Source organism: Flavobacterium sp. S87F.05.LMB.W.Kidney.N (assembly GCF_004366435.1).
Classification (GTDB): domain Bacteria; phylum Bacteroidota; class Bacteroidia; order Flavobacteriales; family Flavobacteriaceae; genus Flavobacterium.
Genome location: NZ_SODX01000002.1, coordinates 711,478 through 769,148 on the forward strand (window position 1 = coordinate 711,478; position 57,671 = coordinate 769,148).

The 57,671-nt window shown below is 34.8% G+C and carries 38 protein-coding genes (1 of these 38 running past the window's edge); 28 read left to right on the forward strand and 10 right to left on the reverse strand.

The genetic code is table 11. The features are described 5' to 3' along the window. Positions 1-142: 142 nt before the first annotated feature. Both EDB96_RS08860 and EDB96_RS08865 read right to left on the reverse strand, forming a co-directional pair. A complete protein-coding gene (locus EDB96_RS08860) occupies positions 143-1,186 on the reverse strand; it encodes a FecR family protein (protein WP_134140223.1) in 1,044 nt (347 codons plus the stop codon). A gap of 222 nt (positions 1,187-1,408) precedes the next feature. Next, positions 1,409-1,996 carry an RNA polymerase sigma factor gene (locus EDB96_RS08865; protein WP_134140225.1) on the reverse strand — a complete coding sequence of 196 codons (588 nt, stop codon included), beginning with the start codon at positions 1,994-1,996 and terminating at the stop codon, positions 1,409-1,411. Positions 1,997-2,337: 341 nt separating this feature from the next. On the opposite strand from EDB96_RS08865, the gene EDB96_RS08870 reads away from it, so the two are divergent. The 3 genes from EDB96_RS08870 (at position 2,338) to EDB96_RS08880 (ending at position 6,437) form a co-directional block, all read left to right on the forward strand. Further along, a complete protein-coding gene (locus EDB96_RS08870; protein WP_317126461.1) occupies positions 2,338-3,723 on the forward strand; it encodes a M28 family peptidase in 1,386 nt (461 codons plus the stop codon). Positions 3,724-4,046: 323 nt separating this feature from the next. After that, on the forward strand, positions 4,047-5,384 hold the full coding sequence (locus EDB96_RS08875; RefSeq protein ID WP_166669285.1) for a sensor histidine kinase: 1,338 nt from the start codon (positions 4,047-4,049) through the stop codon (positions 5,382-5,384). Positions 5,385-5,447: 63 nt separating this feature from the next. After that, positions 5,448-6,437, forward strand: a complete 990-nt coding sequence (locus EDB96_RS08880) for a hydrogen peroxide-inducible genes activator (RefSeq protein WP_134140228.1) — start codon at positions 5,448-5,450, stop codon at positions 6,435-6,437. 57 nt (positions 6,438-6,494) lie between these two features. Here EDB96_RS08880 and EDB96_RS08885 read toward each other — a convergent pair whose 3' ends face one another. After that, on the reverse strand, positions 6,495-6,914 hold the full coding sequence (locus EDB96_RS08885; protein ID WP_057116387.1) for an OsmC family protein: 420 nt from the start codon (positions 6,912-6,914) through the stop codon (positions 6,495-6,497). 210 nt (positions 6,915-7,124) lie between these two features. Continuing rightward, complete coding sequence (locus tag EDB96_RS08890; RefSeq protein ID WP_243839318.1) at positions 7,125-9,713, reverse strand: glycoside hydrolase family 3 C-terminal domain-containing protein; 2,589 nt, start codon at positions 9,711-9,713, stop codon at positions 7,125-7,127. Between the two features lie 328 nt (positions 9,714-10,041). Here EDB96_RS08890 and EDB96_RS08895 point away from each other — a divergent pair, with 328 nt between their 5' ends. The 19 genes from EDB96_RS08895 (at position 10,042) to EDB96_RS08985 (ending at position 48,680) form a co-directional block, all read left to right on the forward strand. After that, complete coding sequence (locus tag EDB96_RS08895; RefSeq protein ID WP_134140232.1) at positions 10,042-14,352, forward strand: hybrid sensor histidine kinase/response regulator transcription factor; 4,311 nt, start codon at positions 10,042-10,044, stop codon at positions 14,350-14,352. Between the two features lie 525 nt (positions 14,353-14,877). Continuing rightward, the gene (locus tag EDB96_RS08900) at positions 14,878-15,633 is read left to right on the forward strand and encodes a hypothetical protein (protein ID WP_166669286.1); all 756 of its coding nucleotides are present in this window, start codon (positions 14,878-14,880) and stop codon (positions 15,631-15,633) included. Positions 15,634-15,795: 162 nt separating this feature from the next. Further along, positions 15,796-19,017, forward strand: coding sequence for a SusC/RagA family TonB-linked outer membrane protein (locus EDB96_RS08905; RefSeq protein ID WP_134140235.1), 3,222 nt, complete (start codon positions 15,796-15,798; stop codon positions 19,015-19,017). A 24-nt stretch (positions 19,018-19,041) separates the two neighbouring features. After that, positions 19,042-20,934: a RagB/SusD family nutrient uptake outer membrane protein gene (locus EDB96_RS08910; protein ID WP_134140236.1), complete on the forward strand. Its 1,893-nt coding sequence runs from the start codon at positions 19,042-19,044 to the stop codon at positions 20,932-20,934. Between the two features lie 12 nt (positions 20,935-20,946). Then, entirely contained in the window at positions 20,947-22,596 is a 1,650-nt protein-coding gene (locus EDB96_RS08915) for a DUF5123 domain-containing protein (RefSeq protein WP_057116382.1), read from the forward strand. Positions 22,597-22,724: 128 nt separating this feature from the next. After that, a complete protein-coding gene (locus tag EDB96_RS08920) occupies positions 22,725-24,368 on the forward strand; it encodes a glycoside hydrolase 43 family protein (RefSeq protein ID WP_134140237.1) in 1,644 nt (547 codons plus the stop codon). Positions 24,369-24,374: 6 nt separating this feature from the next. Next, a complete protein-coding gene (locus EDB96_RS08925) occupies positions 24,375-25,598 on the forward strand; it encodes a glycoside hydrolase family 105 protein (protein ID WP_243839319.1) in 1,224 nt (407 codons plus the stop codon). Positions 25,599-25,630: 32 nt separating this feature from the next. Continuing rightward, positions 25,631-27,313, forward strand: a complete 1,683-nt coding sequence (locus EDB96_RS08930) for a glycoside hydrolase family 28 protein (RefSeq protein WP_243839320.1) — start codon at positions 25,631-25,633, stop codon at positions 27,311-27,313. A gap of 13 nt (positions 27,314-27,326) precedes the next feature. After that, positions 27,327-28,322 carry a pectinesterase family protein gene (locus EDB96_RS08935; RefSeq protein ID WP_134140240.1) on the forward strand — a complete coding sequence of 332 codons (996 nt, stop codon included), beginning with the start codon at positions 27,327-27,329 and terminating at the stop codon, positions 28,320-28,322. Between the two features lie 46 nt (positions 28,323-28,368). Then, entirely contained in the window at positions 28,369-29,367 is a 999-nt protein-coding gene (locus EDB96_RS08940; RefSeq protein ID WP_243839321.1) for an alpha/beta hydrolase, read from the forward strand. 1 nt (position 29,368) lies between these two features. After that, complete coding sequence (locus EDB96_RS08945; protein WP_057116378.1) at positions 29,369-30,166, forward strand: rhamnogalacturonan acetylesterase; 798 nt, start codon at positions 29,369-29,371, stop codon at positions 30,164-30,166. 82 nt (positions 30,167-30,248) lie between these two features. Beyond that, positions 30,249-37,535 carry a pectinesterase family protein gene (locus EDB96_RS08950; protein WP_134140242.1) on the forward strand — a complete coding sequence of 2,429 codons (7,287 nt, stop codon included), beginning with the start codon at positions 30,249-30,251 and terminating at the stop codon, positions 37,533-37,535. An 85-nt stretch (positions 37,536-37,620) separates the two neighbouring features. Next, complete coding sequence (locus EDB96_RS08955) at positions 37,621-38,271, forward strand: hypothetical protein (protein WP_134140243.1); 651 nt, start codon at positions 37,621-37,623, stop codon at positions 38,269-38,271. Positions 38,272-38,599: 328 nt separating this feature from the next. Further along, positions 38,600-39,169 (forward strand): RNA polymerase sigma factor, encoded by a 570-nt coding sequence (locus EDB96_RS08960; RefSeq protein ID WP_134140244.1) that lies wholly within the window; start codon positions 38,600-38,602, stop codon positions 39,167-39,169. 194 nt (positions 39,170-39,363) lie between these two features. Next, on the forward strand, positions 39,364-40,503 hold the full coding sequence (locus EDB96_RS08965; RefSeq protein WP_134140246.1) for a FecR family protein: 1,140 nt from the start codon (positions 39,364-39,366) through the stop codon (positions 40,501-40,503). A gap of 132 nt (positions 40,504-40,635) precedes the next feature. After that, positions 40,636-44,283, forward strand: a complete 3,648-nt coding sequence (locus EDB96_RS08970) for a SusC/RagA family TonB-linked outer membrane protein (RefSeq protein ID WP_134140247.1) — start codon at positions 40,636-40,638, stop codon at positions 44,281-44,283. Positions 44,284-44,287: 4 nt separating this feature from the next. Beyond that, positions 44,288-45,712, forward strand: coding sequence for a RagB/SusD family nutrient uptake outer membrane protein (locus EDB96_RS08975; RefSeq protein WP_057116372.1), 1,425 nt, complete (start codon positions 44,288-44,290; stop codon positions 45,710-45,712). Between the two features lie 5 nt (positions 45,713-45,717). Next, positions 45,718-48,162: a zinc-dependent metalloprotease gene (locus EDB96_RS08980; RefSeq protein WP_134140248.1), complete on the forward strand. Its 2,445-nt coding sequence runs from the start codon at positions 45,718-45,720 to the stop codon at positions 48,160-48,162. Further along, positions 48,159-48,680: a DUF3347 domain-containing protein gene (locus tag EDB96_RS08985; protein WP_134140250.1), complete on the forward strand. Its 522-nt coding sequence runs from the start codon at positions 48,159-48,161 to the stop codon at positions 48,678-48,680. Before EDB96_RS08980 ends, EDB96_RS08985 begins: the two co-directional genes overlap by 4 nt. Positions 48,681-48,831: 151 nt before the next feature. Here the strand turns inward: EDB96_RS08985 and EDB96_RS08990 are convergent, their stop codons facing one another. Together EDB96_RS08990 and EDB96_RS08995 are read right to left on the reverse strand one after the other, a co-directional pair. Continuing rightward, the gene (locus EDB96_RS08990) at positions 48,832-49,650 is read right to left on the reverse strand and encodes an alpha/beta fold hydrolase (protein ID WP_134140252.1); all 819 of its coding nucleotides are present in this window, start codon (positions 49,648-49,650) and stop codon (positions 48,832-48,834) included. Positions 49,651-49,882: 232 nt separating this feature from the next. Then, the gene (locus EDB96_RS08995) at positions 49,883-50,380 is read right to left on the reverse strand and encodes a hypothetical protein (RefSeq protein WP_134140254.1); all 498 of its coding nucleotides are present in this window, start codon (positions 50,378-50,380) and stop codon (positions 49,883-49,885) included. A 227-nt stretch (positions 50,381-50,607) separates the two neighbouring features. Here EDB96_RS08995 and EDB96_RS09000 point away from each other — a divergent pair, with 227 nt between their 5' ends. The 6 genes from EDB96_RS09000 (at position 50,608) to EDB96_RS09025 (ending at position 56,108) form a co-directional block, all read left to right on the forward strand. After that, positions 50,608-51,576: a YheT family hydrolase gene (locus EDB96_RS09000; RefSeq protein ID WP_057116367.1), complete on the forward strand. Its 969-nt coding sequence runs from the start codon at positions 50,608-50,610 to the stop codon at positions 51,574-51,576. Positions 51,577-51,829: 253 nt separating this feature from the next. Further along, positions 51,830-52,657, forward strand: coding sequence for an STAS domain-containing protein (locus EDB96_RS09005; RefSeq protein WP_134140255.1), 828 nt, complete (start codon positions 51,830-51,832; stop codon positions 52,655-52,657). A gap of 42 nt (positions 52,658-52,699) precedes the next feature. Next, positions 52,700-53,074 carry an STAS domain-containing protein gene (locus tag EDB96_RS09010; protein ID WP_243839326.1) on the forward strand — a complete coding sequence of 125 codons (375 nt, stop codon included), beginning with the start codon at positions 52,700-52,702 and terminating at the stop codon, positions 53,072-53,074. Next, a complete protein-coding gene (locus tag EDB96_RS09015) occupies positions 53,055-53,468 on the forward strand; it encodes an anti-sigma regulatory factor (RefSeq protein WP_057116364.1) in 414 nt (137 codons plus the stop codon). Before EDB96_RS09010 ends, EDB96_RS09015 begins: the two co-directional genes overlap by 20 nt. Next, complete coding sequence (locus tag EDB96_RS09020) at positions 53,461-54,474, forward strand: SpoIIE family protein phosphatase (protein ID WP_134140256.1); 1,014 nt, start codon at positions 53,461-53,463, stop codon at positions 54,472-54,474. Before EDB96_RS09015 ends, EDB96_RS09020 begins: the two co-directional genes overlap by 8 nt. 5 nt (positions 54,475-54,479) lie before the next feature. After that, positions 54,480-56,108, forward strand: a complete 1,629-nt coding sequence (locus EDB96_RS09025; protein WP_134140257.1) for a sensor histidine kinase — start codon at positions 54,480-54,482, stop codon at positions 56,106-56,108. Between the two features lie 56 nt (positions 56,109-56,164). On the opposite strand, the gene EDB96_RS09030 is transcribed toward EDB96_RS09025, so the two are convergent. The 4 genes from EDB96_RS09030 to EDB96_RS09040 form a co-directional block, all read right to left on the reverse strand. Continuing rightward, entirely contained in the window at positions 56,165-56,446 is a 282-nt protein-coding gene (locus EDB96_RS09030) for a hypothetical protein (protein WP_134140259.1), read from the reverse strand. Positions 56,447-56,452: 6 nt separating this feature from the next. Continuing rightward, complete coding sequence (locus EDB96_RS21045) at positions 56,453-56,617, reverse strand: hypothetical protein (protein ID WP_157848504.1); 165 nt, start codon at positions 56,615-56,617, stop codon at positions 56,453-56,455. A 250-nt stretch (positions 56,618-56,867) separates the two neighbouring features. Beyond that, positions 56,868-57,431: a ferritin-like domain-containing protein gene (locus EDB96_RS09035; protein ID WP_134140260.1), complete on the reverse strand. Its 564-nt coding sequence runs from the start codon at positions 57,429-57,431 to the stop codon at positions 56,868-56,870. A 17-nt stretch (positions 57,432-57,448) separates the two neighbouring features. Next, a protein-coding gene (locus EDB96_RS09040) for a catalase (RefSeq protein ID WP_134140261.1) crosses the window boundary here: on the reverse strand, positions 57,449-57,671 show its final stretch. Its footprint extends 1,919 nt past the window's final position; 223 of the gene's 2,142 nt are visible here — the last part of the coding sequence; its start codon lies beyond the right edge, outside the window; the stop codon is at positions 57,449-57,451.

Here is a 57,671-nt window from a genome sequence, read left to right on the forward strand (position 1 = left end):
CTTTACTCTTTACTCTTTACTCTTTACTCTTTACTCTTTACTCTTTACTCTTTACTCTTTACTCTTTACTCTTTACTCTTTACTCTTTACTCTTTACTCTTTATTCTTTACTCTTTATTCTTTATTCTTTATTCTTTATTCTTTACTCACACCCTTTGCCATCTAAAATAACAGCGCCGGCTTTGTCGTAATGATATTCTGTTTCTAGAACACTTGAGATTACTTTTAAAACATGATCCAAATCTTCTTCATTTAAGAAACTCGCGGTTATTCTGCAGTTTTTAATTTTTTCATTCTGTATTAAAATCTGAACTTTATATTTCTGAGAAATTAATGCAGCAGCTTCAGTCATATTAATATCATCCAGAATCAAGTAATTACTTTTCCACTCCGTTACAACAGCAGCGTTGATATTATTCTGCTCAAAATTCAAAGTGTTTTTGTTGACTTTAATCTGCTGGTTCGGAGTAATCACACCATAGACTTTTTGAGTGTCTCCAACCTGAACTTTACCACGGGTAACGGTAACTTCGATATTGTTTGAAGAATTTTTGGCATTGATATTAAAAGCAGTACCTAAAACTCTAGTCTGTACCTTACCCGTATGTACAATGAAAGGTTTTTCTTCGTTGCGTTTAATGTCAAAAAAAGCTTCTCCCGTCAGTGTTACTTCGCGAGTTTTGCTGTTAAAGGAATTTTGATCGTATTTTAAACTACTGTTGTCATTTAAAAGAACCGTACTGCCATCAGGAAGGTGTACCAACTGTTTACCGCTGAAATCAATTAAAGTGTTTTCTGCTATAACTTCTGGTTGAACAGCTGGGGCAGGAAGAGAATTATTTTTTGTAAAAAAGAATGAATTTCCAACAGCTATCAAAGCAATAATACTAGCAGCCGCAAATACAAATTTCAAAACTGTTCTTCTGTTTCTTTTCTTAGGATTTAAATCTAAAACTTTAGGTTCGTTTTGCGGTTTAGATAAAATGTAGTTTAGAATATCATCTCCCTGCTTTTTATCCATTACTTCAGTAACGTAATCGTTTTTCAGCATATCATGAAGTTTTTCTTTTAGAAAATCATCATGGGTTCCCTGCTGAATTATTTCCATCATTTGCTGCTGTTCTGCATCAGATAGATTATTCTGCAGGTAGCCTTCAAATAACTCTTCGAATTTTTTTTGCTGCATTGTTTAGTAAATTAAATTAGTACTTGTTTGTAAATGATAGATTGGGTTATCTTTTTTTTTTTTTTTCAGCCCTTCTGATTTTAGGGATAAGACATCTCTAATGTTGTCTCTTTATAATAAAGACCATTTAAAAAAGGGAGGGGAGTAGTGAAATGTAAAAAAAAAGTAAAAAAAAGGTAAAATAATAGCCAATAAGGCTTTTTTGAGAGAAAAAACTTTAATCTATAATTTAAAAAATAGAAGAAACGTCATGAACATATTCATGTACGGAGAAATTTTAAGACGTATAAATTTTAGAGCCTGCGCCATATGTTTTTTTACAGTCTCAGTCGAAATGCCTAAACTTTCACCAATTTTTTGATGACTCAAACCTTCCAATTTAGCCATTTTATAAACTTTCTGCTGCTGCGGAGGAAGCTGTTCCACAATCTGGTTTAAAATTATATTGTACTGCTCGTCTTTAATTGAGGTATCTGTATCTATAAAGCCGGTCTCTTTTAAATTAATTTCTGATGCTAAAGTAGCTTCTCTTGCAATTTTCTTAATGGAATTGAACAAATGATTGCGCGAGATGATATAAAGATAATTTTCAAAATGGTCTATTTCAGACAAAGTTTCACGATTCTGCCAGATCTTCAAGAAGATATCCTGAACAGCTTCTTCTGATAAAATTTTTGATTTAGTAATTCTAAAAGCAGTAGAGTAAACATTATTTTTATACTGATTGTATACATTTGTAAAAGCAAGCTCACTTCCTTGAGATAATTCAAGAAGAAGTTTTTTTTCGTCAATATTTGAATTTTGAGCCATGCTTTAGGTAAGAATCAATTCAGCAATATTATTTATTTTTTTTCAAATAAAGATTATATATCAAGAATATGCATTCAAAAATGTTGTTTTACGATTTTATTGAATAAAATAATAAATTATTGTAAAAATAAACATCTCTATTTTGCATAAGATTCATTGCAAGTTATTTTAGTGTTTAAATTATTGTAGGTTAAGTCTTGTTTTAATTGAGGATTAAACAAAATGTAATAAAAAAAGTATTTTTTATTGAAGGATATTTATAAAAAGTATAGATTTGTTTTTTTTCAGACCCTTCTTTTTTTGCAAGAAAATTATTTTAATTCTTTAATTTGATTTTAATTATGAAAAAGAAGTTATTTATATTACTTAGTTTATACTGCAATGTGATTTTTTCGCAAGCAGTAAAAAAGCCTTTAGTTTCTGCAATTACGGTAAAAGATCTTAAAACGGATATGTACCAAATGGCAGGAGACCACTTTAATGGGCGCGAAGCCGGTACTTTAGACGAGTTGAAAGTATCTGTTTGGCTGGCAGAAAAAGCAAAACAAGCTGGAATGTCTCCTGCAGGAGACGATGGTACTTTTTTCCAGTTTTTTGATTTGTACAGGCATCAGGTTACAAACTACACCAAATTTAAGATTGGTCAAAAAGAATTCAAATTGTGGAGTGAGGTTTTAATTGCCGAAACCACAACCAATAAAGTTGAAGCTCCCTTACTTTATTTAGGAAAAATTTCACCAGAAGAAATTAAAAAAGTAGATGTAAAAGGAAAAGCTGTTGTTTTGCTTGCATCGAAAGACGGGATTTCTGAAGACATTTCTCTTTTTGAAAGACGCTATCCAGGATTTGTTAAGCAGAAGTATTATGAAGATCTTGCTTATAGAGGCGCTGCAGCTCTTATCATTATTGCAGATGAATTTGGAGAAAAATGCTGGTCTCAAGTGGAGCCGCAGATGAAAAGAGGTGTTTATGGTATCGAAGGTTATCGCGACAAAATGCCTGTGCCCTCTAGAATGCCTGCTTTTTGGTTGCATAATGATCAAATTGATTTTCTAAAAAACACGAAAGAGAATTTATCAGCCGAAGTCATTTCTGAAACTTATAAATATCCTTCAGTAAATGTTGTTGGAAAAATCGAAGGCACAGATCCACAATTAAAAAATGAATATGTTCTTTTTAGCGGACATCAAGATCACGACGGTGTGCGTCAAAAATATGGACAAGATTCAATCTACAATGGAGCAGATGATAACGCAAGTACTTGTGTCGCCATGCTTGCCATTGCGAGAGCTTATAAAAAACAACCAGCTAAGAGGTCTGCATTATTTGTCTTTCATGGTTCAGAAGAACGCGGATTATTAGGTTCTAGCTGGTATGCTTCGCATCCTACAGTGCCTCAAAAAGATATAATCGCAGTTTTAAACGGAGATATGATAGGAAGAAACGATATTAATCAAGCGGCATTATTGGGTTCAAGTGATCCTCATCAAAATTCTCCTGACCTGGTTAATATCGCTAAGAAAGCAAACGAAGAAGGTCCTAAATTCGAGCTTGATAAACTTTGGGACAGACCTGAACATCCTGAATTCTTTTATTTTAGGTCGGATCATCTTCCTTACGCTCAAAAAGGAATACCAGCTGTTTTTTTACCAGCGTACTCCACAGTCAATACCATACACCAATGGATGAGTCTGAAAATATTGATTTCGCCAAACTTCATAAAATGACAGATTGGATATACCGCACCGGCTGGATATTGTCTAATAACCCTGATAGACCTAAACTCATAGTAAACAAAAAGACAAAAGAATAATTCTTAGTATATAATTTTGAAATTATACAGCTCTGTATTCAATAATGTTGGAAGATCATTTAAAGTAAATTTAGATGATCTTTTCATTTTATCATTAGTCGCCAAGATTAGTAATTTTTATACCTAACAGTCGATAAGTATTGATTATACTGTGATTTTGTATATTTGCGGTCAGTTTTTAATATACATAACTCAATAATGTTCAAATTTTTACCTCTAGATCCAAAAACGGTTTTTATGCTCTATTTTTGGGGAAACTTATTTATTTGTATTCTTATTTTTAGTTATGCCTTTTCGTATGCTACAGCAGAGAATAAGAAAAAATTAAAAACATTTGGATATGGAAAAATATTACTGACTATTGGCTGGGTATTTATTTTTTTAAGAAACGTAGCTCCAGATTTTATCTCGATAAACCTTGCCAATACTACCATTCTTGCAGGCGCTTGTTATGAAACGATCGCAATAATGTCTATGATTAAAACCAAATTTTCAAGACGTTATCATTTGCAAATTGGTATTACAGTTGTGACAATGTTGGTTTTTAATATTTCAACGTTTTTAGAAAGTACGATGAATACTCGTATTTTAATTATGTCCCTCGGAATATTTGCCATTTATCTGCCGCCAACAATTAGTTATTTTAAAGAAAAAAAGAATAATTTATTCCGTATTTTTTACCTGCTTTGTTATGTTTCTTTTGAAATTTTAATCTTTTTGCGAGCGGTTTACAGCTATATAAATCCACAGAAAAATTTTTTCAGACCAAGTATTTTTGACAGTTTGTATAGTATCGGCTTATTTTTATTAACCCTCATTGGTACGGTTGGATTTTTATTATTAGTAAAAGAAAAACAAGATCTTAGAATACAGAAACTTCTAAGAGATAAAAACTTATTCTTTTCTATTATTGCACACGATCTAAAAGGTCCATTGGGATCGTCGGTTGCATTATCAGAAGTAATGTCGGAGGAAATTGACACGTACAGCCGTGAAGAAATTAAAGAGATTACCGAATTGCTGCACGAATCAAACAAAAATATTTACAAGTTGCTTGAAAACCTTTTGGATTGGTCTAGGGTACAAACTGGAATGATGGAATACAATCCTAAAAAAGTGATCTTAAATAAATTGATTGAAGAAAACATCGGACTTAATAAAAACGCTGCATTAAATAAAAACATTGACATTAAGTTTGAATCAACTGAAATTATTGAAGCTGATCTGGATAAAGATATGATTGATACCGTTTTGCGAAACTTGCTGACCAATGCAATTAAATTTACAGATCATCATGGTGAAATTATAATCAGGATGCAAAAGTCCAATCAAAAAGTTGAAGTTTCAATTAAGGATAATGGTATAGGAATTCCAGACAACATAAAAGAAAAACTGTTTAAAATCAATGAGAAAGTAATCCAAAAAGGAACAGAAAATGAAATCGGAAACGGACTTGGATTATTACTTTGCAGTGAATTTGTAAAAAAACATAATGGCGAAATTTGGGCTGAAAGTAAACTCGGAAAAGGAAGTACTTTTAAATTTATCTTACCATTAAAAAGACAAAATCACTAGAAATCTCCTGTTTTATAAGCAGAACTGGTTTTTTACTTATCTTTATAAAATAAATTTATAATCATGACCATACAACAATTAAAATATATTGTAGCATTAGACGAAGAAAGACATTTTGCGAGAGCTGCTGAAGTATGCATGGTTACACAGCCAGGTCTTACAATTCAATTAAAAAATCTGGAAGAAGAAATAGGCATCAAAATTTTTGATCGTAATAAAGTACCCTTAACGCCTACAATACTAGGAGTAGAAATTATAAACCGAGCCAAAAAAATACTACGTGAAGCCGACGAAATACGTGATTTTGTAGTAAACGAAAAAAACTTATTAGAGGGAGAAGTTAAAATAGGAGTAATTACAACATTATCTCCATATCTGATTCCGTTGTTTATTAAGGCAATGAAAGAAGCGACTCCAAAAGTGCATTTTATTATAAAAGAAGCCAATACAGGGCAGTTAATGAAAGATCTGGAAACTGGTGCCTTAGATGTGGCTTTAATGGCAACACCAACAGGAAACCCAAATTTAATTGAACATCCAGTATTTAAGGAACCCTTTGTAGCTTATCTGAATAAACTTCATCCGATGATTAAAGATGAATTTTATGAAATGCAGCCAGGAGATAAAACAGAGTTATTGCTGCTTCATAGTGAGTTTTGCTACAATGCGCAACTGCTCGATATATGCGGTATAAAATCACCAGGAAAAATAAAAGAACAGTTTACTTACGATATTAGTTCGATCGAAACTTTAAAAAATCTGGTTCATGCACAATTGGGTTTTGCCATTATTCCAGAGCTTTCTATTCTTAACGAAAAAGATTTGGGACTTTTTAAACCTTTTAAAGAACCAAAACCAGTACGAGAAATAAGTTTAGTAGTTTCAGATTCCTTTTCAAAGAAATTACTGCTGGAAAAAATGAACGAAGCGATCTGGAATTGTCTTCCAGAATCATTAAAAAAAGACTTCGCTTACCGTAAAATAAGATGGAACGATTCTCCTTATTTTGTGAAATCAGTAAGTGATTTTATAATGCAAAGTAAAAAAGCCTGACCGTAAAGTCAGGCTTTTTTTAAGTATTATTCTTAGTAAGCTTCTATTTTAATTTGCTTATGCATTTAGTGTTACTGCTAAAGTAATTTCAGTATTTAATAATTTAGATATCGGGCAAATTTCTTTTGCTTTTTGAGCTGCTTTTTGAAAATCTTCTTCTGAAATTCCAGGAACTTTACCATTAAGTATTAATTGTATTAAAGTTATACTTCCATCTTCAAAAGTCACTTTAGCTTCTGTACTTAAATCTTCTGGAACAAATCCGGCTTCAGAAAGCAAAAAGCTTAACTGCATAGTAAAACAACCAGAATGTGCCGCTGCGATTAATTCTTCAGGATTCGTTCCCACGCCTTGATCGAAACGAGTTTTAAAAGACAGCTGGGCATTATCTAAAGTAGTACTTTGTGTACTTATAGTTCCTGTTCCTTCCATTCCTGTACCTTTCCAATTTGCGTTTGCTCTTCTTGTAAATTTCATGTTTTCTATTTTTTAAAAGTTATTTTTTGATTTCAAATCAGTTGTTTGATTTTGATGAGACAAATTTATGGCGGTCTGTGTTATTAATCAAATTAATAATTTTTAGTACTTATAAAAATAATTTATAATAATGTTTTTTTCAATTTTATTTTAAACAACAAAGCCTTTAAACGTAGTTGTTTAAAGGCTTTGTTGTATTAAATTTTAATACTATTTATCCAGTAATAATTCTTTTCCTGTAATATTTATTCGGCCAGTTTGAATATCGCTCGAACCATCTGGCTGTTTTCCTCCAATTGAGATCGTAAACCATCCTGGTTCTACAACACGTTGTTTTTTCTTATTGATTAAAGATAATTGTCTCGAATTAATTGTAAAACTAACTGTTTTTGTTTCTCCTTTTTTAAGATGAATTCGCTCAAAACCTTCTAACTGACATATTGGTCTCGGAGTAGAGGCTTTTTCATCTTTTATATACAATTCAACAACTTCATCTCCATCGCGGTCACCAATATTGGTTACATCAACCGATACTTTTAAGTCTGTTTCTGCACTTGCATTTGCAGGAATTTGTAAATTGCTGTACTTGAATTTAGTATAACTCAAACCAAATCCAAAAGGATAAAGAGGATCTTTTGTAAAATAGCGGTACGTACGGCCTTTCATGTCATAATTTTCGAAATCTGGCAGCTGGTCTACAGATTTATAGTACGTAACAGGTAATCTGCCGGCTGGATTATAATCACCAAAAAGTACATCTGCAATTGCGTTACCGCCTTGCTGTCCTGGATATCCGGCTGTTAAAATAGCTGGAACATTATCATTTGCCCAATTTATAGAAAGCGCACTTCCGTTTATTAAAACTAAAATAACAGGTTTTCCAGTTGCTTTTATTGCTTTCATCAATTCTTCCTGATTTGCTGGTAAGTTAAGGCTGGTACGGTCTCCGCCTTCAAAACCATCCGCTTCCACTTTCATTTCTTCACCTTCCAAACGTTCATTTAATCCCAATACCAAAACCACAGCATCCGCTTGATTGGCAGTTTGAACCGCTTTTTCTAATGCATTTTCTTGTGGTTCTGCCCATAAAAGTTGCGCTATTGCATCGCCATAGAAATTTTGATATTTCACTTCAATCTTATATTTTTTTCCAGCTTCTAATGTAATTTTCTGTGGACGAATTCTCGGGTGATGATTGTTTTTACCGCCAGTAGTTTTCCCCGTTTCAATATCTATGGTCATAAAAGGTTTTGACCAGTCAGAAATATTGTAAATTCCTGTTTTTGGAACCGTTATATAACCAGACCATTTTACACTATAATTTCCCATTTTCATACGCGGATCAGGTGTGTTAATGTCCCAATGAAAATCTATATTGTCATCATTACGAACAAAAAGTGGTTTTCCCTGCCATTCAGTGTTATCAAAATATTCTCCTGTTAAGCCTTGAGTTCCATTTTCATTTTGAAAGTAAATAGACGGAATAACATTCATTTCAGGAACACCTTTCGCAAGGTCTGTTCCCTTTGCATACAATACCTTTGCACTAGGTTCAATTTTGTTTTGAATCCCCTTAAGCACAGTAATTGGATTGCTCGGAACACCGCTGTAATTTCCCCATAGTGACTGTATATCATTTGCGTTTGGTCCAATTACAGCAATTGTTTTGATGTCTTTAGAAAGTGGTAATGTATTATTTTGATTTTTTAAAAGAACAATACTTTTTTGAGAAGCTGTACGAGCAAGCCAGTCATTTGCAGAATTATTATTTACGGAGTATGGAATTTGAGCATAAGGAACAATTTCATCAGGATCAAACATTCCTAATTTAAAACGAGCGGTAAACAAACGTTTTATGGCAGTATCAATATCAGCTTCTGTCAGCAATTTTCGGTCAAGCGCTTCTTTTAATGATTTGTAACTGCTGCCACATTCTAAATCTAAACCTTCTTTTACTGCTAGAGCCGAAGCTGAAGCCGCATCATTGGTTATTTTATGATATTTCCAAATATCAGTTACAGCACCGCAATCGGAAACGATATAACCTTTAAATCCCCAATCATTTCTAAGGATATTGAATAAAAACGGACTTGCACTGCACGATTCACCTCTAAATCGGTTGTAAGCTCCCATTACAGAATAAACATGACCGTCTTTTACAAGAGTACGAAAAGCGGGAAGATACGTTTCATAAAGGTCAATATCACTCACATCGACATTAAATTGATGACGAGATGGTTCTGGACCAGAATGAACAGCAAAATGTTTGGCAGTAGCAATTACTTTAAAGTATTTTTTATCAGTACCTTGAAGTCCGTTAACGTAATTAAGTCCGAGCTGGCTGGTTAAAAAGGGATCTTCTCCATAAGTTTCATGTCCGCGTCCCCAGCGCGGGTCACGAAAGATGTTAATATTAGGGGACCAAAAAGTCAATCCCTGATAAATGCCATGCTGTCCTCGTCTTAAATATTCATGATGTTTGGCGCGCGCTTCATCAGAAATAGCACTCGCAACATCAAAAATTAACTGTCTGTCCCAAGATGAGGCAATAGAAATAGATTGCGGAAAAACCGTAGCATATCCCGCACGCGCAACACCGTGCAGGGATTCGTTCCACCAATTGTATTCTGGCACGCCCAGACGATCAATAGCAGGAGCGGAATCCATTAACTGATTTATTTTTTCATCGATTGTCATTCGGGAGACCAAATCGTCAACGCGTTGTTCAATAGGTAAATTTGGATTTTTAAATGCAGCGTTTTCTTGTGCAAAAGTGTTTAATGCAAGGAAGTTTAGCATAAACACAAGTTTGTATACTTTTTTCATTGAATTGTGTGAGTGGTTTTGGGTTTATATAGTTAATAGGTTTTTTTTTATTGAAATTGCGTAGAATGTTTATCAAAATTGAAGATACAAAATTATAGGATTACATTTTTTAGCTGAGTACTAATTGCTATTTCACACGTGCTGTAAAGCTTAAGCATCATTTTTTATGAATTTGCCTCAATTGGTAAAAGAGTAAAAATAACTATTTAATAGAGGGCATTTTGCTAATTACAGTTCGTATTTTAGGTTAGGAAAGTAATTTTGATATTTTTGTGACTTCCGCCAAAAACTAAATTTAAGTATGCTGAAACATAAAACCATTGTCTTATTTTTTTGTTTGATAAGTGCATTTTGTACTGCTCAGCCAACAGGCCTTCTTACTCATTTTTCAAATGATGGTAAGTTAAGCCAATCAAGAGTTTTAGGAATTCAGCAAGATGAGAAAGGATTTATTTGGCTGGCAACTTTCAATGGACTGATTCGTTATGATGGAAATACTTTTAGAAAATTCAAAGTAGAACAAAGTGTGCCTTTAAATATAAAGTCTAATCGTGTCTCTAAATTTAAGTTCGATAATAATGAAAGAGTATGGATTCAATCTGAGAAAAATGATGTCTATTATTTTGATGCAAGAGAACTAAAATTTCACAATCCTACAGAAGGAGATTCTGCTAATCATACTTTTGACCATTTTAAAATTATGCCTTCTGGAAGGACCTGGCTTTTTCCTGAAAGTAGAAACTACATGATCGTTTTTGAAACTAACAAACAGGTTAGACGAGTTAATTTTGATGTGGATAAGCATTTCGGAAAAATTAGAGATGTTTTTGAAGATAAGTTAGGAACGACTTGGTTTTTAACAGATGCAGGTATTTGCAGGTTAAATAAGTCTGCTAAAATACCGGAGTATTTCTTTTCGAATATGGCAGGACAAGCTGGAAAGTCTAATTCATTTAATATTGCTGAAGAAACAAAGGAAGATCTTTGGTTTGGCGGTGATAAAGGAAAATTTATACGATACAATAAAAAATCAAGTACTTTCTTTGATTTGAATTTAGGAATCAAAGATGATATTCTATTATTGGATATTGTCGAAGACAGTAAGGTGTTGATAGTTACAAAAAGTAACGGCTTTTGTTTGTATGATATTAAAGCAGGTAAACTCGATACTTATAATGCTAAAACACTGCAAGGACTGCCTAATGAAAATATCAATTTTTTAGGATTAACGCATTCAAGATATTTTTGGTTTGATACTCCATCAGCAGTATTTCAGTTTGATTTACTTACCCGAAAATTAAAACAATTAGAAGTCGATTCAAGCAATCCCGCTACAACAGCCGGTAAGCAAAAAAGTTTTCTGTTAACCTCGCCAAACGGAACAGTCTGGATTCAGTCCAATAAAGGAGCTTTTGCTTATTGGGACGAAAAACAGAATAAGTTACGTTCTGTATTACGATGTATTAAGGAATCAAAAGAAACTGTATCAGATGTTATGCATACCGCAATGTTTGATAAATTAGGAAATCTTTGGTTTTGTTCTTATAAGCAGGGATTGGACTTAATTACATTTAATAACAGTAATTTTTTGTCATTAAACTTAAGGACATCCGCAGATAACAAAAAGAAAAATGTCCGCAGTCTGATGGAAGACAATAAGAAGAATCTTTGGGTAGCAAGCCGCGGTGAAAATATTGAATTGTTTGATTCGCAAAAAAGAAAGATCGGTTTCTTGGGTTCTGACGGAACATTTTCACAAAACAGTCCAGGCTGGGGCGCAGATATTTACAGTATGATGCAGGACTCTAAAGGCAGAATATGGATTGGAACACGCGGAAATGGCGTTTTCTGTCTTACTCCCAAGCAGTCCTCTTTTAGTTTTGCAGTACAACACTATAAATATGATGAAAAGGATAAATATAGTATTAGTTCAGATGATATTTATAAAGTTTTTCAAGCAACAAACGGCCAAATTTATTTCGCTACTTGGGGAGGCGGAATTAATTTAGTTCGAGAATCAAACAACCGAATCAGTTTTGTGAGTTATAGAAACGAACTAAAAAACTATCCAATTGGCGGAGCAGATAAAGTTCGTTCAATCGTTGAAACCAAAGAGCTCAAAATCTTTTTTGTATCGTCTTACAAATTATTTTCTTTTTCAGAAGGCAGTAAATCCCAATTGAAAATTAAAGAACATTTTCAGGCTTCTGGAAATGATATTCTGGATGTAATTGTTACTTCTGATAATCGTTTGGCATTGGCTACAAACGGAAAAGGACTGATTCTGATTGATATAGATAAGCAGAATAACGTAAAGGTTAAAACATTTTGGAGCGAAAATTTTGGTTTTCCACTAGAAGGTGTTGTCGGAATGCAGGAGGACAAATTTGGAAAAATATGGCTCATGGGTGATAATCAGATAGTTCGTTTTGATCCTAAAAATAATAGCTGCGAAACATTTCCGGAGTTAAAGTCTATTATTGGAACCGAAATATTCTCAGAAGCAACAAAATGCAGATTATCAAGCGGCGAAATTGTTTCAGGTTATTCAGATGGAGTTATCTATTTTAAACCAGAGGCAATTAAATCGTCTACGTTTAAACCTTATCTGGCAATATCTGGATTTTTAGTAAACAATAAAGAATTGTACGAAGTAAATCCTGAGACACCCAAAAATCCTGATTTATTAAAGGAAGTCACGCTGCAGCACGATCAGAATTTTTTCAGGGTTCAGTTTTCTGCATTAGATTATATCAAAAATGAAAACATTGTTTATCGCTACAAATTAGAAGGAATTGATAAAGAATGGAATTACATTAAAGCAGGACAATCTATTAATTATACCAATCTGGGGAGAGGAAGTTATACACTTTTAGTTTCCTCTACAAATGGGCACAATTTATGGCTGGACAATGATAGACAGATTAAAATTACAATAAGACCTTCAATTTGGGGAACCAACTTGGCGTATTTCTGTTATTTATTATTGGGAATTGGTTTGTTTTTATTAATTCGAAGAGCGGTTTTAACAATTTTAAAACTGCGTAATGATGTAAGGGTTGAAAAAGAAGTAAGTGAATTAAAATTGAATTTCTTTACTGATATTTCACATGAAATTCGCACGCCTCTCACCATGATTACTGCTCCTTTAGAAGTAATGCTTTCAGATGATCAAATAGATAATTCGGTTAAATCACAGCTTCGTGTTATCGAAAAATACAGTACTAAGCTGCTCAATCTTGTCAATCAGATTTTAGACTTGAGAAGAATGCAGGATAGAAAATTAGAAGTTCGTGAAATAGATCTAGGGCAATTTGTGTCTGAAGTTTGTGAAGGTTTTGCAGAAACCAGTATTCAGCGTAACATAAAATTAAAAGTAAGTATTAGTGAAACCAAACCGCATATATGGGCAGATCCAGATAGTCTTGATAAAATTTTAGTCAATCTGCTTTCGAATGCTTTTAAATACTGCAAAAAAGGAAATTCGATTGAAGTAAAAGTAGAAGAATCTGAAAAAAAGGTTTCTTTAAAAGTGAGCGATAATGGTCCGGGAATCAATTCGGTAGTTCAAAAAAAGTTATTTGTCCGTTTTTCAAATTACAATGAAAATCCTTTTAATCCAAGTACCGGAATAGGTCTTTCAATCGTAAAAGATTCTGTTGAAAAACATGGTGCAGAAATTTCACTTGAAACAACACTGGGTAAAGGAAGCAGTTTTGAAATTTCTTTTCAAAAAGGATACAGCCATTTTTCTAATGCGGTAGATATAGTGTTTGAAGAAACAGATGAACATTTGGCTGAGGATGAATTAACAGCAGAAGAACATCTTGAAACAGAAATAAGAGAAAAACCTATTGGTTTGGTGGTTGAAGATGATCATGAATTGAGAAAGTTTATTGTTTCAATTTTAGAAAGTGATTACAACATTTATATAGCAGAAAACGGAGAAGAAGGACATTTAAAAGCGGCAGAATTATCTCCAGATTTTATAATCAGCGATATTATGATGCCTGAATTAGACGGGATAGAAATGCTTAAAATTATCCGAAACAACTTTGCAATCAGTCATGTTCCGGTGATTTTACTTAGTGCAAAAACAGCAATTGAAAGTAAATTGCAAGGAATGGAATACGGTGCAGATGATTATATTACAAAACCTTTTAATGTAAGTTTTTTAAAAGCAAGAGTAAAAAATGTTTTAGAACAGCGTATTCGTCTGCAGCAGTTGTATTCTACAGGAAGAATTGCTGAAATAGAAGTGGAGAAACCATTGCAGATTTCCAATAGAGATAATAAATTTATGCTTCAAGTAATTGAATTGGTGAAAGAAAACATTTCTAAATCTGATTTTTCTGTTGATGAATTAGGGAAATTAATGTGCATGTCACGCGCTAGTTTTTTTAATAAACTTAAAAGTATTACAGGTGTTTCTCCAGTTGTTTTTATTCGAGATATGCGACTGAATGAAGCTGCAGAGCTTCTTAAAAATGAAGATCTGCTGATTAAAGAAATTTGTTTTGAAGTTGGTTTTAATGATTTAAAATACTTCGGAAAATGTTTTAGAGCAAAATACAATTATACTCCTGTAGAATATCGTAAACAATTCCGTTAGATATAAATAACTTTTTACAGATTTAATGCAAAGTGAAACGTTTTTGTGGCACAAATAAAATCTATGTTTCTCTGTATTAAAAAATCCCATTCATACCTCAATGCTAATTTGTATTGAGGTTTTTTTATGAATTTGCTACTGCGATTTGCAATTACATTAATGCTCAAAGTTTGTTGTGAAGTGATTTAGAATATTGATTATATGTGTTTGAGATATGTTTTTTTATTTGTGAATATTTTTTTACATAATATAAAAAATAATAAAGTTAATTATCAAATAGTCAGTTTTTGAGACGTAAATAGCGATTTAACCCTTTCTGAAAAGCAATATTTACCCCAATTTGAGATTAGCTATATCTAGTTTTGCTTCATAATCTTAACGGATTTTTAACTAACTAATCTTAAAACCAAAATTATGAACCAAACTAACACTCACACCAAATTTTCGCCACCAACGAAAAAAGTCAGCCGCAGCTGTAGAAGAAACGAAAAGGCAAATATTCTTCATTTTTAAATTTATATGGATATGAAAATGATGAAAAACCTAATACTTGGAGTGGGTTTATTTTTCGTGCTGACTTCCTGCTCTAATGATGATTTTAAATATGAAAGTTCTACAGTCAAATCATTAGATTTTCAATTAAATGGTGAGCCGTGGAATTTGAATGTCGGAATCTCAACCAGACCTTTATTTGTCTATAAAGACAATGGAGATTATTTTGCTAATTACAGTTTGCTTTATCGTTTTTCATTAGACAATGGAAAATACAAATTTGTAGCATCCGATTATCCAGATCAAATGATTCCTTCTCCAACCAATTTAAATGATTTGGTTGTGCCTCAGCCTGCATTGGCAAACCAGCATGTCAACTTATCAGATGCCATGCCGTATGCATCTCCTTTTGAAGAACCGCTTACCTTGAACATTATTACGAGGACAGGAATACTGCGTTTAAAATCATTGGACATTACGGCAGACAAAAGTTATTCGACAATTAAAACAACAGTTTCTATAAAACGAAGCGGTTATAAAGTTTCTGACGGAACTTTTGTAAAAGAAGACATGTTTGTTACCAGAAGTAAGGCAACTGCCAGCGGCGGAATCAATTATACAGACGATTTTATTTTATTTCAAACGGGCGAAGAAGCTAACAATGTTCGTGTTAAAATAGAGTGTTTAGATCAGAACATGCAGGTTGTAAAAACAAAAGAATTACAAGCAGCATTTCCTATTGAAGCCAATAAGGTCACGAATGCAGATTTCTTTTTAAATGAGCTTTAATACATCTGCGGATACACTCGCAATACTTTAATAAAATAAAATCAGCAGTCCTTAACAGATTTACACTTATACTACATGATCCTATCATCGTGGAAACATTCTGCATATAAGTATAAAATCTAATGACTTCGCTTTTAAAACAAATAAAAAAATAGTCTAGTTATGAAGATAAAAAAATATATCTGGAGCATTTTAGCCGTGTTACTTTTAACATGCAGCGCGTATGCTCAGAAGCGTGTAACCGTGACGGGTACAGTAAGGGATAATATGGGGCTGATTCCCGGCGCAACGATTATAGTAAAAAATGAAAATACAAATACAGTAACCGATTTTGATGGTAAATTCAGCATTGCTGTGACAGACCCAGAAACAGCCGTTTTGATTGTCAAATTTATTGGTTTGACAGATGAAACTGTAGCGTTAAAAGGACGCACATCTGGCATTACTGTTCAAATGAAAGAATCTAGCAGTGAGCTGAACGAAGTCGTAATTATTGGTTATGGTACGCAAAAGCGTAAAAACTTAACAGGAGCAATTTCGAGTATTAAAGGTACAGAATTAGCAAAAGTACCAACAGCTTCGGTAGCTGAAGCTTTGGTAGGAAGACTGCCGGGTGTGCAGGTTACAACTGCCGATGGTTCTCCAGGATCTGAAGTTATGATTAGAGTTCGCGGCGGCGGATCTATTACAGAAGATAATTCACCCCTAATCTTGGTTGACGGATTTGAAGTTGCCAACTTAAATGATATTCCGCCAACAGATATCGAATCTGTAGAAGTTTTAAAAGATGCTGCATCAACAGCTGTTTATGGAGCGAGAGGTGCCAACGGAGTAATTTTGGTTACTACAAAAGTCCCAAAGGCAGGAAAAGTTTCGGTAAACATTCATAATTATACACAAATAAAAACGCTTGCCAATCACCTTGATGTAATGGATCCGTATGAGTTCGTAATGATGCAGTATGAATACGAACGTCAGCGTAACTCAAATCCAACTGGATTTTATAACAATTACGGACGTGCCAATGAATTATACATTTATAAAGGCAACAAAGGAACAGACTGGCAGGACGAAATATTTGGAAGTAACCCAATTACCAGATATACCGATATAAACGTTAACGGAGGAAGTGAAAAAACGAAATTCAAATTCACATTTGTCAATCAAGAGCAGCCGGGAGCATTGATAGGAACTGGTATGCGCCAAAACTATCTTTATTTAATCTTGAATTCAAAATTAACAGACAATCTTACTTTCGAATATCAAACCCGTTTAACAAATCAAACTATAGACGGTTCTGGAACAGAAGGTGTTAGTTTGCTTCGAGCTTTACGCGAAGCCCCAACAGCAGGCTTAGAGGACTATATGACTTTACCAGACGACAATACTTATTTTGATCCAGAAGATTATGAAATACGTGCGCGTTTCAACCCAATAGAAGAATCAGAAAAGAATTACCGTGAAAGAACTACACGAACTTTTAATACTACCGGAGCATTAACCTGGACTATCAAAAAAGGTTTAACACTGCGTTCTTCATTTGGTTACGAATACAAATACAGTGAAGATGGTCGTTTCTGGGGTACAGATACTGGTACAGCCAATGCCAATAACAATCTGCCTGTTGTATATTGGTCCATGACGCAGTCACCGAGATGGCAGTTGAACAATGTTTTAAACTACGGATTCAAATTAAAGGAAAAACACGATTTTCAACTAATGGTTGGGCAGGAAATTAAAGATCAGGAAAGTTCTGCAAAATTTTACCGCACACGTTATTTTCCAGAAGAAATCTCAGGTTCAAAAGCTTTAGATAATCTGGCATTAGGAACTCCTTTTGATAATGGTTCAATCGCAGGTTCTCCAAATAGAATTTCTTCCTTTTTCGGACGTGTAAATTACGGATTCGACGAAAGATATCTTTTTACGTTTACTGTTCGTACGGATGGTTCTACAAAGTTTGGACCTGATAATAGATGGGGAGTATTTCCTGCGGGAGCTTTTGCCTGGAGAGTTTCAAACGAAAGTTTCTTAAAAGACAGCAAGGTAGTTTCCAACTTAAAAGCTCGTGTTAGCTATGGAGCATCTGGAAATGACAGAATCAGCGGCGATTTATATGCGAAATATTACGGCGTATCTAGAGACCGTTCTGTAGGATGGGGAGAAGAAAATCATTATTACTATAATTTTTATAATGACAAATACTTAAACAATCCAAATGTAAAATGGGAGACAACTTATACCGCCAACTTAGGTCTTGATTTCGGTTTCTTTAACGAACGCCTTACAGGTAGTCTTGATTTTTATCACAATAAAGTAAAAGATTTATTAGTGCCGTCAGATATTGCTTCGGTATCTGGTTTTACAAAAATGATGACAAATGTCGGGCAGACTTCTAACAAAGGAATTGAGTTTGCAATTACAGGAAATGTTATCAGAAAAAAAGATTTTCAGCTTGATTTAACTTTTAATATCGGGCACAACAAAAACAAAATTGATAAGCTTTCAAGTGGAGAACAAGAGTGGATTCTTAGTTCTGGCTGGGCAGGAACACAATTATTAAATGATGACGATTACCGTGCTTATGTTGGCGGTACAAAAGGTTTAATTTTTGGTTTTGAAAATGATGGCTTCTACACAATGGATGATTTCGAATCTTTTGATTCAGTTACAAGAACATGGAAATTGAAAGACGGTGTAGCAAACTCAAAAAATCTTTCGGGAGATCCGCGTCCTGGAAATGCTAAATTCAAAAAACTTACAGCTGTTGATCCGTCAGATCCAAATACCTATGTAATTGGAGATAAAGACAGAAAAGTTATTGGAGATACTAATCCTAATTTCTCAGGAGGATTTGGTTTAAATGCAGTTTGGAAAAACTTTGATTTATCTGCATTCTTCAATTTCATGTCAGGTTTTGATGTGTATAATGCCAACAAAATCATGATGACTTCATGGTATCAAAACACACAAAATAATTTAGGGATGGAAGTTGGTTTGAATAACCGCTGGAGAAATTTTGATGACATGGGTAACGATCTTCGCTATTCACCAGAAATGCTGGCGAAACAAAACGAAAATGCTACAATGTGGAATCCGACGAGTATCGGACGTCCTATTGCAATGTCTTATGCCGTTGAAGATGGTTCGTTTCTTCGATTAAATAATCTGAGTATCGGATATACAATTCCAAAGCAAAACAGCAGTAAAGTAGGATTCAGCAGAATCAGACTTTATGTAACTGGAAGTAACTTATTTGTTTGGACAAATTATTCTGGGTATGATCCTGAAGTAAATCTGGAAACAGGCCTAACACCAAATATTGATTACAATGCCTATCCAAGAACTCGTAACTACGCTTTTGGAGTGCAGCTGTCATTTTAATTAAACGAATTAAATCACAAAAAGATGAAAAAGATATTATTAAGTTTTCTGTTAATTTTTGCGCTGACTTTTACAGCCTGCGAAGATTATCTAGATGTACAGCCTGCAACAGGTTTTACTCAGGCAGAAGTTTTCAAATCAGAAAAAGACATACAATCTGCAGTTGCCGGCGTGTACACGCTTATGCTTACCGATGATGCTTATTCAAATCGTCTGGCCTTTGTTTTTAATATGAATACCGATGTCGAAATGTCGGGAGTTACAACCAATACAGTAAACGGAAACGGGTCGGATATTGCCTGTTTTGATCCAAAACCATATTGGACGACCTTAAATTCGACATGGAGTGCGATGTATAAAATTATCAATACAGCAAATGATGTAATTGAAGGAATTGAAAGTTCAGACTTGTACAAAACAGATCCTAAAACGCAGCCGTCAAATATTATGCATATGTATGGTGAAGTAAAAACACTTCGCGCAATGGTTTATTTAGACATGATTCGTATTTGGGGAGATGTTGTTTTTAGAACAAAATCCTCAACTGGAGACGAAAATTTTGCCGTAGGAGTTACCGATAGAAATACAATTCTTGAGTTTTTAATCGACGATTTAAAATCGGTTGAACCTTTAATGAAAAATGCAAGTGAATTAGATTATGGGGTAGAACGCGCATCGAGAAGTTTCAATCAAAGTTTAATTGGTTTGCTGGCGCTTACAAGAGGAGGGTGGACACTTCGCCCTGACGAAAACAATCCTGCAAGTATTGGGCACATGGAAAGAGGTAAAAATTACGAGCAGTATTATGACATTGCTATCCAATATTTGGATAAAGTAATCCAGGGAAGACAGCACGATTTAAAATTGAGTTTCAGAGATTTTTGGGTAAAACAAAATAATTGGGAAACCCCAGTTAATGACGATGTGATATTTTCGCTGCCAATGCTAAAAAACTCATCAGGAGAATATGGCTATTTTGTGGGAGTTCCAATTATTGAAGGAAATCATCCATACGGAAGCGCATCAGGAAATTTAAGTTTATGCGGAGAATATCTTTATTCATTTGATAATAAAGATTTAAGAAGAGATATTACATGTGCACCATTATCATACGATCAAAACCTGAATCAGGTAATCCGTTTGGATTTAGCACGTTTAGCAGTAGGAAAATGGTCGAAATTATTTATGACAGATCCATTAGGAAGCACCAGCACAAAAGGAACAGGTATAAACTACGCCTGGATGCGATTTGCGGATGTATTATTAATGTATGCCGAAGCCGTAAACGAACGTTTTGGTCCGCGCGAAGATGCCAAAGAATGTTTGAGAAGAGTGCGACGCAGAGCTTTTTCACAGTCTAACTGGCCAGATAAAGTAGATAATTATGTACAAGCTAAATCATCTCCAGAGTTGTTTTTTAAAGCCATTATGGATGAGCGTAAATGGGAATTTGGAGGAGAGAGCAAACGTAAATTCGATTTAGCACGCTGGAATAAATTCAGCGAAGTTATTTACAATCAATATTATAAACTGCTTAACTGGGGGCGCGTAGCAAATGGAGCTTATGTGCCTGGAATAGACCAAGTTCCAGGAAGTATTTATTATAAAAACATTCCAGATCCTGCAAACTCAGGCAGAACCATTTTAGATATTAAAGGTATTGATGAAATATTACAAGCGCGTCCAGCTGGTTATACAGAACTTCCGTTTGCGATAAGCTGGTATTCATTAAACAATGATACTGCAAGTTATGAACCTAGAAATGATATTAAATGGAGTTTTAGAGGTTTTATCAATTACAACAATGCTTCATCTGTATCTCCAAATGATCCATTACGTTATTTATGTCCTTATCCTTCCAAGGTAATTACAGATCATCGAGGAGCCATTCAAAATTTTTATGGTTTTAATTTTTAATCGAATAGTAGTATGAAAAATTTTAGAACATTAATTTATATTTTATCATTTATGGGCTTAATTGTCTGTGGAGAAATGCTAAAATCCTGCGATACAGATGAGTTTCGTTATAAACCTGTCGAAGACTTATTCCAGCCAAAATTCGTGCTTCCTGCTCCATTAGTAAAAAGCAATTCAATAGCTGTGGTGTGGTACAAAGTTAATGATGCAGCGTCTTATACAGTAGAACTTCATTTGGATAACTATTATAAAAGTTTGTACAAATCGTATACCATTACAGATACACAAATTTTGATGGACGACATTCCTTATAAAACCCAGTTTTATATAAGAGTAAGATCGAATCACGTTAACGGAGATCATAATTCACAATGGGCTTACACAAGTGCTCTGACAGAAGACCGTCCGCCATTCGATCCTATTTTACAGCCAGTCGAAAGAGTGAATATTACCGAAACAAATGTAACTGTAACATGGGCAGTTTCTGCTGGAAATCCAGTAGACAGTATCTCGGTTCAGCCAGCTCAGTCTGCAGAACTTCCTGCTATCGGGCGTAAATTAACTTCTGATGAAATGAGTAAAGGAGAAGCAAAGGTTGAAGGATTAGAAAAAAACACTTTGTATAACGTTAATATTTTTGATAACAATAAACCAAGACGTTATGATAAACCTTATAATCAGGTTTCTTTCCGTTCTGCGGGACCGTCAGCTTCTACTATTATTGTAACAAAAGGAATGGATTTAGATGCATTGCTGCGAACTAACAACGACGATCCAACGGTTCCAGAAGGAACAGAATATTTCCTTGAAGCAGGTTCATTATTCAAAATTACTCCGTTTACCATATCAAAAGGATTTAAGCTGACAGGAGGAACACAAGGAGAACGCCCACAGATTGAAATGAACGGAAACTGGAATATTGCAGAAGGATCATACTTATCATCTCTGGCTTTTGAAAATATTCGTTTTTACCAAACTATAGATGCCAGCTATTTCTTTAATAGTGGAACTTCTTGGACAGTAGAATCTATCACATTCTACAACTGTGTTTTCAACTATTTCAAAAGAGGCTTCTGGAGACATCAAGGAAACGGAAAATACAAAGAAATCGGAAACTTTGATATGAGCTATTGTACGTTTGATCAAGTTGGAGGACACACAGGACCTTACGGTACATTTGCTTTTGGTTCTGCTGGAGCTGACAATGTAAAAAGAGCAGTTTTCTCAAATTGTACTTTTATGAGAGATTACTATCAAACAACAGATAAAAATAGAAACTTTAAAAACCTATTCGATTATGGAACATCTGCATATCCAATTCATTTGGAGTATCAAAATGTTACCATTTACGACTATGCTTATAACAGATCATTAATCAATATACCATCTGCAGTAGGATCAACATTAATCTTTAAAAATGTGTTACTGGCATCTGCCTGCGGTAAAGTGATTCAGGCAATTGCGGCCAACACACCTACGACATACGGCAATAATTACACCACAACAGATTATCTGCTTGGTGCCGCTGGAATACAAGGAACAGATTTAGGCATTAGTGCACAAAATTTATTTGTCGATCCAGCAAACGGAAATTTAATGATTAAAGACTCTAATTCTCCAATTGTAACCAACAAAGTAGGAGATACGAGATGGCTCCCATAAGTTTTTGTTAATTAAGTAAGTGGTTTCAGTACTGAGGAAGTATCCTTGTGGTTGAGGATACTTCTATGTACTGTTCGATACTGATTAGCCTAAACGAATCAATGAATTATATCAAAAACAATTAAAAAATGAAATTCAAACAATTACTGCTTTCCCTTGGATTATTATGTTATTTGGGAGTAAAAGCTCAAGGCTGGAATGCCGATTTAGGAAACGGAAAATATAAGAACCCTATTTTACACGTAGATTACTCGGATCCCGATGTATGTGCAGGTAAAGAGGGGTATTATATGACCGCATCCAGTTTTAATAGTATTCCCGGGCTTCCTATTCTTCATTCCAAAGACTTGGTAAATTGGCAGTTGGTTGGATATGCATTACAAAATCAATTTCCTATTGAGCATTATCGCACTGTTCGTCATGGTGATGGCGTTTGGGCTCCCTCTATTCGTTACCACAATGGAGAATATTTCATCTATTGGGGAGATCCAGATTTCGGAATTTACATGGTCAAAACCAAAAATCCAGAAGGTGTTTGGGAAGAACCAGTTTTAGTCAAAGAAGCAAAAGGAATTATTGACACATGTCCGTTTTGGGATGAAGATGGAAAAGCCTATTTGTCGTATGCTTTTGCAGGAAGCCGTGCCAATGTAAAAACAGTTTTAATGCTGTCTGAACTTACGCCAGATGGCACTAAACTAATTGGCAATGCCGCGATGGTTTTTGATGGACACAACGGCCACACAACAGTTGAAGGTTCTAAAATGTACAAACGCGATGGTTATTATTGGATTATGGCTCCCGCTGGAGGTGTAAAACCCGGATGGCAATTGGCAATGCGCTCTAAAAATGTTTGGGGTCCTTATGAGTCTAAAATAGTTTTGCATCAAGGAAATACTGTAATGAATGGACCACATCAGGGAGGTTATGTAGAAACGCCAAATGGTGATGGATGGTTCATACATTTTCAAGATCGTTGGGCATATGGACGTGTAGTCAATTTACAGCCTGTTACTTGGAAAGATAACTGGCCGATTATGGGAATAGATTCTAATAAAGATGGTATTGGCGAACCGGTTTTAGAATGGACAAAACCAAATGTAGGCAAAAACTATCCTGCAACTCCCTTGGTTTCTTCTGATGAATTTGATGGACATCAACTTGGATTACAATGGCAGTGGCAGGCCAATCAAGACCCGGCTAAACATTGGGGATGGTCGTCTGCAAATCTTGGATTTATGCGTTTAAACTGTATTCCACGCGATGAAAATACCAACACAATGTGGATGTCGCCCAACCTTTTACTGCAAAAATTTCCAGGCGATAATTTTACAGCAACTGCAAAACTGACTTTCGAGAACAATCCAGAAGCAGGAGTAAGCAGTTCTGGTTTAATTGTATTTGGTGAAGACTATTCTTATATCGCAATAGAACAGGATAAAACAGGAAATCTGAATCTGGTACAGCGCACAATGAAAAATGCGAGAACTGCCAAAGAAGGTGAAAAAGATATTGCCTCAGTTTTGATAAATAAAAAAGAAGTACAGCTTCGCGCTAAAGTGGAGATGATTCAGAACAAAGAACCGTTTGATGCCAGAGTTACTTTTTATTACAGTATCGATGGAAAGAATTTCAAAAAATTAGGTGATTCTTTTAAACCAGTTGCAGGACGATGGGTAGGCGCAAAAATTGGTCTTTTTGCCACAGGAACAAAAGCGGTAAACGACAGCAGTTATGCCGATTATGACTGGTTTAGAGTAGAAGGTAATTAAGAAGTTATGAAAGAAAAAATGAAATATTATGCATTCTTTTTGATTGTTTGTCCTCTAATATCCTTTGGACAATTAAAATCAAAAGAAAAATCTGGAATAACGCCAATCGAGTGGGCAAAGAAAATGGCTGATTCTGACCAAAAACGTGTTCCGAATCCTGTATTTCTTGATGGTGTAAAATTTCCAAAATGGAATTACACCAATGGTTTGGTCACACTTTCTAATCAGAAATTATATGATTATACGAAAGAACAAAAATACTACGATTATGGACTTTCATACGCAGAGCAGCTTATTGATAAAGAAGGTAAAATTGGCGGTGGTTATGAGCTTGAAAAGTACAGCCTAGATTTAGTGAATTCTGGAAAACTTCTTTTTGAAATTTACAAGAAAACGAATGATAAGCGATATAAAATCGCAATGGATATGCTTCACAAACAATTAGAAACGCATCCAAGAACTTCTGATGGCGGTTATTGGCACAAAAAAAGTTACCCGTGGCAAATGTGGCTCGATGGTGTTTATATGGCAGACCCTTTTGCTGCTCAATATGGATTTGTTTTTAATGATCCAAAAGCAATTGACGATGCGATTTTACAAGCAGAACTTATTCAAAAACACACTTTTGATTCCAAAACAGGTTTGAATTTTCACGGTTATGATGAAAAACGAGTTCAGTTTTGGGCAGATAAAAATACTGGAACTTCTGCCCATGTCTGGGGGCGTGCGCAAGGCTGGTACTGTATGGCGTTGGTAGACATACTAGATTTTGTTCCAGAGAATCATCTCAAAAGAAAAAATTTAATAGAAATTCTTCAAAAGGTATATGAAGCTGTTCTAAAAGCACAGGATTCTAAAACAGGCGTGTGGTGGCAGGTTATGGATCAGCCGGGACGAAAAGGTAATTATTTGGAATCTACCTGCTCAACCATGTTTGTGTATTCGTTTGCGAAAGCCTATAACAAAGGTTATGTCGGAGAAAAATTTCTTAAATCGGCAGAAAAAGGTTTCAAAGGAATTCTAAAAGAGTTTATAAAAGAAAATCCAGACGGCACAATATCGATTACCAAATGCTGTGCTGTTGCCGGATTAGGAGGAAAAAATCCTCACGATCGCGACGGTTCATTCGAATACTATATTTCGGAACCCATAAGAGATGATGATGCAAAAGCTGTCGGTCCGTTTATAATGGCTGGAATTGAACTGCAAATGCTTTCAGACAAAAAATAATACATCACATTATACAATTGGTTATGATAAAAATGAAAAAAACAATTCTTCTAGCAGCATTTCTTTTTGCTGCTTTTTCCTGTATGAGTCAAAAGAAAGGAGCTCAAAATGTGACAGAAAAAAAGGCAGATTCGGGGTTAAAAATTCCCTTCAAAATGCCAGAAGTACAGCTTCCGAAATTTAAAACAGACACTTTAAATATTGTTGATTTTGGAGCAGTGCCCAACACCGAGCAACTTTGTACAAATGCCATTAACACAGCAATCGAAAAGTGCTCTAAGTCAGGTGGAGGTGTGGTCGTAATTCCTGCTGGTTTATGGACAACAGGCCCTATAAAACTGAAAAGCAATGTAAACCTTCATACCCAAAATGGTGCTTTTATTTCTTTTACAAGCGATTTAAAACAATATAAGCTGATAGAGTCTTATTTTGAAGGAAGTAAAGTAATTCGATGCGAATCGCCTATTATGGGTGTTGGCCTAGAAAATATTGCGATTACAGGCCAAGGTATTTTTGATGGAAATGGTGCTGTATGGAGGCCTGTCAAAATGGGTAAAATGACTGCAGGACAATGGGACGAATTGGTAAAATCTGGCGGTGTATTGTCTAAAGACGGTAAAATATGGTATCCTTCAAAAGGAGCTTATGAGGGGAATGAGGAAAGAAATAAACTTCCTAAAAAACAAACCATAGAAAACATGGAGCCTTACAAAGAAGGGCTTCGTCCCGTAATGGTAAGTTTAGTGAATTGCAAAAAGCTGCTTTTGGATGGAGTGACTTTTCAAAACTCTCCTGCTTGGAACGTAAATCCGTTAATGTGTGAACATCTTACTTTACGCAATTTAACGATTCGCAATCCTTGGTATTCTCAAAATGGCGATGGCCTGGATTTAGAATCCTGCCGAATCGGATCGGTAACTAATTGCCGTTTTGATGTTGGTGACGATGCGATTTGTATCAAATCTGGAAAAGATAAAGAAGGAAGAGACCGCGGAAAACCAACAGAATTATTTGTAATAACAGATTGTGTCGTTTATCATGCACACGGTGGTTTTACTATTGGAAGTGAAATGTCTGGAGATGTTAGAAATATATTCGTTAAAAACCTCACATTCAATGGTACAGACTGCGGACTTCGTTTTAAGTCAGTTAGAGGCAGAGGCGGAGTGGTCGAAAATATTTGGATGGAAGATATTCGAATGAACAATATTCCGACTGATGCCATCAATTTCAATTTGTACTATTTCGGAAAATCACTCTCAGAAGATAAAGATACAGGAGAAGTAACAGTAGCAAAAGAACCAGTTTCAGAAGAAACTCCTGCATTTAAAAATATGCATTTTAAAAATATCTATGTAAACGGAGCTTCTCAGGCTTTGAAAATTATGGGAATTCCCGAAATGCCAGTTACTAATATCGAATTTGAAAATATGATCATTCGTTCAGATGTAGGTATTCAGATGAATTATGCAAGCAAAATTGCTTTTAAAAATCTTGATTTAAGATTAGACAAACCAGGAATCGCCGTAAGTTTTTCTAATAGCCAGAATGTGAGTTTGGATGGCTTGAAATCTACTGGAGAAAATCAGATGTTTTGGGTTGGCGGTTTAGAAACAAAAGATATTTCATTAAAAACCAACGGGAAGAAAATGGTTATGAATAAAGATCTAAAAGTTCTAGAATCGATTAAAGGAGAAGTGAAAGTTGTGGATTAAAACAGAAAACAAAATGATACTATTCAGATTTTTAGCAGTCTCGATTTTCTTTACGAATGTTTCATTTGCAAATGATGCTATAAGAACTCAAGCTCCAAAAGAACTCAAATCGTACGATATTGTTGTAGATGCCAATGGCACTGGGAATTTTACAACAGTTCAGGCTGCCTTGAATTCGGTTGCATTATTAAAAACAACCGAAACTACTATTTTCATTAAAAACGGTGTTTACAAAGAAAAACTAGAAGTAGTTTTAGACCAAAACAATATTACTTTAATAGGCGAAAGCAAAGAAAAAGTAATTCTTACTTATGATGATTATGCTTCCAAATCGAATGGTGCAGGCGGAACAATTGGAACTTCTGGATCTGCCAGTTTTATAATTACAGCAAATGATTTTAAAGCACGAAATATAACTTTTGAAAATTCATCTGGACCAGTAGGACAAGCTGTAGCAGTGAGAATTGACGGCGATCGAATTATTTTTGAAAATTGCAGATTTTTAGGTTTCCAAGATACACTTTATCCGCGTGCAGATACCAGCAGGCAGTACTATAAAAATTGTTATATCGAAGGAACAACCGATTTTATTTTTGGAGGTTCAACAGCTGTTTTTGATCAATGTGAAATCTTTGCCAAGAAAGGTGGTTCCTATATAACTGCAGCCAATACGCCTCAATCTAATCCGTATGGATTTGTATTTCTGAATTGCAAGTTGATTACAAATTCGGGAAACAGTACTTATTATTTAGGAAGACCTTGGCGCAATTATGCCCGAACAGTTTTTCTAAAATGCGAAATGGGACCGCACATTAAACCAGAAGGATGGCACAACTGGGGTAAACCAGAAGCCGAGAAGACCACTTTTTATGCCGAATATTTGTCTACAGGAACAGGAGGAAATACATCCTCCCGCGTAAAATGGTCTCATGTATTATCAGCCGAAGAATTTAAAAAAGATTATTCGATGAAAGCCGTTTTGAGAGATTGGAAACCGGCAATTAAATAATTCATTTTTAAATCATATAAATCATAATAAGTTAAAGATATGGACAATGAATTTTCAAAATAAAAATCTTAGTGCAGTAATTATTGGGGTTTGTATGATTTTCTTTCAAAACGTAAACGCTCAGTATTTAAAAGGCATTACAAATGTCAGGGATACTTCGTTTACCAATGCAAGTGCTTTTAAGAAAACGCTTAAATATTTTCCGCAAACGACGAGAGTTCCTGAACTGCATTTTGATAATGTGATGCAGAAAACAGATATCACTTATTGCAGTTATGGAAAACGTAAAATGAAACTAGATATTTTTTATGATAAAAATGTCAAGAAAAAACAAACCGCAATTATCATTATTCATGGCGGAGGCTGGCGTTCTGGAAGCAGACAGCAACATCATCAAATGGCAGAAAAACTCGCAAGCCTGGGATATGTGTGTTTTACGCCAGAATACCGACTTTCTACAGAAGCGCTTTTTCCCGCAGCGATTTACGATCTCAAAGCATGCATTCGCTGGGTAAGAGAAAATGCAGTAAAGTACAATATCAACCCAGATCAAGTAACTGCTCTTGGATTTTCGGCAGGAGGCGAATTGGCCGCTTTTATGGGCACTACAGCAAATATGCCGCTTTTTGAGGGCGTGGCAACCCATTCAAATTTTTTAAAATCTCAGGTGAATGCTGTGGTGAGTATCGATGGCACTCTTTCATTTGTACATTCTGAAAGCAGTGAAGGAGATGACAGTAAAAACATTTCGGCAGGAACCTATTGGTTTGGTTATTCCAGAAAAGACAATCCTAAACTTTGGGAAGCTGCTTCTCCTCTCAGTTATGTAAATGCATCAACACCGCCAACATTATTTATCAATAGTTCAATCGCACGAATGCACGCAGGAAGAGACGATTACAGAAAGGTTTTGAATGAAAACACAATCTATTCTGAAGTTCATGAATTTGAAAATTCTCCTCATTCATTTTGTCTTTTTAATCCGTGGTTTGAGCCTACAATTCAATACATCGACAATTTTTTAACTAAAATATTTAGCACATAATATGAAAACAAAATTTGTAATTCCACTAGTAAGCATGACTCTAGCAGTCTTGATAATGGCTTTTACCAGATCGAAAGCGGTAACCACAGTTTATTTAATCGGCGATTCCACAGTAGCTAATTATGCCAATAATTACGAAGAAGGAAAAGATTACATGAAAACCCGATATCCAGTTACAGGCTGGGGACAAGTGTTTCAGCAATTTTTAGTCAAAGACAGCTTAAAAAAGATCGATAAATTAATCAAAACAGACAGCGCATTTGTAGATGATAGGGCGAGAGGCGGCCGAAGCACTCGTACTTTTTTTCAGGAAGGCAGATGGCGTTCTGTTTATGAAAATCTCAAAAAGGGAGATTTGGTTTTAATGCAGTTTGGTCATAACGATGCAGCTGAAGACAAACCAGAACGCTATGTTAATCTTGAAGGCTATAAAGAATTCTTAAGGCTTTTTATTGAACAAACAAGAGCAAAAGGAGCCAAACCAATTTTGATAACTCCAGTATCTAGAAATTTTCCATGGAAGGAAGGTAAACTGCAGAATATTCATGGTTTATATCCTGACGCTGTAAAAGAAATTGCGAAAGAAATGAACGTAATGATTATCGATTTAAACCAGAAATCAATGGACTTTTTTACAAAAAAAGGACAGCCTTATGTGAGTGAAAACTATTTTATGAATTTACCCGCAGGATTATATGAAGCTTATCCGAACGGTCAAAAAGACAATACACACTTTCAAACCAAAGGTGCTGTAGAAGTTGCAAGGCTTGTTTTTGAAGGAATGAAAGAATTAAATTAAAATTTTTATAAACCATCAAAAGAGTGTGAAGAAGAATAAAAACTCTTTTGACAAACTATTACTAACTAAAACCAAAAACCAAATGAAAAAACAATTTATTCACCTATTCCTCATACTGTTTACAGTAATGGGGTTCTCTCAGACCATTGAGAGAATTGAAGCCGAAACTTTTAATCAGGCTTCGGGAGCGAGGGCAGAAACCAATGCTTCTCTTTCGGGAGGAGGAAACGTAGGTTACATTAAAAATAATACGTGGATTAAATTTAATGCCGTCCAATTTACCGAATTTGTAACTCGTTTTGATATCGCCGCCGCGGGTTCGGCAGGAGGTAATATCGAATTGAGGTTAGGATCAGCAACAGGAACTTTAATAGGAACCGCTGTTGTCTCTGGAAGTACTGGATTTTCTGATTATAAAAAGTTCTCTACCACCATTACTCCAACAACAGGTACATACGATTTGTATCTGGTTTTTACTGGATTAGGAACGGGCTATTTATTCAATTTAGATTACTTTGAAAAAATAACTGAAAATTCTAATGCGGTTACTTATAAGCTAACCACGAGCGTTAATCCAGCTTCATCAGGAACTGTGGTCACTAATCCTGGAGGAAGCACATTTGCAAAAGGAACCGAATTAAAATTAACTGCCAATAAAAATTTCGGATATAATTTTAAACAATGGATAGATGATAAAGGAGCTGTAGTTTCAACCGCAAATCCGTTAACTTATACCATCAATGACAATACAATTCTTATTGCAGAGTACGAAACAATTCCAACTTATAACCTGACCGTTAATGTTAATGGAGCATTCGGATTAGGAGATTATTCTATTGCTCCAGCTGGAAAAGACGGTGCATTTTCGGTGTATGAAAAAGGAACAAATGTTACCATTACAGCTGTTGAAAATGATATTATTAAATTCAGCAATTGGTCTGATGGTTCTACTTCGTTAAGTACCTCTGTGGTTATGGATCAAAACCAAACAGTTACAGGAACTTATGCCAATCAAAATTTTATTGCGGGATGGACATTCAAAAATGACCAATATGCTAATCCGAGAGTAGCAGAACTTTATTCTAAAATAGAAAACAAACCTCAATTATTTGCTTACAATGTTGCCGACAATGTGTTTGCACCTAATGTAAGACTTCAAAACAGAGGTGGAAAAAATGGGGTTTGCGTCTGGAATACAGAGCGAGGAAATTTCTATTATTTTATGACAACGCTTTCTACAGTGGGCTACAAAAATATTAATGTTGCCTCAGGACTGCTTGGCTATTATTATGGAGCTGATGAATGGACTTTTCAATATTCATTAGACGGCATAAATTTTGTTAATGTTTCGGCATTAACGACCATCAATACTAATACAATTACTTCTATTGGAGGAATTCTTCCTGCTGAAGCAGAAGGTAAAGAAAAAATATACCTGAGATGGTTTCCAAATATTAACGGACCCAAACACGGATCTGCTGTAGATGTAACGGCTACGATTTTATCTAATGTGATGATTAAAGCCGATGAGGTTTTGGTTACAGATACAAACGCACCTATTCTCGAATCTTCGTTTCCAGCAGAAGCGTCATTAGCTGTTGGAGCAAATGGAAATATCATTCTGAACTTTAATGAACAAGTTCAATTAGGTTCTGGACAAGCAGTTTTAAACGGAAAAAATCTAACTGCCGAATTCGTAAATAAAACGGTAAAATTTAGTTATTTCGGATTAGAATATAATAAACAATATACTTTTAGTATACCTGCAGGATTTGTAAAAGACCTTTCCGGTAATAATGGTGACGCGATTAGTTTGTCGTTTAAAACAATGGAAAAACCAATTCCGGTTAAACGAAAATTTGATTTAATTGTCGATGCTGATGCTACTACAGAACAGCTTGCTTCTGGAAAATATGTAAAAACCATAGCCGAAGCATTTAACGCAGCGCCTAATAACTCTGCATCGAGATTTTTGGTTTTAATTACCAACGGAACCTATAATTTGGGTGGAGATGGTACAAATCCGCAGGATATTGTATTGAAACTTCCATCAGGAAAAAACAATGTTTCTTTGGTTGCACAATCCAAAGACAAAGTAATCTTTCAGGGAAATCCAGGTCAGGGAATTAAAAATGCCGTTCTCTCTATCGAAGCCAATGATTTATACATGGAAAATATTACGATAGAACACAAAGACGGAATTATAAATTCTGGACAAAAACCTGCACTAAATCCCGCAGGAGATCGTAATGTTTATAATGGAATTAGATTAAGAAGTAAACAAGATACGCAGGTAACAGGCGGAAAAAGAAGTTTTTACTATAAATCTACCATTGAGGGAGATGTCGATTTTATCTGCGGAGGAGGAACACATTGGTTTGAAGAATGTAAATTGGTTTCTGTTGCACCCGGTTATATCGTAGCACCAAACCACGATGCAGCTACACAATATGGTTATATTTTTAATAATAATACCATTACTGCTTCAGCCAGTTATTATTTAGGGCGTCCGTGGCAGAATTCACCAAGAGCAGTTTATCTCAATACCAAAATGATAAATGAACCCAATGTACTTGGATGGGCAAATATGGGAACATATCCAGCACTTTTTGCAGAATACAATAGTGTAAACGGAAACGGAATTGCTGTTAATACCGATAACAGAACCAATACATTTACAGTAAATGGCATTTCGCAGACAGGAAATTATAATCCAGTTTTGACAAAAGCTCAAGCAGATGAATTCACAATCGAAAATGTGCTGAGCGGTACAGATAAATGGGATCCGCGCAGAGTTGTAGAACAAGTTACAAAACCAGCTAATCTTATTGCTGCTGAAAATAACACTTTAAAATGGGATGAAAATCAATATGCAATGTGTTATGTTGTGAGTAAAGACGGAAAGATTTTAGCCATTACGACTGAAGCAAGTTATGTAGAAACTTCTAAAACAGCAGGTACTTATGCATACACCATACAAGCTGCAAATGAATATGGCGGATTAAGTGATGTAAGCACTATTAATATGACAATTGGCGGAGCTGTTAAATCTTCTATTGCCTATTTAAATTCGATTGATGGTAATGCTATATCAGGTTTAACACCAATAGAATATACTGAAGGTACAGCTCAAACACTGCCAGTTCCAACTTTAAAAGGTTACACTTTTTTCGGGTGGTCAGCTTCTGCTTCAGTACCCAATTCTTTAAAAGAAATTGCAGCTACAGTAACAGGAAATCAAACATTATATGCTTTTTGGGGAACAGCAGGAAACAACAAACCTGATGAAGTAACTCCGCCAACAAATTTTGATTATGAATTTACAGCAGCAGTCAATAAAAGCTGGGATAATGCAGCAAATTTCAGTCCAGCTGAAATGCCAGTTGCAGGTAAAACTGTTTCAAGCACAAAAGAAATAGAAACAACAGCTACTGTTTTTCCAGCTGATATTATTTTTTCTGGCGCAGGCACACTTCGATTAAGAGGTGCTCATAAAGCCACAGGAAATTTAATTTTTAAAGACGGAACACGCGTATACTATAATACAAGCGGTGCAGGAATGACGTTAGAAGCTCCAATAGTAGTTTCTGGAAATGTGAAATTTGAAATGATTTCAGGAATAGCCAATCAAACCATAATGACTCTAAGCGGACCAGTTTCGGGTAATGGAACTATTATTCCAATAAATATAGGGCAGGGAGTTAATCCAAATACAGGAATTTTACTTTTAAAGGGAGATAATAGTGAATTTATCGGAACTTGGGATTTAACTCAAAAAAGTACAAAATTCCCAGCATTAAATTATCCAACTGCAATTGATGGAGCATCTGCAAATGCTTTTGGTTCTGGAACAATAAACGTTGGTCAGGATAATTACGTAATTTTTAGTCATGAACGCGCCGCAGGGTCAAACTTAAATTTGAATATAACGGCTAATGGAAAAGCGGCATTAAATACTGTTTTGAATGTTCAAAAGCTTACTATAAATGGAGTAGATTTTAAGGAAGGACTTTATGACAAAACCACAAATCCTGAGTTTTTTACAGGAGAAGGAAAGATTGAAGTGAAAAAAGAAACTACTGGCGGAGGTACAGAAACCGTTCCTGCGTTTCCAGGAGCAGAAGGTTACGGTAAATACGTAACAGGAGGCCGCGGCGGAAAACTAATTTATGTAACCAATTTAAATGATTCGGGAGCAGGTTCTCTTCGTGATGCCATAAATCAGGCAGGTCCGAGAATTGTTGTTTTTAAAGTATCTGGAAATATCGAATTGAAAAGTGAATTAAATATTACGGATAATATCACTATTGCCGGACAAACAGCGCCAGGCGGTGGTATTACGATAAAAGATTACAATGTTAAAGTAAGAGGAAATAATGTAATTCTTCGTTATTTACGTTTTAGAATGGGAGATACTCATGATGTAGAAAATGATGCATTAGGCGGACGTTTCCAGAAAAATATTATTGTAGATCACTGTTCGATGAGCTGGTCAACAGACGAATGTGTCTCTTTTTACCAAAATGAGAACTTTACGCTTCAATGGTGTATCATTTCCGAAAGTCTACGTAATTCAGTTCATGCCAAAGGAGCTCACGGTTACGGTGGTGTTTGGGGAGGTAAAAATGCTTCTTTTCACCATAATTTATTAGCGCATCATGACAGCCGTAATCCAAGGTTGGGAGAATATGCTAACGATATTTTTGCAAAAACCGATTTAGTTGATATTCGTAACAACGTCATATACAACTGGGGAGGAAACAGTTGTTACGGCGGAGACGCTATGAATGTGAATCTGGTTAATAATTACTGGAAACCAGGTCCTGGAACTTCTAATTCTACTAAAGAACGTATTTTATCAACGGGAAGAAGTTTAGATGCCACTTCTCCATTATACGGAATCTGGGGAAAATATTATGTAGACGGTAACTATGTTGTCGGGTCTCCAAGAACTACTCAGGATAACTGGACTTATGGTGTTTACAGTCAGTTTCATAGCAGCCAGCTGCCGGTAAGTGATGCTGATAAAGAAGAAGTTAAAATTGAAGCCCCGCATCCTTTTGGCGAAATTACGACACACAGTGCGACAAAAGCTTATGAATTGGTTTTAGAAAATGCGGGTGCCAATTTATACAGAGATGCTGTAGATAAAAGAGCCGTAGATGATACTCGCTCTGGAACTGCAAGTATTATGAATGGCGGTAACGGAAGTACAAACGGTTATATCGATACACCATCAGCAACTGGAGGATGGCCTGTTCTTCCTACTGGCGAGGCACCTTTAGATACAGATGGAGACGGTATGCCAGATAAATGGGAAACAGAGAAAGGGTTGAATCCTGCAAGTGCTGCCGATGGTAATTTAAAAACAGTTGATGGCATTTATACCAATATTGAAGTTTACATCAACAGCCTTGTGTATAATATTACGTCAACTCAAAACGGAAGTTTAGATGTTTATGTAAATCCGCAAAATTTTGTTGAGAAATATAATGCAGCAGAAGATGGTACAAAGTTTATTATGGCTGGCGGTACGTACACAGCCAGTACTCCGCTAGCGGTGAAAAATCATAAATATACATTTGTTCCAGATGAAGGTGCAAAGCCTGTTTTTGCTGGATCTTTTTATTCAGAAAATCCAGAAATCTTCTCAGGAAGTTTCAGTTTCAATGGTGTAGATTTTGATTTCACAAATGCTGATTCTAATGTAATGCAGTTTAAAAAAGGAGCAGGTTTGTCTAATTTTGAAATTAAAAACGCTTCGATAAAAGGAATCAAACAAAGTTTATTAGTAACAGAAGGAACTAGCGACCATCCAATTTCAAAAATTGCTTTAGATAATTGTTTAATTGATGGAAGCAGCGCTCAGGGAGGTAATTTTATCCAGCCAGATTCACAAATTGTAAATTCGGTTTCGATTAAAAACTCGACTATTTTCAATTATTCAAAAGGAAACAACTTTATAATTCTTCAGAAAAAAGATAATGTAAACGAGCCAATAAATGTAACGATCGAAAATAATACAATTTATAACGCCTGCAGTCAGGAAGGAAATGGTTTTGTATTTATAGATAATCAATACAGTAAAACATCGACTTATACCTTCAAGAATAATATTATGCAGGACGAACGTGACAATCCGAAAGCGATTTATATGTTCTATTCTAATAATGTCAATGGCGCAGGAATGGCAGTTTTAGACAACAATCTTTTTACAGGAGTATCTTCTCAATCGACAAAAGGAACTATTGCCGTTACAGAAACCAATGTTAAAACATTGACAGGTTTAGGTATGACAGCACTTTCATATCCTAATCCAGTACAGGGAAATTTTAGTTTTTCTAAAAATTCTCCATTAGCAGCAGCAGGTATCGGCGGCGGAGCTTTGGGAGATCCGAGATGGTTAAAAGCAGATTCTAAATTTTCACCAATAAATTATCTGAATTCTATTGATGGAAAACCCATAACACTTTCACCAGCTGAATTTATGGAAGGATCAGTTACCAATTTAGGAACACCAAAATTAGAAGGATATACTTTTTTTGGCTGGTCAAGTACAGCGACTTCGCCTGGATTAATTAAAAGTATTCCGGCTACAGCAACAGGAAATCAAGTGTTTTATGCTTTTTGGGGCGAAGGCGGAAACAACAAACCCGACGCAAAACCAGTTGTAAAATCTACAATTTCCTATATGAATTCAATTGACAGTAAAGCTTTAACGGGTTTAACTCCATTAGAATATACTGAGGGTACATTGTTAACGCTGCCCGTTCCAGTTTTAAAAGGGTACACATTTTTCGGATGGTCGGCTTCTGCCACAGTGCCTAATTCTTTAAAAGAAATTGCAGTTACTGCAACAGGAAACCAAGTGCTATATGCTTTTTGGGGAGCCGGAGGTAATAACAAAGCCGATGAGGTTGTGCCGCCTACTTTCTATAATATCTCTTATATGAACTTACCATCAGGAACAGTTAATCCTAATAAAGCAAGCGTAGAAACAGGAACTGTTTATAAACTTGAAGAGGCTTCCTGCGTAGGATATCGATTTTTAGGATGGTATTCTGACAGCGCTTACGGAAAAGAAATAAGTGGATTTGACAGTAAACAGAAAGAAAACTTTACGCTTTACGGGCGCTGGAAAAAGTTAGGCGATTTTTATGCATTCCCAACAGTTGCAACTGGTAAAATTACCTTGAAATCCAGCATTGACTATGACAGCGTAGTAATTTTTAGTATGAACGGACTTCTAATAAAACAATTAGATACAGCAGGTTTTGAAACGGATATTTCTATATCAGATCTTGCATCAGGAAGTTATTTCATCAAAAGCCTAAAAACAGGGTTATCTACTAGAATCATAGTTAAATAAGTTTGAAATCAGGGACAGGAATTTGATTTATTGTCCCTGATTATGAAAACGAATTCATTAGTATAAAAAATTTAATCATAAAGATATGAGTAACAGTATCAAATTATTAGCGCTGGTTTTCATAACATTATTTTCCTCCTGTTCCAAGAATGATGAGGAAAACTCCAATGGAAATGAAAATCAAGGTTTTTTAAAAATAGGGAATCAAAGTGTCGAGTTATCGCAGGGTTATCTTGAAAATTTCGGCGTTCGAGGAAATGCATATAACATTGATTTTTCATTAAAATCGAAGTCGATTTCTGGAGAAGAGGATGGGGCAGTAGTGTATTTTGAATTGTTTTCTTCCCTTCAAAATAATTTATCAAAAGGAGATTATGCCTTTGGCGGTTATTCAGAAGCAACTGCTTATACTTTTACAAGATGGGGACAATCTTTGATCGGTAAAAATATTAATTCTGAAAAAGGAGGAATGTCGGTTAAAAATGGCATCAGCATTAGACCATCAGGCGGGACTTTTAAAGTGATAGAAAATGGCCAGTTGTATAAAGTTAGTTTTACAGGCAAAGGTACTGCCAGTTATTATAAGGACGGTGTACTAACTTCGAGTGAGAATGATGTAAGTTTTAGTATGCAATATCAAGGCGATGTAAAACGCTCTGAAGGAAAAACTTTTACAGCCAAAAAAGTATTTTCAGAAGAACGATTAGAAAAAAATCATGCGGTTATTTTTAATTAAAAAAGTTTCTAAGAACAGAAAGCATTAATTAGAATTGCTTGATTGCATTCTAATCGAATTTAAAAACAGAAATTGGTCCAAAAGATCATTTTCTGTTTTGTTGTTTTAGAATATTTCTGATTTTAATTGTAAGTGAAAATCTGAAATTTTTCATTAGAAAAAGAGACAGATAAAATCGCTTTTTTCGCATAATGGAATCATCAATAAAAGGTGATGTAAGAAAAGGATTCTTATAAAACTATGCATCCTTTTGTAACTGAATCATCTTTTAGTTTTTAACACAAAAAATGTTTAATATTGCTTTTTTGATTCTCAACCCTTCCCATAAATGCCTGTTTATAGCGAATATGCTGATCATATTTTAGTTGATCTTCTTAAAGAAGATGATCAGCTAGCGTATACAGAAATTTTTGAAAGGTATTCGAAACTTTTATTGAATCATGCCTATAAAATACTTGAAAATCAAGATGAGGCTAATGACGTTGTTCAAGAAGTTTTTCTTTCGATCTGGAACAAACGTTACGAATTGATACTAACAGGATCTCTTTCTTCCTATTTATATAAAGCGGTAAAAAATAGAGTGCTCAATTATATCGCTCATGAAAAAGTGGTTTCCCGCTATGCCGATTCCATTTCTAATTTTGTTGAAAACGACTATGTATTTGCTGATTCTAGTCTTAGAGAAAAAGAATTAGAAGCAATAATTGCAAGAGAAATTGCTTTGCTTCCCGAAAAAATGCGCGAAGTTTTTCTTTTAAGAAAAGTAGAGGAACTTTCATACGATGAAATTGCACTTCAATTAAATATTACAGACAAAACAGCTAAACAGCAAGTTTATAATTCCGTTAAAATATTACGAGAAAAACTCAAAAATTTCATGGGTGTTTTTATGTGGTAGCTATGTCGCTGTTTTTTTGTTAATTTCCTTGGTAAAATCTTACGATATCGTTGTAATCCGTAAAGAAGAGTTAATACTATTCCGGCTTTATTAATGATATAATAATAATTTTTTAATTTTTTTTGTCATTGTCTATGACAAAAGTCATTTCTAACTGTCTTACTTAAAACGGGACCAAATTTCGTATTGTATTTATGAATGAAACGGAAATCTTAGCATTGCTAAAAAAATATCAGGAAGGGACTTTATCTCATGAAGATAAAGACAAACTCGATGCCTGGTATTTGCATAAAGCTTCGAATAGTAAAAGCCAGCTTAATGAGTATGAACTACAGGATAGTTACAAATTGCTGCAATCGAAATTACCTTTGTATAAAGAAACAAAAGTAATTCGCATTTGGCCTCGTGTTGCTGCGGCCGCATCAATAGTCGTATTATTGGGTACGGGAATATTTTATTTCACCAAACCCAAACAACAAAATATTGAGGTTGCTGCAAAACCACAAGAAATTGCTCCAGGAGGCACTAGAGGAATCTTAACGCTTTCTAACGGAAAACAAATTGTCCTGTCTGCGATTTCTGGAAAAGATACAATTGCGAAAGAAGGAGACGAGCAAGAGGTGACTATTAAAATGGGAGCAAATGGTGTTATTACTTATATCATTAACCCAAATGCTGATGCTTCAAAAGATGATCCAGATTCATTTAATACGCTTTCAACTCCAACAGGAGGACAGTATAATATTGTCTTGGCAGATGGAACCAAAGTATACTTAAATACCGTTTCATCCATTAAATATCCAACTCAGTTTAACGGCGATCAAAGAGTTGTGGAGTTAGAAGGAGAAGCTTATTTTGAAGTAGCCAAAAATAAAAATAAACCTTTTATAGTAAAGTCAGGCAACCAGTCGATTGAAGTACTGGGAACTCATTTTAACGTCCATGCTTATAATAATGAATCGGTTTTAAAAACCACTTTATTAGAAGGAAGTGTTGCGGTTTCTTATAAAAATCAAAAATCAATTTTAAAACCCGGACAGCAGTCTAGTGTATCTGACAATTTTGCTAAAATTAAAATTAAAGAAGTGGATACCGAAGCTGCGATTGCATGGAAAAACGGCCGTTTTAAATTTGATAATGCCGACTTAAAAACAGTAATGAAACAACTGGAACGCTGGTACGGAATTAAAGTAGAATACCGCGGCGATGTTTCGGATGTGAGATTTAACGGAGGTACGTTTATGAATAAAAATTTATCTGAAGTATTAAAAGTACTTGAGCTTAGTAATATAAAATTTAAGGTCGAAGGAAAAACAATTATTGTTTATTCCTAAAGCTAGATTTACCGTATATATTGGTCTATAAACTAAAAAACCAGAGGCAGTTGCGATGCTTCTGGTTGTTATAAAAGTTTATAGCCAGTATAAGTTGTCCACCTATTGTTTAACTATAACCAATGTAAATGTATGAAATTAAATTTACAACCAAAAAAACCTTACAAAAAATCTGGAAAAAATATTCCCAGATTTAATTTTTCTACTTGTTTAAAGATATTCGGTGCACTTATTATGCTGCTTTGCAGTTATTCAGGAAAGGCACAGAATATTACCATTAATTTTAAAGACGCACCGCTTGAAACGGTTTTAAAAGAAGTTGCTAAACAAAGTAACTACGAAGTCTTTTATACTCAGAAATTACTCAAAGACTCGAATCCTGTTACTATTAATGTAAAGAATTCGAGTTTAAAAGAGACATTAAACCGAATTTTCAGTTCGCAAAATTTAAAATACTCGCTTACCAATCAAACCATTGTGGTAACTGCAGGAAAAGAAAAAACGGAAAATTTGGGAAACGGATCAATCGACGTCCGAGGAAAGGTCTTAAATAATAAAAATGAGCCTTTTCCTGGAGTCACTGTTACCCTTGTAGGAACAAACAGAAATAGTATAACCGATTTTGACGGAAGTTTTACATTTGATAATGTTCCAGAAAATGGCATTCTTGAATGCTCTGGATTGACTATTGAGAAAAAATCTTTTGGTATCTCAGGCAAAACACAGCTGACCCTAGTTGTAGAGGACAAAGTGGCTGCGATGAAAGAAGTTGTGATAACGGGATTTCAAACCATAGCAAGAAGTAATTTTACTGGAGCAATTGCCAAAGTTGATGAAAAAACATTAAATGAAAACATTAATACTGATTTATCAAGTGCGCTGGAAGGTCGTGTTGCAGGTTTGATGTTTCAAAAAAATCCAAGCGGCGCTGCAGCAGATAAACCAATTTTAAGAGGTATTGGTACTTTTTCTTCTCTTGAAGTTGGTTACAGTCCGCTTATTGTAATAGATGGTCTTCCAACAGAATTGACTCTAAATGATATTAATCCTTATGATATAGAAAGTGTAGACGTTCTTAAAGATGCAGCTGCGGCTTCTATTTACGGTTCAAGAGCAGCAAATGGTATTATCGTCTTAACAACCAAAAAAGGAAATGGGAAATTAAAAGTAAGTATAAATTCAGATTTCTTTATTGCCGAAAAACCGAATTTGCGAGATATGAATTATGCTTCTACAAGTGATATAATTGATCTTGAACAAGCTGTATACAATAGAGAAAGAGCCAGATTTGCAAACACATCGACGATGTTTAACAATTATGGAGATATTGGAAACAGCAGTATGAAATATTACAGTCCTCTTTATCAACTGAACAGAAATTTGGAAGAGGGAAAAATTAGTAATGCTGATTACGACAGCACACTTGCGCAATGGAGAAAAAACGACTACATACAAGATTATCATGATAATGTATGGCAGAATGAATTCAGACAGCGTTACAATATTGCATTTTCTGGTAGTACAAGTAAACAAAATACGTACGTGTCGTTAAATTACGACGAATCAAAAAATCGGGTAAAATTCAACCAAAGCAGAGCCTTTAATCTTTATGCAAAAAGCAGTTTTCAGATCAATAACTGGTTGAATGCAACATTTGGGGTAAATGGAACTTATAGCAATGACGACGTAACCGATGGTGATTATAATGATTACCTGACTATTCAAAAAAGATACGAGCGAATTACAGATGACAATGGAAATCTTGTAATAGCACCTTTTGTTGGAATTAGAGATGGTTTTACTTCCAGCGGTGTTATTAATCCGGCTGTTGCCGAAAAACTGGCAAGTTTAAGTGGTTTTAAACCAATGTCTTTTAATATTTTAAACTCACTTCAAGAAGGGATTGAGAAACAAAATTCACTAAGTTTAAGAGCATTTGCTAACCTAAAAGCTAAAATTTGGAGAGGACTAAGTTATAATACACAGTTTCAATATGAGGTAAGAAGAAACGATAATGAACAGTATTATGACATTAACTCTTATAAAATGCGTTATGCAATTAATACACTGACAGGATATAATCCAACAACAAATGTTTATACACCAGTAGAAGGCTTTTCTACAGGAGGACGTTACGAACAATCTAGTAATCAATCTACTAATTACTCTTTTAGAAATCAGTTAGACTATGCTGAGGAATTTGGCGAAGGGAAACATTCTATTAATGCTTTAGCCGGTTTTGAAATGCGCGAGACTTTTCTGCCAAGAACTGTCGAGTCGCTGCGTTATGGTTACGACCCTGTAACGCTTACATCGGCTGTAATGAATAATCTTGCGTTAAGTCAGACTGGAGTTTCAAGTTATATATTCGGAAACAATAGAACTTTAGGGGCTTTAGCGAGAACACAAAAAGAAATACTGCACCGTTATTTTTCAGTATTTAGTACTGCGAGTTACACCTATTTATCTAAATATAACTTAACAGGAAGTTACCGTGTAGATAGAGCAGATTTATTTGGAGTAGATCCGAAGTATAAAAATCGTCCTTTATGGTCTGCAGGTTTAGGATGGAATGTCAGCAATGAAGAATTCATGAAAGAAGTAAAGTGGGTAACCTCTCTTAAACTTAGAGGAACTTATGGTATTAACGGAAATATAGATCAAAGTACAACTCCATACATTACCGCTACAAGAAGAAACGATAACTTATATCAATCTTTACAATACACCAATATTACAGCACAGCCTAATCCTATGTTAAGATGGGAGAAAACGCAAAGTACAAACGTTGGTTTAGATTATAGTTTGTTTAGGGCGAAGTTAAATGGTAGTATCGATTTATACCGTAAATATAGCAGCGACTTATTGGCAACGACAGATTTAGATCCTACAGTGGGAGCTTTGACAAGAAGAATTAATGCGGGAGCCTTATTAAACAAAGGAGTCGAATTTACTGTTGGGTCTGAATGGTACAACAATGGTAGTTTTCGTGTAGCTTCTAATGTTGTATTTGCTTACAACAAAACAACTGTTAGAAAAGTGACAAGAGCACAGTCATCAGCTTCTGTATATATTGCTTCGCCTGGAGATTTCTTTGAAGAAAATGAATTGTACAATAGTTTATATGCATACCAATACGGAGGAACAACAAATGGTTATCCGTATGTTTTAGATGAAAATGGCAATCCATCAATTACTTTTGATGCAAATGGCAATCCAATTTCTACAAGTATAAAAACGGTAACAAATCCCGATGCATTAGTAAACATGGGAAGTTTAATGCCAACTTATACAGGTTCGTTATCACAGCGATTTTCGTATAAGCAGTTTGATTTGAATTTCTTATTTGTTTTCTCTGGCGGGAACGTAATGCGTAAAGAAGTTCTGGCGATGGATACAGATGTGGTAAACCTATCAGGTATTGCAGATCGTTACACAGATGCCAATCAAAATGGTAATACGCGTTTATATGTAGATTTAGACGAAAGTGTTAGAAATTACGCAACTACTATAAGCAGCCAGTGGAAAAATTCAAGTGCAAATGTTGTAGATGGAGATTATATCAAACTTAGAAACATTTCACTAGGTTATAATCTGCCAAAAACCTTTGCTGCTAAAATGAATATTTCATCAGCAAAATTTACTTTTCAAATGAATAATATTTGGTATTGGAGTGCAGCCGGAAATCGTATCGACCCAGAAGTTTACAGCGCAAACTCTGCTACACGTAATTTGCCATCGCCAAAAACGTATTTATTAGGCTTTAACCTTACTCTTTAAAAAAATGAAAAAGATATATATAACACTGCTGTCGTTGATGATGCTTACAGTAACATCATGCGAAGATTATACAGATATTACGCCAAAAGGAGCTTTAGTTATTGAAACACCAGAACAATTTCTTGAATTGGTATCGCTGCCAAACAGAGGTTATCCAATCAATAACTTTCAGTATTTGTCAGACGATCAATGGATGAAAGAAGCAAACGTAATAGGCAAAACTCCAAATGTAGATATTGTCAATTTTACTTTTGATGAAAGTGTAGATAGAGTCTCTTTAATTGGAAGTTCTAGTTTTTATAATCAGGCTTACACCTATATTAACAGATGGAATACCATTATTTCATTAGTAGATGAGAGCAAAGGCGATGAAAACACGAAGCGTTTAGCAAAAGCAGAAGCTAAAATTTACAGAGCTTACGATCACTTTTTATTGGTGAATACTTACGCAAAAGGTTATGATCCTCAGACTGCTGCTACAGATGGCGGAATTTGTATTATGGATAAATTTGATTTAGAAGCACAGCCTTCAAAATCTACCGTAGCCCAGGTTTACGATTTTATTCAGAAAGATATTGAAGATGCACTGCCGTTTCTTCAAGAAAAACCACTTGACATTTACCATCCTTCATTAGCTTTTGCTTATGCATTTAAGGCTAAAGTTCATTTGTTTAAACGTGAAATTGCTCAAGCAAAAGAAGCTGCAGAAAAATCATTAAGCTATAACAATCAAATATTTGATATGGTTGCTTATAATGCCCAAGGCGGACCAAATGTACTTGCTGTACCGGCTGCAAATAATGTCGAAGTGCTAAGTTATATGTATATGACGGGTTACAATGAGATGAACTTTGCGTATCAATATATCATCAGCCCTGAGCTAAGGACTTTATTCGGTACAAACGATGCGCGTTTTAATTTGTTTTTCAATACTACAAGCGCAACCAATCTGGATCAGGGTTCAAATACAGCCTATTGGGCAACGGTATATACAAAATTCTTTTATCCGACAGTTGGTATGAAAACAACAGAGGTATATTTAATGCTGGCAGAATGTTACGCAAGAGATAACCAGTTTAAAGAAGCCGTTGATGTTTTAAATACCTTAAGAGCAAAACGTATTTTATCTGGTACTGTTAACTTAACCGTTCCAACTACTCGTAAAGAAACAATGGACTTGGTTATTAACGAAAGAAGAAAAGAACTGCTTTTAGGCTTTAACCGTTTCTTTGATTTAAAAAGATTAAATACCGAAACAGAATACGCGAAAACGGTTACGAGAGTATTTCCAATTGTAAACAAAACTGTTCCTCAAAAAACATATACGTTACAGCCAAACTCTCGATTATACATTATACCATTTCCTTTATCTGTTTTGCAAAAGAATCCTAAACTTACCTTAAACACAGACGAAAAGGTTCCATTTTAATTCTCATGAAGAAATTATTTATTTTAACAATCATGCTGGTGGCTATTCACCAGCATGGTTTTGCCCAAACGCCCGAAAAGAAAGCGGATAGTACGAGTACACAGCCGAAAGGTTTACAACCCTACGAGAAAATCATAAAAGACAATTCTAAAAATAAAGCTGGTCTTTTTACGATTAGCCAGGTAGATACGAAGTTTTACTTTCAAGTTCCCGACAGCTTATTTAATAGATATATGCTTGTCGTAACAAGATACCTTTCTACTCCAGAAGGAATGGGGGTTTTTGGCGGTGAAAAAGCCAACGAGCAGACTATTTATTTTGAGAAAGGAGCAAATAATACCGTTTTTTTAAGATCGTTACAATACAAACAAGATGTCCGCAACGCAGATTCTATGCTTGCAAAAGCATTAGCAGGTAGTAATGAAAATCCAATTGTGGCCGCTTTTCCAATAAAAACAACCAATCCTGAAACGGGAAATGTTGTTATTGATGTAACTGATGCCTTCAAGAAAGATAATCCAATGTTTTCTTTGGAAAGTAAAGAGAAAACAGAGAAAAAACTAACCTCTCTTGCAGATGATAAATCTTTTATTGAATCGATCGATACCTATCCAATTAACATTGAGGTAAAAACAACAAAAACGTACACCAACTCAACAGCGAGCAGCGGAAGTGTAACCTTACGATTAAATACTTCTATTGTACTATTGCCAAAAACACCAATGCGCAAACGTTTTGCCGATGAAAGAGTTGGTTTTTTTGCCAATAAATATGTTTTGTTCGATGATGATGAGCAGCGTGCGCAAACGAAATTCATAATTCAGCGTTATCGTTTGGAACCAAAAGACAAAGACATTAAGAAATATCTAAATGGCGAATTGGTTGAACCTAAAAAACAAATTGTTTATTATATCGATCCTGCAACGCCAAAAAAATGGAGACCGTATTTAATTGCAGGAATCAACGACTGGCAGAAAGCTTTTGAAGCTGCAGGTTTTAAAAATGCAATTGTGGGTAAAGAATGGCCGGAAGACGATAAAACAATGAGTTTAGAAGATGCAAGATATTCTGTAGTAAGATATTATGCTTCTGAAACACCAAATGCTTACGGACCACGTGTGAGTGATCCAAGAAGTGGAGAAATCATCGAGAGCCATGTTGGCTGGTATCACAATGTGATGAAATTAGTGCAGAGATGGTACATGATTCAGGCAGGACCTTTAGACGCCAGAGCTAGAAAAATGCATTTAGATGATGAATTAATGGGGCAATTAATTCGTTTTGTTTCTTCTCATGAAATTGGTCATACAATTGGTTTACGTCATAATATGGGAGCGAGCAGCGCAACTCCGGTAGAAAAATTAAGAGATAAAAAATGGGTTGAAGCAAATGGACATACCGTTTCTATAATGGATTATGCACGTTTTAACTATGTTGCACAGCCAGAAGATAATATTAGTCCGCAAGGTATTTATCCACGAATTGGCGCTTATGACAAATGGGCTCTTAAATGGGGATACAGCTATTTTCCAAAAGCAAAAGATGAGTTTGAAGAAGAAAAAATGCTTGCAAAACTAACGACTGACAGCTTAACTGCAAATCCTAAATTATGGTTTGGAGGAGAAGGAAAAGATGAAGATCCGCGCAGTCAGACAGAAGATCTTAGTGACGATGCAGTAACTGCAAGTGATTACGGAATCAAAAATTTAAAGCGTGTAGTTCCAAATCTTATTCAATGGACGTATCAGCCAAATGATGCATATGATAATTTATCAGATATGCACAAAGCAGTTGTAAGACAATATGGTTTGTATTTATATCACGTACTAAAATATATAGGTAACAACTACATCACTAAAAGAACTGTCGATGAAAAAGGTGTAGTATACCAGCCCGTTCCAAAAGCAAAAGTAAAAGCAGCGATTGATTACGTAGGAAGACAATTGTTTGTTGCGCCTCTTTGGATGTATCCGCAGGAAATTAATCAATTAATTGCTTTAAAAACGGAAGATCAAATAGCAGATCAGCAAAATCAGGTATTAAATATGCTTTTGAGTTCTGGAATGCTTTATAACATCAGCCTTAAAGCAATGCAGTCAGAAGGAGCTTATACCGTTCCTGAATTTTTAAACGATCTGGGGCAAACCGTATGGATAAATTTTAGCGGGAATGAAAAATTAGATTTTTACAGAAGAGGTTTACAGCGTAGTTATATTGAAAAACTAAACTTGTTGTTATTGCCTAAAGAGGCAGACCCAGGGAAAGCTTTAAATACAGCGCAGCGCAGTGATGTACGATTATACGGAAAACAACATTTGGTCAAATTAAGAGCTGATGTTACAAAACTAATGAACGGAACAGCAGGATTAAATAAAGAACATTTCGAAAGTATTTTGATTGAAATCGATAAAATCCTTTCAAAAATTAATACCACTACAACTACAATATGAAAAAAATAATAGCACTAGCATTTATTTGTTTAAGCAGTCTGGCTCAGGCTCAGTTAACATCAAAAGAAGAAGTTGCTCCGGAATTGACAGCAAAACGAGAAGCACAGAAAAAAGAAATCACAAACAATTATCTGGCTTTAAAAAACAACCTTCTAATTTCAGATAGTATTGCAGTTGTAAAAAATGCCACAGCATTACAGAATTCATTACAGAGTTTTAAGTTTAAAAAACTAACTCTCGAGAAAATGAACGAAGCAACGATAAAAAGAAAAGAAATCATAGAACTTGCAGCCGAAGTTGCTTCAACAAAAAACATCAATAAACAGCGCAAAGTTTTTCAATCATTGTCTGTCAAGTTTTGGGATCTGGCACCTAAATTCAAAGCAGAAGATACTGCATTGTTTTTACAAGTTTGTCCCATGACCGGGGCAGGATGGGTGAGTGACAGTAAGGAAATCAAAAATCCTTATTATCCCAAAAATATGTTGACTTGCGGTGAAGTGAAAGCAAGTTTATAGTTTTTTTTAATTGAATTAGTTTGATAAATGCGGTATCCTTAATAGGAGCCGTATTTGTTTTTTAGCCAAAATCATAATTACCTAAAAACGAAAAACCTCCCAAATCAAAATATTTTGGAGGTTTTTTATTTAGAAAAGCAGTTCGTTATTTTTAAGATTTAATAAATTCTAAAATATCTTTATTAATAGTCGCAGCTTCAGTTGTTGGCATACCGTGAGGAAATCCTGGATAAGAAATTAGTTTACCGTTTTTCAATAATTTAGCAGCTTTCGGTGCTTGATTATAAGGAACAATTTGATCGTCTTCTCCATGCAGTACAAGAACAGGAATATCTAAACTCTTAAGATCTTCTGTAAAATCAGATTCAGAGAAAGCCTTAATTCCTTCATAATGTGCTAAAACAGAACCCATCATTCCCTGACGCCACCAATTATGTTTAATTCCTTCCTGAACTTCTTTTCCTTCGCGGTTCCATCCGTAAAAAGCAATTGGAAAATCATAAAAATATTGAGCTCTATTAAATCCAGTACCTTCTCTTATTTCGTCAAAAACAGATAGCGGAACACCATCAGGATTGGCTTCATTTTTTATCATAATTGGCGTTACTGCACTAATAATAATTGCTTTTGCAACACGTTCTTTCCCGTATTTTGCTGCGTAGCGAATTACTTCACCGCCGCCGGTTGAGTGGCCAATATGAATAGCATCTTTTAGATCAAGTGCAGCTGTTAATTCCGCAATGTCTGATGCGTAGGTTTCCATGTTATTTCCTTCAGAACTTTGACCAGAGCGACCATGCCCGCGTCTATCATGTGCAATAACACGATATCCTTGTTTTAAGAAAAACATCATTTGTGCATCCCAATCATCACTTGATAAAGGCCATCCGTGGTGAAAAACAATTGGTTGTCCAGTTCCCCAATCTTTATAATAAATTTCTGTTCCGTCTTTTACTGTAATTGTACTCATTTTTTTGGTTTTTTAAGATTAATAAATTTAGGAATATCCCAATTTGGTATTTGTTATTAAGATCTAAGTTTTTATCTGTTTTTTTTTCTTAGATTTCTTTTACAAATTTATATAGGAGGCAACAGCCTATCGATTAATCTAGATTAAGTTCTGAGAATTTATTTGTAAAATATTGTAATTTAGGTTTTTATATAAATTTAGCAGAATAAATTTAATTAACACCTTATATTTATCATTTCTTTTTATTCTCAAGCTGCACCTTAAATTTACCCCAATAAGGATTGTCAGCCATTTGCGAATGTCCAATTACAATAATATGGTTTCCTTTTTGCGTTAGCGGAATTTTCAAATCCATTCCAAAAGGTCCGTCTGAATTTTTATTTGGGAAAATAATTTGATTGAAACGAATGTTTCCTTTGCCTGCAGCTGGAATAATATTGCCATTCAATTCGCCTAAATCTTCATTTTTAAACTTAACATATACTTTTGGATGAATAGAATCCAGTAAACCATCAGCAATAAATAAACCTTGCTCATTTTTAGAATCCATGAAGATTGTGTCACCTACTTGTTTGTTTATTTCTTCTTTTGTATTCGTGACCATTTTAGTAGTTAAAGTGTCTTTATTGGTAGCAATTGAATCTGAGTCAGATACAGAAGTGTTTTTATTTTCTTTTGATTGACATGAAAAAAAGAAAATTGATAATAAAAGCATTAATAGATTTTTCATAATTGTATTTTTTAGTAAATCGTTTCAAATTTATTTGTTTTCAGAGAATGAGCTATTACATAATAGCATTTCGATTTTGCAAGATCTAGACATAAATGTATTTTTTCCTTAAAAAACACATTCGCATATTATTAATAATTCAGAAAATTGAAATTAAAAAGGCTGTATTAAATTTCCTATCGATTGATTTCTTAGCTTTGTATAAAGCACATTAAATCTTTTTTATCATGCCACTAATTGAACAATCAGAATATGATTTTCCTTCTATTATTCATCGAAACAGGCACGTTTCTACTATTTATGCTGCTTTGTTTAAGAAGTTTGATGTGCCAGGATACACAAGAGAAAAACTGGAGTTAAATGACGGTGATTTTATCAATATCGATTTTATGATAAATGATCCTAAAAAAGCGGTTATTCTGTGCCACGGTTTAGAAGGAGATTCCAGAAGAACTTATAATAACAGCTGTGCAGCTTATTTTCAGCAAAAAGGAGTTTCAGTCTTTGCATGGAACAATCGTACCTGTGGAGGAGAAATGAACCGCCTGCCAAGACTTTATCATCATGGTGCAGTTGACGATCTGGATGAGGTCGTGCAGTTTGTTTTAAAAAAAGGATTCGAAGAAGTTTATTTAATCGGATATTCAATGGGCGGTGTACAGCTTTTAAATTATTTTGGCTGGACAAAACTCGACGAACGCATAAAAGCAGGGGTTTCTATTTCAGTGCCAACTCATATTGCCACCAGTGCAGAAGTACTCAAACAAGGATTCAACAGAGTTTATCTGAAGAATTTTACAATTGATATTAAAAGAAAACTCAAATATAAAGCGGCTCAGTTTCCTGATTTTATTAACCGTGATCAAATCGATAAAATTTCTTCGTTTGATGAAGTGGATCAATATTTTACGGCACCGCTGCATGGTTTTGCGAGCAGAGATGACTATTACCAGCAGGTTTCCCCTGAATTTTCACTTAAAAATATTACCATTCCGGTTTTAATTATCAATTCGCTTGATGATCCTTTTTTAGGTGAAAGATGTTATCCCAGAGCTATAGCAAAAGAAAGTGAATACGTGTATCTGGAAACTCCAAAATATGGAGGTCACTGCGCTTTTCCGCTGCGTAATTCAACGTATTCCTATGCAGAAAAAAGAGCTTATGAATTTTTTGAATCCTGCAAGGCATTAGCATAGTATTATTTCCTGAAAATAACCTAATAACAACTAAATGTTGAAGCAAAAAATTAAGGTTGTTTGTATGATGATTTTTTAAATTTTTATAATTGCTTCATACAATTTTTCTCAAAATTAATAAGTAATTACCTGTCATATAAAACGATAAAAGTTTCAAAATTTAGTAATTTTTTTTTTACATGTATTTTCTTGAATTGGAAATTATGGAGAATTATTTGTCTATATTTACATAAATATCCAAATATCACAGCAAATGCAAAATAATCTCCTTGGAAGCTTGAAAGAGCACCAAAACAAATTATTGACTACATGGTCTCAGCTTTTACAAGCAAATGGTTCTACTGATGGGGCGACAGAAGAAGAAGAATCAAAAGAGTTCGCAGCCCTTTTATTAGACGCCTTACAGCATTCAAACGGCAATACAAACTCACAAGAATTTGAGAGAGTAAATGATCTGCTAATTGGAATTTCAAGTTCAAGAGGGAGACGTGGTTTTTCACCTCGTGAAAATGCTCAGTATTTAATTGCTTTTAAAGAAGCTGCTTCAAAAATCCTTTCAGAAATTGAGCCTGAATCTTCAAAATTATACGACGCAAATTTACAGCTAAGTACACTTTTGGACAATATGACGATTCTGACTTTCGAATCTTATATGAAAGGACGTGAAGATGTTATCGCTAGACAAATTGATGAAATCAGCGAAATTTCTACTCCGGTTATTAGAGTTTGGGATGGCGTTGTGGCACTGCCTATTATTGGTACACTTGACAGCTCAAGAACTCAGGTTGTAATGGAAAATCTTTTACAGCAGATTGTTGATACAGGAAGTTCTATTGCTATACTTGATATTTCAGGAGTGCCTGCAGTAGATTCGCTTGTAGCACAACATCTTATAAAAACGGTAAGTGCAACCAGATTAATGGGAGCAGAATGTATCATTAGTGGTATTCGTCCTGAAATTGCGCAGACTGTAGTGCATTTAGGAATAGATCTTACAGGAATTATTACGAAAGCTTCACTTGCAAGCGCTCTTCAAACAGCTTTTGACATGCTTCAGCTTACGGTTGTGAAGAGAAAATAACGAATTAAGATTATTGAAATGGAAAGAATTCCTATACTCAAGATGGGAGATTTTCTTCTAGTTACAATACAAGTAGATTTGTATGACCAATTAGCGGAAAATCTTGAATCTGATTTAATAAATACTATAAATAAACATAATTCAAAGGGTGTCCTAATTGACATATCAGCGGTTTCTATTATTGACTCTTTTATGGGACGAATTTTAGGAAATATTGCGGTAATGTCAAAAATTATGGATGCACAAACAGTCGTAGTAGGTATGCAGCCAGCAGTGGCTATTACACTCGTCGAACTTGGATTATCTTTAAATGGTGTTATAAGTGCCTTAAACGTTGAAAAAGGCATGGATTTGCTTCGCGCGAAAATGTACAATGGCGATAACGAGGAGCAGGTATATGACGACAGCAACGAATAAAGAAGAACTGCTTATTGTAAAAGAGCAGGATGTAGTTCCGTTACGCAATCGTGTAAAGGAATATGGCGTACAGATTGGAATGAGTATTTTAAATCAAACCAAATTAATTACGGCCACAAGCGAACTCGTCCGTAATCTTTTAAAGTATGGCGGAGGAGGAAAAGTAATTATTGAATCTGTAAGCAACGGACGCGATAATGGCGTGCGTGTGACTTTTATTGATAAAGGACCGGGAATAAAAGATATTGGAATGGCTATGCAGGATGGATACAGCACCGGAAAAAGTCTTGGACTTGGCTTGCCAGGGACAAAAAGACTAGTGAATGAATTTGATATACAAACCGAATTAGGAAACGGCACAACCGTTACTATAATAAAATGGAAAAATGGATAATACTTTTTCCGTTTACAAAATTGACGATAGAAGCTTAATTGCTTTTATAAAAAGAGAAATACATAATTTAGCATTACAGTTAGGTTTTACACCACACAGAGCTGCTGAAACGGATATTATAATTGCAGAACTTACTTCTAACCTTATTAAATATGCCGACGGCGGTGATCTGCTTTATAGAGCGCATTACAACGGAAGTCATAATGAAATAGAAATTTACTGTCTGGATAAAGGAATAGGAATTGAAAATGTAACCAAAATAATGAATGATGGTTACTCTACTTCAAATACACTTGGTCAGGGACTTGGAGCAATCAAAAGATTAAGTAATGATTTTCAGATTTACTCCATGCGCGGATGGGGTACTGTGCAGTACATAAAAATTTGTGATAAGGCTGATTTTTCCGTTATCCATTCAGAAAATGAATTAAACCTTTCTGCTATAAGTGTAAATTATCCTGGTGAAAGAGTTTGCGGGGATGGATATTACATTAAATATAGTAAAAAAGGTTTTCAGATTTTTTGCGGCGACGGATTAGGTCACGGTGCAAAAGCAAATGAAGCCGTACAGCAGGCTATAAGAGCCTTTAAACAATGTACAGAGAACGATCCAGCATCTATTTTACGATATGTTCACGAACACGCTAAAAAGAGCAGGGGACTTGTCGCAACTATTGCCTGCGCAGATTATACAACCGAAACTTGGAATATATGCGGTATAGGAAATATCAATACACGTATCTATAACGGACTTGATAATAAAACTTATACGCCTTACAATGGTATTATTGGGCATAATATACCACGTACCTTAAACAATACGGTTGTTCCTTATCAAAAACATCAAATTATTATTATGCACAGCGACGGACTCCGTACTAGATGGAATCTCGCTGAGCTGACTTCGATAATTAAGCAAAGTCCTGGTATTATTGCTTCGGCTTTATATAAAGACAATGTAAGAGGAACAGATGATGCTACAATTTTGGTTGGAAAAATATTTTAGGGATTATGAAGGAAATTGTAAAAATTAATCTTGATAATGAAATGGACCTTATACTGGCCCATAAGCGTTCAATGAAAATTGCGGAAATGTGTGGCATGCCTTTACAGGCTCAAACCAGATTTTCGACAGCAGTTTCAGAAGTAGCAAGATGTTCCATAGCTAATGGAAAAAACTCTGTACTGGTATTAGGAATTAATATTATCAGAGCTACTCAAAAAGAGATATTGGCTGTTCTTACGGATGAAGTTGATCTGAAAAAATGCAATCCCGAGGCGTATAAATATGCAGCCAAAATATCTGGAAATATAGAATATATTTATACAGATAACCATTCAAAAACCACTCTCAGTCATCAAGTGCCTTCACCAGGACTTCTTTCAGATGCAAAAATAAAGACATTGGTAGACTACTTTAAATACGAACCGCCAATATCTGCTTATGATGAAATCAGAAAAAAGAATATTGAGCTTGTAGCACTTTCCGAAAAGCTTGGAGAAAGTGAAAATCGCTATAGAAAGTTAGTTGACACTATTCCTGTTTTAATCTGTATTGTAAATGACCGCAATAATGTACTGCTTTCAAATAATGCCTTCGAAGCCTATTTAACAGCACCTTTTAGTTCTTTTGATAAAAAAAGCATAAGTACTTTTATACATGATGATGATATAGATCTTTTGATTGAAGGATGGAGCAGAGCCAAAAAGATTAGAGGAGATTTTTCGGCAGATATTAGAATTAAAAAAGATGATTATTATATCTGGCATAATGTTTCTATTATACCTAATAAATCTGAAGATGGTTCTTTTAGCAGCTGGCTTATTTATTTTGTCAATAATAATGCTCAGAAAATGATTGTTGAAGCCCTAAAAGACAATTCAGAATTAAAGGAGATTCAGCTTGAGCTCGAAAGTGCAAATTCAAAATTAAAATTCAAAAATAAAGAGCTGGAGCAATTTGCTTTTATAGCCAGTCATGACCTGCAGGAACCACTTCGAAAAATTATGATCATGCTGTCACGCGCATCAGAACATCTGACTGAAGAGCAGAAACAACTGTATTATTTTGATAAGATAACCTCTGCTGCGGGCCGATTGTCCAATTTAATATCAGATGTACTGAATTACTCGCGTATTAATAATCATGATAAATTTATTGGCAAAGTTGATCTTAATGAAGTCATCTCAGAAACTTTAGATGATTTAAGCCTGATTATCGAAGAAAAAAATGCAATTGTAAACGTAAATGTGCTTCCAACTGTGACTGGGCTTGAACCTCAGCTTCGTCAGTTATTTTATAATTTGATAAATAATGCGTTAAAATTTAATACTTTACAACCAGCGGTAACTATATCTTATCAAGAAATCTCAGCTAGCAGCGACAAATCTTTTGATCAGGCTGCTCCTGTAGGTAACTTTCACGTAATCTCGATTGCAGATAATGGTATCGGAATGAATAATGAATATTCAAGCCGTATTTTTGATATGTTTCAGCGTCTGCACCAAAGAGATCAGTATGGCGGAAATGGTATAGGTCTTGCTCTCTGCAGACGTATTATTGAAAATCATAACGGAATTATTAACTTCACCAGTATTCCTGAAGAAGGAACAACTTTTTGGATTTATCTGCCTGTTTAAGGCCATATAAATAAAGAAGCCGCCTAAATTAGGCGGCTTGCTGTAAGAGAATATCATTATTCGTTATCATAACTGTCTCTTTCTTTCTTAATACTTTCTTCAGAATCTTGATCTTCGTCATCTTCATCGTCAAGATCATTTTCTAAATCATCATCGTCCTCTTCTTCAAGATTGGCATCTTCATTAATAACGAAATCCGTACTATAATCTGGTTCTGCATTTTCTGTGATAGAATGATCTACAGGAGGCAAATCAATATCTGGATCTTCATATTCATCTCGGTCGTTTTGAAAATACTGGTCTTTTTGCCCGTAATTTTCTTTTTCATCTAAATTCATACATCACTATTTTTTAGTTGTGGTTGTTCCTTTTTTTGTATCTGAAGCAACTTTTGAATCTTTCTTAGAATCATCTTTAGAATTGCTTTTTGATGCACTTTCTTTTTTATCAGTTTTTTTATCTGATGCCTTAGCACTATCAGTGCTTTTTTTTGTGTTTGAAGTATTCATAATGTTATTTTTTTTAAATTTTTATACTGTAAAAGTACACTTGCTTTATGTCTATAATTTTACATATGTATTTGTATTAATTGTATAATTAACAGTTAGTTAGGTTTAAGTATTGGAAGTTTTATGCTTGAATAATTGTTTGGATAATTTGGCTAGTAGTTTACTCTGCGTTCATCAAAAAAAAACATCTGCATTGTACAGATGTTTTTTAGTGAAATTGAAAAATATAAGTTAAAATGTTTGAAGAAGTTTATTCGGCTGCTACAATATTAACTGCATTTAAAGCTACATCATTCAGTATGCAGTCAGCTTCTTTTTCTTCTGCAAGAGTTTGCGTTAATAATTTTGCAGCATCATTCTCTCCCAGCGTTTTGGCAAAAGCGACTAAGGTTCCGTATGTTGCAATTTCATAATGTTCTATTTTTTGCGATGCGGCAATTATTCCAGCATCTCTCACCGCTCCAGGAGTAGTTTCAAGAAGAATGCTGTCTCCTTCTTTAAGAAGTCCAGCCATTGCTTCACATTTTTTTCCTTCGGCTTTTTCACCTAAAAGATCAAAAACTTGTTCTAATCTTTTAACTTGGTTTTTTGTGACATCAAGATGTTCTAATACAGCACTAGCAAGCCCTGGATCAGTAGCGTTGTCAGCCATTTTTGGAAGAGCACCTACTAATGCATTTTCAGCCCAGTAAATGTCTTTAAGACTGTCAATAAAAAGATCTTTTAATTCTGTTGCAGCATCTGATGCAGGTTCAACAAAATTCTTGTTATTTTTTGCTGCTTTGTTTTCTATAGGTTTTTCTGAATTTTTCATGTGTTTTTTCTTTGAAATTAATTGTATAAGTTTGGTTCACGCTGCCAAAAACGGTGCATTGTCATTGCAGCGATAAAATCTTGAGCAAATCCTTCAGTTGCTACATCGCTTGTTATAATAATTCCAGCGTCATCATTTGTGATTTTTGAAGCAAAAGGTGCGCTGCTGATGATTTCTGATGCTTCGCCATCTGCTCCAATAACTTTACAGTGTTTGTAAGCGTCATTAACGAATTCTAGA

What these genes read in the sequence shown, in the direction of transcription:
- EDB96_RS08860 (WP_134140223.1), bottom strand. Translation starts at nt 1,186, where the DNA reads ATGCAGCAAAAAAAATTCGAAGAGTTATTTGAAGGCTACCTGCAGAAT.
- EDB96_RS08865 (WP_134140225.1), bottom strand. Translation starts at nt 1,996, where the DNA reads ATGGCTCAAAATTCAAATATTGACGAAAAAAAACTTCTTCTTGAATTA.
- EDB96_RS08870 (WP_317126461.1), top strand. Translation starts at nt 2,338, where the DNA reads ATGAAAAAGAAGTTATTTATATTACTTAGTTTATACTGCAATGTGATT.
- EDB96_RS08875 (WP_166669285.1), top strand. Translation starts at nt 4,047, where the DNA reads ATGCTCTATTTTTGGGGAAACTTATTTATTTGTATTCTTATTTTTAGT.
- EDB96_RS08880 (WP_134140228.1), top strand. Translation starts at nt 5,448, where the DNA reads ATGACCATACAACAATTAAAATATATTGTAGCATTAGACGAAGAAAGA.
- EDB96_RS08885 (WP_057116387.1), bottom strand. Translation starts at nt 6,914, where the DNA reads ATGAAATTTACAAGAAGAGCAAACGCAAATTGGAAAGGTACAGGAATG.
- EDB96_RS08890 (WP_243839318.1), bottom strand. Translation starts at nt 9,713, where the DNA reads ATGCTAAACTTCCTTGCATTAAACACTTTTGCACAAGAAAACGCTGCA.
- EDB96_RS08895 (WP_134140232.1), top strand. Translation starts at nt 10,042, where the DNA reads ATGCTGAAACATAAAACCATTGTCTTATTTTTTTGTTTGATAAGTGCA.
- EDB96_RS08900 (WP_166669286.1), top strand. Translation starts at nt 14,878, where the DNA reads ATGAAAATGATGAAAAACCTAATACTTGGAGTGGGTTTATTTTTCGTG.
- EDB96_RS08905 (WP_134140235.1), top strand. Translation starts at nt 15,796, where the DNA reads ATGAAGATAAAAAAATATATCTGGAGCATTTTAGCCGTGTTACTTTTA.
- EDB96_RS08910 (WP_134140236.1), top strand. Translation starts at nt 19,042, where the DNA reads ATGAAAAAGATATTATTAAGTTTTCTGTTAATTTTTGCGCTGACTTTT.
- EDB96_RS08915 (WP_057116382.1), top strand. Translation starts at nt 20,947, where the DNA reads ATGAAAAATTTTAGAACATTAATTTATATTTTATCATTTATGGGCTTA.
- EDB96_RS08920 (WP_134140237.1), top strand. Translation starts at nt 22,725, where the DNA reads ATGAAATTCAAACAATTACTGCTTTCCCTTGGATTATTATGTTATTTG.
- EDB96_RS08925 (WP_243839319.1), top strand. Translation starts at nt 24,375, where the DNA reads ATGAAAGAAAAAATGAAATATTATGCATTCTTTTTGATTGTTTGTCCT.
- EDB96_RS08930 (WP_243839320.1), top strand. Translation starts at nt 25,631, where the DNA reads ATGAAAAAAACAATTCTTCTAGCAGCATTTCTTTTTGCTGCTTTTTCC.
- EDB96_RS08935 (WP_134140240.1), top strand. Translation starts at nt 27,327, where the DNA reads ATGATACTATTCAGATTTTTAGCAGTCTCGATTTTCTTTACGAATGTT.
- EDB96_RS08940 (WP_243839321.1), top strand. Translation starts at nt 28,369, where the DNA reads ATGAATTTTCAAAATAAAAATCTTAGTGCAGTAATTATTGGGGTTTGT.
- EDB96_RS08945 (WP_057116378.1), top strand. Translation starts at nt 29,369, where the DNA reads ATGAAAACAAAATTTGTAATTCCACTAGTAAGCATGACTCTAGCAGTC.
- EDB96_RS08950 (WP_134140242.1), top strand. Translation starts at nt 30,249, where the DNA reads ATGAAAAAACAATTTATTCACCTATTCCTCATACTGTTTACAGTAATG.
- EDB96_RS08955 (WP_134140243.1), top strand. Translation starts at nt 37,621, where the DNA reads ATGAGTAACAGTATCAAATTATTAGCGCTGGTTTTCATAACATTATTT.
- EDB96_RS08960 (WP_134140244.1), top strand. Translation starts at nt 38,600, where the DNA reads ATGCCTGTTTATAGCGAATATGCTGATCATATTTTAGTTGATCTTCTT.
- EDB96_RS08965 (WP_134140246.1), top strand. Translation starts at nt 39,364, where the DNA reads ATGAATGAAACGGAAATCTTAGCATTGCTAAAAAAATATCAGGAAGGG.
- EDB96_RS08970 (WP_134140247.1), top strand. Translation starts at nt 40,636, where the DNA reads ATGAAATTAAATTTACAACCAAAAAAACCTTACAAAAAATCTGGAAAA.
- EDB96_RS08975 (WP_057116372.1), top strand. Translation starts at nt 44,288, where the DNA reads ATGAAAAAGATATATATAACACTGCTGTCGTTGATGATGCTTACAGTA.
- EDB96_RS08980 (WP_134140248.1), top strand. Translation starts at nt 45,718, where the DNA reads ATGAAGAAATTATTTATTTTAACAATCATGCTGGTGGCTATTCACCAG.
- EDB96_RS08985 (WP_134140250.1), top strand. Translation starts at nt 48,159, where the DNA reads ATGAAAAAAATAATAGCACTAGCATTTATTTGTTTAAGCAGTCTGGCT.
- EDB96_RS08990 (WP_134140252.1), bottom strand. Translation starts at nt 49,650, where the DNA reads ATGAGTACAATTACAGTAAAAGACGGAACAGAAATTTATTATAAAGAT.
- EDB96_RS08995 (WP_134140254.1), bottom strand. Translation starts at nt 50,380, where the DNA reads ATGAAAAATCTATTAATGCTTTTATTATCAATTTTCTTTTTTTCATGT.
- EDB96_RS09000 (WP_057116367.1), top strand. Translation starts at nt 50,608, where the DNA reads ATGCCACTAATTGAACAATCAGAATATGATTTTCCTTCTATTATTCAT.
- EDB96_RS09005 (WP_134140255.1), top strand. Translation starts at nt 51,830, where the DNA reads ATGCAAAATAATCTCCTTGGAAGCTTGAAAGAGCACCAAAACAAATTA.
- EDB96_RS09010 (WP_243839326.1), top strand. Translation starts at nt 52,700, where the DNA reads ATGGGAGATTTTCTTCTAGTTACAATACAAGTAGATTTGTATGACCAA.
- EDB96_RS09015 (WP_057116364.1), top strand. Translation starts at nt 53,055, where the DNA reads ATGACGACAGCAACGAATAAAGAAGAACTGCTTATTGTAAAAGAGCAG.
- EDB96_RS09020 (WP_134140256.1), top strand. Translation starts at nt 53,461, where the DNA reads ATGGATAATACTTTTTCCGTTTACAAAATTGACGATAGAAGCTTAATT.
- EDB96_RS09025 (WP_134140257.1), top strand. Translation starts at nt 54,480, where the DNA reads ATGAAGGAAATTGTAAAAATTAATCTTGATAATGAAATGGACCTTATA.
- EDB96_RS09030 (WP_134140259.1), bottom strand. Translation starts at nt 56,446, where the DNA reads ATGAATTTAGATGAAAAAGAAAATTACGGGCAAAAAGACCAGTATTTT.
- EDB96_RS21045 (WP_157848504.1), bottom strand. Translation starts at nt 56,617, where the DNA reads ATGAATACTTCAAACACAAAAAAAAGCACTGATAGTGCTAAGGCATCA.
- EDB96_RS09035 (WP_134140260.1), bottom strand. Translation starts at nt 57,431, where the DNA reads ATGAAAAATTCAGAAAAACCTATAGAAAACAAAGCAGCAAAAAATAAC.